The sequence below is a fragment of the Paenibacillus sp. BGI2013 genome (assembly GCF_002843485.1).
Taxonomy (GTDB): Bacteria; Bacillota; Bacilli; order Paenibacillales; family Paenibacillaceae; genus Paenibacillus; species Paenibacillus amylolyticus.
Map to the genome: position 1 here is coordinate 115,343 of NZ_PJFA01000013.1, position 57,671 is coordinate 173,013.

At 46.7% G+C, this 57,671-nt stretch carries 55 protein-coding genes, 2 tRNA genes and 1 other annotated feature (2 of these 58 running past the window's edge); of the genes, 51 read left to right on the top strand and 6 right to left on the bottom strand.

What is annotated here, in order from left to right; translation table 11 throughout:
* The 20 genes from murD to CXK86_RS25605 form a co-directional block, all read left to right on the top strand.
* Positions 1-1,182: the 3' portion of a UDP-N-acetylmuramoyl-L-alanine--D-glutamate ligase gene (gene murD / locus CXK86_RS25505; protein ID WP_076250750.1), read on the top strand. 240 nt of this gene lie to the left of the window's left edge; only the last 1,182 of its 1,422 coding nucleotides appear in the window; its start codon lies beyond the left edge, outside the window; the stop codon is at positions 1,180-1,182.
* A 48-nt stretch (positions 1,183-1,230) separates the two neighbouring features.
* Positions 1,231-2,328, top strand: coding sequence for a stage V sporulation protein E (gene spoVE, locus CXK86_RS25510; RefSeq protein ID WP_076250753.1), 1,098 nt, complete (start codon positions 1,231-1,233; stop codon positions 2,326-2,328).
* 7 nt (positions 2,329-2,335) lie between these two features.
* Positions 2,336-3,445 carry an undecaprenyldiphospho-muramoylpentapeptide beta-N-acetylglucosaminyltransferase gene (gene murG / locus CXK86_RS25515; RefSeq protein WP_101314794.1) on the top strand — a complete coding sequence of 370 codons (1,110 nt, stop codon included), beginning with the start codon at positions 2,336-2,338 and terminating at the stop codon, positions 3,443-3,445.
* Between the two features lie 149 nt (positions 3,446-3,594).
* The gene (gene murB, locus CXK86_RS25520) at positions 3,595-4,500 is read left to right on the top strand and encodes a UDP-N-acetylmuramate dehydrogenase (RefSeq protein ID WP_076250757.1); all 906 of its coding nucleotides are present in this window, start codon (positions 3,595-3,597) and stop codon (positions 4,498-4,500) included.
* A gap of 17 nt (positions 4,501-4,517) precedes the next feature.
* Positions 4,518-5,801 (top strand): UDP-N-acetylglucosamine 1-carboxyvinyltransferase, encoded by a 1,284-nt coding sequence (gene murA, locus CXK86_RS25525; RefSeq protein WP_036614867.1) that lies wholly within the window; start codon positions 4,518-4,520, stop codon positions 5,799-5,801.
* A gap of 58 nt (positions 5,802-5,859) precedes the next feature.
* On the top strand, positions 5,860-6,627 hold the full coding sequence (locus CXK86_RS25530) for a cell division protein FtsQ/DivIB (protein ID WP_036614865.1): 768 nt from the start codon (positions 5,860-5,862) through the stop codon (positions 6,625-6,627).
* 293 nt (positions 6,628-6,920) lie between these two features.
* Positions 6,921-8,201 carry a cell division protein FtsA gene (gene ftsA / locus CXK86_RS25535; protein ID WP_076250759.1) on the top strand — a complete coding sequence of 427 codons (1,281 nt, stop codon included), beginning with the start codon at positions 6,921-6,923 and terminating at the stop codon, positions 8,199-8,201.
* Between the two features lie 150 nt (positions 8,202-8,351).
* Positions 8,352-9,467: a cell division protein FtsZ gene (gene ftsZ / locus CXK86_RS25540; RefSeq protein WP_017687306.1), complete on the top strand. Its 1,116-nt coding sequence runs from the start codon at positions 8,352-8,354 to the stop codon at positions 9,465-9,467.
* Positions 9,468-9,728: 261 nt separating this feature from the next.
* Entirely contained in the window at positions 9,729-10,709 is a 981-nt protein-coding gene (spoIIGA, locus tag CXK86_RS25545; RefSeq protein WP_076250761.1) for a sigma-E processing peptidase SpoIIGA, read from the top strand.
* An 11-nt stretch (positions 10,710-10,720) separates the two neighbouring features.
* Positions 10,721-11,443 carry an RNA polymerase sporulation sigma factor SigE gene (sigE, locus tag CXK86_RS25550; RefSeq protein ID WP_017687308.1) on the top strand — a complete coding sequence of 241 codons (723 nt, stop codon included), beginning with the start codon at positions 10,721-10,723 and terminating at the stop codon, positions 11,441-11,443.
* Between the two features lie 111 nt (positions 11,444-11,554).
* On the top strand, positions 11,555-12,337 hold the full coding sequence (sigG, locus tag CXK86_RS25555) for an RNA polymerase sporulation sigma factor SigG (RefSeq protein ID WP_017687309.1): 783 nt from the start codon (positions 11,555-11,557) through the stop codon (positions 12,335-12,337).
* 174 nt (positions 12,338-12,511) lie between these two features.
* On the top strand, positions 12,512-12,904 hold the full coding sequence (locus CXK86_RS25560; RefSeq protein ID WP_017687310.1) for a YlmC/YmxH family sporulation protein: 393 nt from the start codon (positions 12,512-12,514) through the stop codon (positions 12,902-12,904).
* A gap of 51 nt (positions 12,905-12,955) precedes the next feature.
* Complete coding sequence (pgeF, locus tag CXK86_RS25565; RefSeq protein WP_076250764.1) at positions 12,956-13,855, top strand: peptidoglycan editing factor PgeF; 900 nt, start codon at positions 12,956-12,958, stop codon at positions 13,853-13,855.
* Positions 13,856-13,861: 6 nt separating this feature from the next.
* Entirely contained in the window at positions 13,862-14,563 is a 702-nt protein-coding gene (locus CXK86_RS25570; protein ID WP_076250767.1) for a YggS family pyridoxal phosphate-dependent enzyme, read from the top strand.
* Entirely contained in the window at positions 14,554-15,021 is a 468-nt protein-coding gene (locus CXK86_RS25575; RefSeq protein WP_017687313.1) for a cell division protein SepF, read from the top strand. The genes CXK86_RS25570 and CXK86_RS25575 overlap by 10 nt, the downstream gene beginning before the upstream one ends.
* Positions 15,022-15,028: 7 nt before the next feature.
* Positions 15,029-15,298, top strand: a complete 270-nt coding sequence (locus CXK86_RS25580; protein ID WP_036674839.1) for a YggT family protein — start codon at positions 15,029-15,031, stop codon at positions 15,296-15,298.
* Between the two features lie 15 nt (positions 15,299-15,313).
* A complete protein-coding gene (locus CXK86_RS25585; protein ID WP_036614847.1) occupies positions 15,314-16,096 on the top strand; it encodes a YlmH family RNA-binding protein in 783 nt (260 codons plus the stop codon).
* Between the two features lie 240 nt (positions 16,097-16,336).
* Complete coding sequence (locus CXK86_RS25590) at positions 16,337-16,846, top strand: DivIVA domain-containing protein (protein WP_017687316.1); 510 nt, start codon at positions 16,337-16,339, stop codon at positions 16,844-16,846.
* A gap of 57 nt (positions 16,847-16,903) precedes the next feature.
* Positions 16,904-17,196 (top strand) — a binding site (T-box leader).
* 425 nt (positions 17,197-17,621) lie between these two features.
* Positions 17,622-20,720, top strand: a complete 3,099-nt coding sequence (ileS, locus tag CXK86_RS25600) for an isoleucine--tRNA ligase (RefSeq protein ID WP_076250772.1) — start codon at positions 17,622-17,624, stop codon at positions 20,718-20,720.
* A gap of 165 nt (positions 20,721-20,885) precedes the next feature.
* Positions 20,886-21,245, top strand: a complete 360-nt coding sequence (locus CXK86_RS25605) for a DUF5665 domain-containing protein (protein WP_017687319.1) — start codon at positions 20,886-20,888, stop codon at positions 21,243-21,245.
* A 38-nt stretch (positions 21,246-21,283) separates the two neighbouring features.
* Here the strand turns inward: CXK86_RS25605 and CXK86_RS25610 are convergent, their stop codons facing one another.
* The gene (locus tag CXK86_RS25610; protein ID WP_076250774.1) at positions 21,284-22,021 is read right to left on the bottom strand and encodes a TraR/DksA C4-type zinc finger protein; all 738 of its coding nucleotides are present in this window, start codon (positions 22,019-22,021) and stop codon (positions 21,284-21,286) included.
* 221 nt (positions 22,022-22,242) lie between these two features.
* Between CXK86_RS25610 and lspA the strand changes: the two genes are divergently transcribed.
* The 8 genes from lspA to CXK86_RS25650 all read left to right on the top strand — a co-directional run bounded on the left by lspA (position 22,243) and on the right by CXK86_RS25650 (position 28,761).
* Positions 22,243-22,737, top strand: coding sequence for a signal peptidase II (lspA, locus tag CXK86_RS25615; RefSeq protein ID WP_017687321.1), 495 nt, complete (start codon positions 22,243-22,245; stop codon positions 22,735-22,737).
* Complete coding sequence (locus tag CXK86_RS25620; protein WP_370511419.1) at positions 22,730-23,692, top strand: RluA family pseudouridine synthase; 963 nt, start codon at positions 22,730-22,732, stop codon at positions 23,690-23,692. The genes lspA and CXK86_RS25620 overlap by 8 nt, the downstream gene beginning before the upstream one ends.
* Positions 23,693-23,802: 110 nt before the next feature.
* The gene (locus tag CXK86_RS25625; RefSeq protein ID WP_076250778.1) at positions 23,803-25,056 is read left to right on the top strand and encodes an LL-diaminopimelate aminotransferase; all 1,254 of its coding nucleotides are present in this window, start codon (positions 23,803-23,805) and stop codon (positions 25,054-25,056) included.
* 203 nt (positions 25,057-25,259) lie between these two features.
* Positions 25,260-26,150 (top strand): decaprenyl-phosphate phosphoribosyltransferase, encoded by an 891-nt coding sequence (locus CXK86_RS25630; RefSeq protein WP_076251205.1) that lies wholly within the window; start codon positions 25,260-25,262, stop codon positions 26,148-26,150.
* 18 nt (positions 26,151-26,168) lie between these two features.
* On the top strand, positions 26,169-26,801 hold the full coding sequence (locus CXK86_RS25635; RefSeq protein WP_036614827.1) for an HAD-IB family hydrolase: 633 nt from the start codon (positions 26,169-26,171) through the stop codon (positions 26,799-26,801).
* A gap of 26 nt (positions 26,802-26,827) precedes the next feature.
* Positions 26,828-27,118: an EamA family transporter gene (locus CXK86_RS25640; RefSeq protein WP_197997836.1), complete on the top strand. Its 291-nt coding sequence runs from the start codon at positions 26,828-26,830 to the stop codon at positions 27,116-27,118.
* Positions 27,105-27,425, top strand: coding sequence for an EamA family transporter (locus tag CXK86_RS25645; RefSeq protein ID WP_235431595.1), 321 nt, complete (start codon positions 27,105-27,107; stop codon positions 27,423-27,425). The genes CXK86_RS25640 and CXK86_RS25645 overlap by 14 nt, the downstream gene beginning before the upstream one ends.
* A 31-nt stretch (positions 27,426-27,456) precedes the next feature.
* Complete coding sequence (locus CXK86_RS25650) at positions 27,457-28,761, top strand: DUF6080 domain-containing protein (RefSeq protein ID WP_101314795.1); 1,305 nt, start codon at positions 27,457-27,459, stop codon at positions 28,759-28,761.
* A gap of 97 nt (positions 28,762-28,858) precedes the next feature.
* Here the strand turns inward: CXK86_RS25650 and CXK86_RS25655 are convergent, their stop codons facing one another.
* Together CXK86_RS25655 and CXK86_RS32780 are read right to left on the bottom strand one after the other, a co-directional pair.
* The gene (locus CXK86_RS25655; RefSeq protein WP_256720006.1) at positions 28,859-31,339 is read right to left on the bottom strand and encodes a YhgE/Pip domain-containing protein; all 2,481 of its coding nucleotides are present in this window, start codon (positions 31,337-31,339) and stop codon (positions 28,859-28,861) included.
* The gene (locus CXK86_RS32780) at positions 31,320-31,535 is read right to left on the bottom strand and encodes a YhgE/Pip domain-containing protein (RefSeq protein WP_256720007.1); all 216 of its coding nucleotides are present in this window, start codon (positions 31,533-31,535) and stop codon (positions 31,320-31,322) included. The genes CXK86_RS25655 and CXK86_RS32780 overlap by 20 nt, the downstream gene beginning before the upstream one ends.
* A 710-nt stretch (positions 31,536-32,245) precedes the next feature.
* Between CXK86_RS32780 and pyrR the strand changes: the two genes are divergently transcribed.
* The 21 genes from pyrR (at position 32,246) to CXK86_RS25755 (ending at position 53,823) form a co-directional block, all read left to right on the top strand.
* A complete protein-coding gene (gene pyrR / locus CXK86_RS25660; protein WP_017687330.1) occupies positions 32,246-32,809 on the top strand; it encodes a bifunctional pyr operon transcriptional regulator/uracil phosphoribosyltransferase PyrR in 564 nt (187 codons plus the stop codon).
* Complete coding sequence (locus CXK86_RS25665; RefSeq protein ID WP_036674848.1) at positions 32,809-33,720, top strand: aspartate carbamoyltransferase catalytic subunit; 912 nt, start codon at positions 32,809-32,811, stop codon at positions 33,718-33,720. The genes pyrR and CXK86_RS25665 overlap by 1 nt, the downstream gene beginning before the upstream one ends.
* 126 nt (positions 33,721-33,846) lie before the next feature.
* Positions 33,847-35,151 (top strand): dihydroorotase, encoded by a 1,305-nt coding sequence (locus CXK86_RS25670; protein ID WP_101314796.1) that lies wholly within the window; start codon positions 33,847-33,849, stop codon positions 35,149-35,151.
* Between the two features lie 429 nt (positions 35,152-35,580).
* Complete coding sequence (carA, locus tag CXK86_RS25675; RefSeq protein WP_017687333.1) at positions 35,581-36,723, top strand: glutamine-hydrolyzing carbamoyl-phosphate synthase small subunit; 1,143 nt, start codon at positions 35,581-35,583, stop codon at positions 36,721-36,723.
* Between the two features lies 1 nt (position 36,724).
* Complete coding sequence (gene carB, locus CXK86_RS25680; RefSeq protein WP_036614808.1) at positions 36,725-39,943, top strand: carbamoyl-phosphate synthase large subunit; 3,219 nt, start codon at positions 36,725-36,727, stop codon at positions 39,941-39,943.
* Between the two features lie 103 nt (positions 39,944-40,046).
* Positions 40,047-40,787, top strand: a complete 741-nt coding sequence (gene pyrF / locus CXK86_RS25685; RefSeq protein WP_076250785.1) for an orotidine-5'-phosphate decarboxylase — start codon at positions 40,047-40,049, stop codon at positions 40,785-40,787.
* A complete protein-coding gene (gene pyrE / locus CXK86_RS25690) occupies positions 40,784-41,425 on the top strand; it encodes an orotate phosphoribosyltransferase (protein WP_036614805.1) in 642 nt (213 codons plus the stop codon). Before pyrF ends, pyrE begins: the two co-directional genes overlap by 4 nt.
* A gap of 290 nt (positions 41,426-41,715) precedes the next feature.
* Positions 41,716-42,645, top strand: a complete 930-nt coding sequence (locus tag CXK86_RS25695; protein ID WP_253501909.1) for an ABC transporter ATP-binding protein — start codon at positions 41,716-41,718, stop codon at positions 42,643-42,645.
* Complete coding sequence (locus tag CXK86_RS25700) at positions 42,608-43,717, top strand: efflux RND transporter periplasmic adaptor subunit (RefSeq protein ID WP_036614803.1); 1,110 nt, start codon at positions 42,608-42,610, stop codon at positions 43,715-43,717. Before CXK86_RS25695 ends, CXK86_RS25700 begins: the two co-directional genes overlap by 38 nt.
* Positions 43,717-46,638 carry an ABC transporter permease gene (locus CXK86_RS25705; RefSeq protein WP_076250790.1) on the top strand — a complete coding sequence of 974 codons (2,922 nt, stop codon included), beginning with the start codon at positions 43,717-43,719 and terminating at the stop codon, positions 46,636-46,638. Before CXK86_RS25700 ends, CXK86_RS25705 begins: the two co-directional genes overlap by 1 nt.
* A gap of 2 nt (positions 46,639-46,640) precedes the next feature.
* On the top strand, positions 46,641-47,504 hold the full coding sequence (locus tag CXK86_RS25710) for an ABC transporter ATP-binding protein (RefSeq protein WP_036614799.1): 864 nt from the start codon (positions 46,641-46,643) through the stop codon (positions 47,502-47,504).
* 20 nt (positions 47,505-47,524) lie between these two features.
* A complete protein-coding gene (locus CXK86_RS25715; protein WP_036674852.1) occupies positions 47,525-48,976 on the top strand; it encodes an ABC transporter substrate-binding protein in 1,452 nt (483 codons plus the stop codon).
* 106 nt (positions 48,977-49,082) lie between these two features.
* Entirely contained in the window at positions 49,083-49,274 is a 192-nt protein-coding gene (locus CXK86_RS25720; protein ID WP_047843730.1) for a hypothetical protein, read from the top strand.
* Positions 49,275-49,345: 71 nt separating this feature from the next.
* Positions 49,346-49,419, top strand: a tRNA-Met gene (locus tag CXK86_RS25725).
* A gap of 56 nt (positions 49,420-49,475) precedes the next feature.
* Positions 49,476-49,549, top strand: a tRNA-Ile gene (locus CXK86_RS25730).
* 182 nt (positions 49,550-49,731) lie between these two features.
* Complete coding sequence (locus CXK86_RS25735) at positions 49,732-50,154, top strand: hypothetical protein (RefSeq protein WP_036614795.1); 423 nt, start codon at positions 49,732-49,734, stop codon at positions 50,152-50,154.
* Between the two features lie 236 nt (positions 50,155-50,390).
* Complete coding sequence (locus tag CXK86_RS25740) at positions 50,391-51,947, top strand: tetratricopeptide repeat protein (protein ID WP_076250792.1); 1,557 nt, start codon at positions 50,391-50,393, stop codon at positions 51,945-51,947.
* 138 nt (positions 51,948-52,085) lie between these two features.
* Positions 52,086-52,253 (top strand): hypothetical protein, encoded by a 168-nt coding sequence (locus CXK86_RS32300; RefSeq protein WP_179087852.1) that lies wholly within the window; start codon positions 52,086-52,088, stop codon positions 52,251-52,253.
* A 176-nt stretch (positions 52,254-52,429) separates the two neighbouring features.
* Positions 52,430-53,128 (top strand): carbon-nitrogen hydrolase family protein, encoded by a 699-nt coding sequence (locus tag CXK86_RS25745; protein ID WP_076250794.1) that lies wholly within the window; start codon positions 52,430-52,432, stop codon positions 53,126-53,128.
* Positions 53,129-53,219: 91 nt separating this feature from the next.
* Complete coding sequence (locus CXK86_RS25750) at positions 53,220-53,333, top strand: YjcZ family sporulation protein (RefSeq protein ID WP_082219140.1); 114 nt, start codon at positions 53,220-53,222, stop codon at positions 53,331-53,333.
* A gap of 160 nt (positions 53,334-53,493) precedes the next feature.
* Complete coding sequence (locus CXK86_RS25755; protein WP_036614785.1) at positions 53,494-53,823, top strand: DUF1904 family protein; 330 nt, start codon at positions 53,494-53,496, stop codon at positions 53,821-53,823.
* A 41-nt stretch (positions 53,824-53,864) separates the two neighbouring features.
* Here the strand turns inward: CXK86_RS25755 and CXK86_RS25760 are convergent, their stop codons facing one another.
* The gene (locus CXK86_RS25760) at positions 53,865-55,088 is read right to left on the bottom strand and encodes an MFS transporter (RefSeq protein ID WP_076250796.1); all 1,224 of its coding nucleotides are present in this window, start codon (positions 55,086-55,088) and stop codon (positions 53,865-53,867) included.
* Positions 55,089-55,228: 140 nt separating this feature from the next.
* Complete coding sequence (locus CXK86_RS33075) at positions 55,229-55,423, bottom strand: DUF6199 family natural product biosynthesis protein (RefSeq protein ID WP_036614780.1); 195 nt, start codon at positions 55,421-55,423, stop codon at positions 55,229-55,231.
* Positions 55,424-55,730: 307 nt separating this feature from the next.
* On the opposite strand from CXK86_RS33075, the gene CXK86_RS25770 reads away from it, so the two are divergent.
* Both CXK86_RS25770 and CXK86_RS25775 read left to right on the top strand, forming a co-directional pair.
* Complete coding sequence (locus tag CXK86_RS25770) at positions 55,731-56,879, top strand: sensor histidine kinase (protein WP_076250797.1); 1,149 nt, start codon at positions 55,731-55,733, stop codon at positions 56,877-56,879.
* Positions 56,880-56,988: 109 nt separating this feature from the next.
* Positions 56,989-57,471, top strand: a complete 483-nt coding sequence (locus CXK86_RS25775) for a NucA/NucB deoxyribonuclease domain-containing protein (RefSeq protein WP_076250799.1) — start codon at positions 56,989-56,991, stop codon at positions 57,469-57,471.
* A gap of 194 nt (positions 57,472-57,665) precedes the next feature.
* Here CXK86_RS25775 and CXK86_RS25780 read toward each other — a convergent pair whose 3' ends face one another.
* Positions 57,666-57,671 carry the final stretch of a hypothetical protein gene (locus CXK86_RS25780; protein WP_017687353.1) on the bottom strand. Its footprint extends 219 nt past the window's final position, so only the last 6 of its 225 coding nucleotides appear in the window; its start codon lies off the right edge, out of view — the gene reads right to left on this strand; the stop codon is at positions 57,666-57,668.

The window sequence follows — 57,671 nt, forward strand, 5'->3', positions numbered from 1 at the left end:
GGTATCCCATACCATGCAGCTCCTGTGCAGCAAGCTTTGGCATTGGGCATTGAAGTGGTGACCGAAGTAGAGGTTGCTTATCATCTATGTGCTGCACCCATGATCGGGATTACGGGATCCAACGGCAAAACAACAACCACCACTTGGGTGGGTAAAATGTTGGAGCATGCTGGCCTCAAGCCGATCGTTGCCGGTAATATCGGAACACCTCTCTGTGAAGCGGCAGAGCAAGCTTCTCCAGATAACTGGATGGTTGTTGAGCTTAGTAGTTTCCAGCTCAAAGGAACGGTTGATTTCCGACCCCGGATTGCCAGCTTACTTAACGTTGCTGAGACACATCTGGATTATCACGGGAACATGGATGATTATGTGGCTTCCAAAGCCAAACTATTCGCCAATCAGCAGCCTGACGACGTAGCCATCCTGAATTGGGATGATGCGGTATGTCGTGGTCTGGTTCCTTACATCAAAGGCAGATTGATCCCCTTCTCCGTGACAGAGAAATTGGATACAGGTGTGTATGCAGATCCTCCTTATGTGGATGGAGAAGCGGATGATGTGAAGCGTCAGGTAATCTACGCGGATGAAAACGGAGATCACCACATCATTATCGACGTTGAGGACATTGGCCTTCCTGGGCGATTTAATGTGGAAAATGCACTGGCTGCTGTGGCTATCGCCGTAGCGGCAGGAGCTGATCCTGCGGTGCTGGCTGCTCCGCTTGCAGACTTCAAGGGAGTTGAACACCGACTTGAATATGTCCTGGAGCATAACGGCTCTGCATACTACAACAACTCCAAAGCGACCAATTCGAAAGCTACGGTTATGGCTCTGAATTCGTTCAAGGAACCGGTTGTATTAATTGCTGGAGGGTTGGATCGCGGGTCAGACATGATGGAGTTGTTACCCTTGTTCCAGGAACGGGTAAAAGCTGTCGTTGCAATTGGAGAAACACGGACAAAAATTGCCAAGGTCGCGGAACTTGCCGGATTAAAGCAAATTAAGGTCGTCGATAATGAGGAGGACGCTGCCCGGACGTTAACCGTTGCTGTGCAGGAAGCATCGAAGCTTGCCAGTGCCGGTGATGTCGTTTTGTTATCCCCGGCATGTGCAAGTTGGGACATGTTTGCTTCCTATGAAGAGCGGGGACGCATTTTTAAAGAGGCGGCGCATAACTTGTAAGTAGGGGGGTGGAAAAGCCCCTACTTCCATGCAAGGGGTGGCCTCCTGATGAAACAGACGCGACCGGCACCAGATATTTGGTTGCTGATTTGTATTTTGGCATTGCTTGCCATCGGCATTATTATGGTATATAGTGCGGGCTCGGTGCTTGCCTTTCATGACTATGGCGATTCATTTTATTTTGTAAAAAGACAGGCCCTGTTTGCGGTGCTTGGGCTTGTGGCCATGTTCGTAACTGCTAATGTAGACTACCGGGTGTGGAGGAAATATGCCAAGCCTATATTGATTGCCTGTTTTATTATGCTCATTGGGGTGCTCATTCCTGGAATTGGTGTAGTTCGCGGTGGTGCACGAAGTTGGCTGGGCATTGGTTCGTTCGGTATTCAGCCCTCAGAATTCATGAAGTTGGGCATGATTCTGTTTCTCGCTCACTGGCTGAGCAAGGAACCGGGCAAAATCAAAACCTTCACAACGGGGCTTCTGCCACCGCTGGGATTGATTGGTTTGGCTTTTGGGATTATTATGCTGCAACCTGATTTGGGGACTGGCACCGTGATGATGGGTGCATCGATGCTTATTATTTTCACAGCCGGAGCGCGAATGAAACATCTGAGCTTGCTTGCTCTTGGCGGCGTAGCAGGGTTTGCAACTTTGATTGCAGCAGCACCCTATCGGCTGCAGCGTATCACAGCGTTTTTGGACCCGTGGTCCGATCCGCTGGGTGCCGGATATCAGATCATTCAATCTTTATACGCGATTGGTCCTGGAGGACTGGCGGGATTGGGACTGGGTATGAGCCGGCAGAAGTACAGTTATGTACCTGAACCGCAAACGGACTTTATTTTTAGTATTTTGGCCGAAGAACTCGGCTTTATAGGTGGAATGATTGTATTATTGTTGTTTTTGGTGCTGGTGTGGAGAGGGATGCGTGTAGCCATGACCGTTCCGGATGCCTTCGGCAGTCTGCTTGGTGTTGGTATCGTAGGTATGGTCGCCGTACAGGTCATTATTAACATTGGTGTTGTCATTGGCATGATGCCTGTTACGGGCATTACATTGCCTCTGATCAGTTACGGCGGATCATCATTGACCCTCATGCTCACAGCACTGGGTATTTTAGTGAATTTATCCCGTTATGCGAGGTGACTATGCGATGCGAGTCGTTCTAAGCGGTGGCGGTACGGGTGGACATATCTATCCGGCCGTTGCCATAGCAAGACAATGCGAGGCGGAGAATCCGGACTCGACATTTCTATACATCGGAGGAACCAGAGGTCTGGAAAGTAAACTGGTTCCCCAAGAAAATATTCCTTTTAAATCCATTGATATTACGGGCTTTCGGCGGAAATTGTCCATCGACAACCTAAAAACGGTCATGCGTTTCATTCAAGGTGTACGCAAGTCCAAAAAAATGCTGAAGGAATTCAAACCGGATGTTGTGATTGGTACAGGTGGATATGTGTGTGGACCTGTGGTATATGCAGCAACAAAACTGGGAATTCCGAGTATAATTCATGAACAGAACGCCATCCCTGGTCTGACGAACAAATTTTTGATGCGTTATGTGGACACGGTTGCCGTTAGCTTTGAAGGTTCTGAAAAATCATTTTCCGGCGCAAAAAGGGTGATTTACACCGGTAATCCGCGAGCGACTACGGTAGCCCAGGCTAGCCGTGATCGTGGTTTTGCAACGTTAGGTGTACCGATGAACAGCCGTGTTGTTCTTGTGGTTGGTGGCAGTCGCGGGGCAAAAGCAATCAATCAGGCCATGGTGGACATGGCTCCAATGCTGGAACAACTGGACGATGTACATGTCGTTTACGTGACAGGCGATACCTATTTTGATGAAACGCGTGAAGCCATTCGCAGCTCATTGGGTACGATGCCAAACCACCTGCATGTCCTGCCTTACGTGCATAATATGCCTGAGGTGCTTGCCTGCACATCCTTGATTGTAAACCGCGCAGGTGCATCATTCCTTGCGGAGATTACATCACTGGGTATTCCTTCGATCCTGATTCCGTCACCTAACGTGACTAATAATCATCAGGAAGCCAATGCACGCACGCTTGAAGGTGGAGGCGCATCACTCACGATGCTGGAGAAGGATCTTACAGGCAAAGTCTTGTATCAAGCCATCGCCAAGATTATGAATGATGAATCGGGACGCAAACGAATGGCTGAAGCCTCCCGGAAACTGGGGAAACCCGATGCAGCTGAAGTGCTTGTTCATGAAATTCAGCGTCTTGCTGCACACCGATAAAGTGTGATTGTGGGCGATTGTCACACACAAGACGGGGCTGACATAAGATACCGTATAAATCGTGACCATCGTTCCATGGCGCCAGAACACGGTCTGTAATAACAGAACATACCGTGCTCATCGGTTTTGAAGCAAAGGAGGAAGCAAACATGCATCAGTGGATATCGTTACTATCCCAGAATAATGTTGGCAGAGTTCTTGAAAACGAATCGCTAGCCAAATACACCACATGGAAGATCGGCGGTCCTGCGGATGCACTGGTCATTCCCGAGAATAAAGAGCAGATGATGAATCTCGTTCAATTGCTTCACACGTATCAGATTCCGTGGATGCAACTAGGACGGGGCTCAAACATGCTGGTGTCAGACAAAGGAATACGTGGTGTTGTGGTGAAACCAGGCGAGGGCTTTGATTATGCCGAATTTCACGAAGGCGGTGTAACCGCCGGAGCGGCGCATTCTTTTGTTAAACTCAGTGTGGTTGCTGCCAAAAAGGAATGGACCGGTCTGGAATTCGGCAGCGGTATCCCCGGCACTGTCGGTGGAGCCGTATACATGAATGCAGGCGCGCATGGATCGGATGTGTCACGGATATTCAAATTCGCTGAGATTGTACTGGAGACAGGGGAATTGGTACGTTACAGCAAGGAGGACATGGATTTTGCCTATCGCCACTCTGTTCTGCATGATCGGAGAGGCATCGTGCTGGAAGCTACGTTTGAACTCCAGCATGGAGAGCGCAACGTCATTTCGGAAACGATGGCGGCTTACAAAGACCGCCGGCGCCGCACACAGCCACTGCAGATGGCATGTGCAGGTAGTGTATTCCGAAATCCACCGGGTGATCATGCAGCCCGCCTGATTGAAGCAGCAGGGCTGAAAGGAATGACCCAGGGAGGCGCACAGGTATCCACCATGCATGCCAATTTCATTGTTAATACAGGCCAAGCAACAGCAGAGGACGTTATCACCCTAATGCAGCAGATACAGAGCACTATATCATCTCAAAACGGTATTAACCTGGTACCGGAAGTCTTCGTAGTGGGTGAGCGGTAAACCCCGGAGGTGATACATTGGACAAATTGGTGATTGAAGGCGGGAAACCCCTCTCAGGATCCATACGCATCCATGGAGCAAAAAATGCCGCTTTACCGATTATGGCCGCAAGTTTGTTGGCAGATGGAGAAGTTACACTGCATAACGTTCCACACTTGCTGGACATTGAAGTGATGCTGTATATCCTGGAACGGCTTGGATGCACGTGTCGGCATGAACAGGGAACAGTGACGATTAATACCTCGTCTATCCGGTCATATGATGTGCCAGAAGATCTAATGAAGCAGATGCGCTCTTCCATTTTTTTGATGGGACCATTGCTGGCTAAGTTTGGGCAAGTGTCAGTGTATCAGCCAGGAGGCTGTGCCATTGGAGAACGCAAAATTGATCTTCACCTCCGGGGCCTGGAAGCGCTCGGAGCTTTGATTGAAGAGCAGGACCAACAGATTATCTGTCATGGGCACAATCTGGTGGGTACAGATATTCATTTGGATTTCCCAAGTGTGGGAGCGACCGAGAATATCATGATGGCAGCCGTTATGGCTAAAGGGACGACAACCATCTGCAACGCCGCAAGAGAACCTGAAATCCAGGACCTGCAACACTTTTTGAATGCTATGGGTGCAAGCATTATTGGTGCAGGAACGGACACAATCACGATCAATGGCGTTGAGAAACTGAAACCTTGTTCCTATGAGATTATACCGGATCGAATCGTTGCCGGAACCGTGATGATTGCAGCAGCAGCAACACGAGGCAATGTTACGCTTACACACTGCAATCCTGCTCATCTTACTTCACTTATACATGTATTGAAGCGCACTGGTGTTCAAATCACAGTCTGCAATGATATAATGACGGTGAGCTGTATGAGCCGTCCCAAATCAGTAGACCGTATTGTGACTTCTCCGTATCCTTCGTTTCCGACAGATTTGCAATCGCAAATCATGGTGCTGCTCAGTCTGGCAGACGGATTCAGTGTGATGAAGGAAACGGTATTCGAGGGCCGGTTCAAACATGTGGATGAACTGAATGTGATGGGGGCTGATATTTCAGTCGATCTGAACGCAGCATTTATCCGTGGTGTTCCCCGTCTGTACGGGGCTACAGTAGAAGCAACCGATCTTCGTGCAGGTGCAGCTCTGGTCATTGCTGGTCTGGCTGCTCAAGGCAAAACGGTTGTGGAGCAAGTGCATCATATTGACCGGGGCTACGATCAGATCGAGAAGTTATTCCAAAGTCTTGGAGCATCGGTTGAGCGACAGTCACCCGTTTCGAAACAGTTGGATTTTGCCAATTAACGTCCTTGGCGTCCCCTTCTTGAAGGGAGGGGACCTGAGGCTTTGTGGAGCGCTACTTATGCCTAAAAGTCAAATTCCGGTTCTGAAGAAGAATCGGCCAAAAGGAAACACAAGCCGCAAAATTGTAATTATTCTCTTATTATTATTTATTGTATTGCTGGCTGTATTATTCTTTCGTTCTTCCATGAGTCGGATTTCGGCAATTGAAATTACGGGTAATGTATATACAGCAACTTCAGAACTGCTGGAGAAAAGCGGACTGAAAGAAGGCGAACAATTTTTTGGGACAAGTACTGCCGAGGTTATTGAGCGTCTCAAGACCATCAAGGCGATTTCCACCGTTACCGTGGACAAAAAGTTTCCGGGGATTATCCATATCAAGGTTCAGGAATATGCCACGGTTGCTTATGAGCTTGGTTCTGACGGTACGCTAAAAGCGATATTAGCCAGTGGGACAAGCTTGACGGTTCCGGCAACAATTGGTGTTGCTGTGGAGAAGCCCATATTGACCCAATGGAAGGCTGATGATCCACTTAAAGCCAAGCTGAGCCAGACACTGGCTAAAATTCCGAATGAATTAACGACGGATATTTCGGAAATTATTCCGAATCCAACGCCTTCATTTCCGGATCAGATTCGGATGTATACCAAATCGCAGTTTGAAGTGATTACAACCGTCTCTCTTTTATCGGATAAAGTGGAGTATCTGAATCAGGTGATTGAGACCGAGCGGCCTGGGAAAATCACCATGCTTGAGGCAGATACCTATGTCCCTTTCATCCCGGATGACCCGGAAGATGATGCTGAACCAGGAGCAAGCCCCTGATCTTTGCCATCATGAGGCTGGACTGAATATGAAAGCCTAGGCAGGTCGGGGTTTGACCCCGTCAGAGCAATGAAACTTGTTCTTTCTGAGATGAAGAAAAAATGATACACTTGAACTTATGGCACATGAGTTGCCTCCTTCTTTTTTCTTCAATGTTTTATGTCTGGCAACCAGATTTTGACACCCAAAAACATTGTAGAAAAAAGAGGGAAAGCCTGAAGTGTGTTGAATATGTTTTAAGAGTGTTTAAATTCGAACGTAATTTACTATTGGAGTCAGGAGGTGCCACAGACTTGAGCAACAATGACATCATTGTTAGTTTGGACATCGGTACATCCAAAATTCGCGCTATTATTGGGGAAATGAATAATGGAACCTTTAATATTATAGGAGTTGGATCTGCCGACTCGGAGGGAATTCGCAAAGGTGTAATCGTAGATATCGATCAGACGGTGCAGTCGATTCGCAACGCAGTGGATCATGCAGAACGTATGGTAGGTATTCAAATATCCGAAGTGTATGTTGGAATCTCGGGAAATCATATCGGACTGATGAGCAGTCACGGCGTCGTGGCTGTGTCTAACGAGGATCGTGAAATCGGAGAAGAAGACATGGAACGGGTGTTGAAAGCAGCCGAAGTCATTGCAGTTCCGCCGGAACGGGAAATTATTGATGTTGTCGCCAAGCAATATGTTGTGGATGGCTTGGAGGGCATACAGGACCCCCGTGGTATGATTGGTGTTCGTCTGGAAGTTGAAGCAACGATCATAACGGGTGCAAAAACCGCGATACATAATCTTTTGCGCTGCGTGGAAAAAGCGGGTCTGAAAGTAAGCGATCTGGTTCTCATGTCGCTTGGAGCGGGTCAACTGGCTTTGTCCAAAGATGAAAAAACGATGGGTTCAGTGCTTGTTGATATTGGAGCAGGTGCAACAACCATCGCCATTTTTGAAGAAGACAGTCTTGTTGCAACATCAACGTTGCCTATAGGTGGGGAATTCGTAACAAATGATATCGCCTATGGCTTACGCACGTTAACGGATCAGGCAGAGAAAGTGAAACTGAAATATGGCTGCGCCTGGTTGGATGATGCTGCTGCGGATGTGATGTTCAAAGTCACCCGAATTGGCAGTAATGTAGACAAGGAGTTTTCACAGGAGGATCTGGCAGCAATTATTGAACCTAGGGTTCAAGAAATATTCCAGATGATATCCCAAGAAGTGAAACGTCTTGGTTACAACGAGCTTCCTGGAGGTTATATACTAACGGGAGGTACGGTCTCTATGCCGGGGGTTCTGCAGGTCGCTCAGCATGAGCTTGCTGCTTCGGTACGAGTTGCAGTTCCGGATTATATTGGTGTGCGTGACCCCGGGTTTACAAGCGGAGTCGGCATATTGCACAGTGTAATTCGCAGTTTGCGCATTCGTCCCTCGATCAATAACGGCGGTGGAAATAACAACAATAATAACAACAAGAAACCGACCAACCGTCCGAAGCCAAATGCGGCACAGGAATCGGAGCAAAAACCCGGTCTGTTCGAGCGGCTGAAGAATATGTTCAGCGAATTTATATAACAGGTTGGATCCATTTCATACATTCTTGAAGCCGTCTGAATGCGCCGGTACTAAAATAAACGCTTTCGTTCGTCGATATATGAAATTGATTCGGTTCAAATCAAAAATTGGACGGGCCATCCATGCACATTGAGGGGGAGATGGAATAATATGTTGGAATTTGATTTCGAGATGGAGAGCTTGGCTCAAATTAAAGTCATCGGTGTAGGCGGCGGCGGAAGCAATGCAGTCAACCGTATGATTGAAAATGGTGTACAAGGTGTTGAATTTATTACGGTGAATACGGATGCTCAGGCGTTACACCTGGCAAAATCCGAGCATAAATTGCAAATCGGTGATAAATTGACTCGTGGTCTTGGTGCTGGCGCCAACCCGGATGTAGGTAAAAAAGCAGCGGAAGAGTCCCGCGATCTGATCATGAACACGTTGAAAGGTGCAGACATGGTATTTGTTACAGCTGGTATGGGCGGTGGTACAGGTACAGGTGCGGCTCCGGTTATTGCCGAAATCGCTAAAGAGTGTGGTGCACTTACCGTTGGTGTCGTAACTCGTCCATTTACATTTGAAGGACGCAAGCGTTCCAGCCATGCAGAGCAAGGTATTGAAGCTCTCAAGGAAAAAGTCGACACACTGATCGTGATTCCTAATGATCGTTTGCTCGAAATCGTAGACAAAAAGACTCCTATGCTTGAAGCATTCCGTCAAGCGGATAACGTACTTCGTCAAGCGGTACAAGGTATCTCTGATTTGATCGCTGTACCTGGTCTGATCAACCTTGACTTTGCTGACGTCAAAACGATTATGCACGAACGTGGTTCAGCCCTTATGGGGATTGGTGAATCAACTGGTGAGAATCGTGCCGCAGAAGCAGCACGGAAAGCCATTATGAGTCCTTTGCTTGAAACTTCTATTGAAGGTGCTCGCGGCGTAATCATGAATATTACGGGTGGCGTTAATCTGTCCCTGTATGAAGTGAATGAAGCGGCAGAGATCGTAACGTCTGCTTCCGACCCGGAAGTGAATATGATCTTTGGTGCCATCATTGACGAAGACCTGAAAGAGGAGATTAAGGTTACGGTTATTGCAACCGGTTTTGAAGATAAACCTGCTCCACCACCACCAGGACGTAAGCCAGCTCCAGCAACAGCGGAGACGACGGATACGCGTTCGCCGAACCTGCGTCCTTTCGGAAATCAGCCGAGCAATGATCAGCTGGACATTCCGACATTTTTACGCAATCGTTCACGCAATAATAACAACGATTAATACGCAAATCAATTTATTGGAAACCCGGTACTCCTTATGGAGCGACCGGGTTTTTTCTGTTTATTTAGATATCATAGCATACAGTAATGAACAAATTCTGAACAAAGGGCCTGAGCAATTCCGACAAAAAAAGTTGGAACCACACCCCCATGATTAGACAGACTTTGAACAGGGGGCTCCGTATACTTGTGAATATGCTCATGAATATCAGGATATCGGGTACCGGTATTTCGATATGTTGCGCGCAGGCAGGTGAAGACTTTGGTTGTTTATGTGGATCTGATTTTTTTGACAAACCTGTGTATTGACGGTGCACTCATCGGAATGACCGCCTGGATGCGCAAGACAAAGCTGGTTTGGTGGCGATGGTTGCTGTCAGCCATTGTGGGTGCATTATACGTGGTCATGATGTTTGTACCGGAGTTTGATTTTATGTTCACCTTTCTGATCAAGTTCGGGTTCTCGCTGGTCATGCTTACGATTGCTTTTGGTTTTAAAGGTCTGCAGGCTTTTGCGAGGACGCTCGGTACCTTCTATGTGATTAATTTTGTCGCTGCCGGAGGTATTATGGGTGTGCATTACATGCTTCAGAGCTCCGGTGAGTTGTTTAACGGCATTTGGTTCACGGCTTCTGGCGGTATGTCATTTGATCTGAAAATTGCTTTCTGGTTCACGTTTATCGTATTTTTTGCTGTCCTGTTTTTATTCAAAGCTGTGCAGAGCTCAAAACGGAAAACGGATCGCATGACGACCTATTTGGGTAAAGTTGAGGTCTGCATCGATGAGGTAGTCATTTCTTGTACAGGCCTTCTGGATACGGGCAATCAACTCACAGATCCCTTATCGCGCATGCCGGTCATGGTAATGGAGGTTTCGTTATGGCAAGACATGTTACCCGCTTCATGGAAGGGTAGACTCAAGGACGAGGCGCCGGACAACCTTATTCTGGAGCTTGATCAGGAAAGTTTTCAGTGGCAGGATCGACTGCGGCTGGTGCCTTATCGGGGCATTAACAAAGGGACTGCGTTTATGCTGGCAATGAAGCCGGACCGGGTGAAGGTGACGATGGAGGAAACATGTTATGAGACGACAAGGGTACTTATTGGGCTGGATGGAGGTGTTTTGTCGTCGGATGGGAAATACCAGGCCGTGATTCATCCTGAACTTGTGCAAGACGCTGCTTCTGCGCAGTCTACGGCTCTCTCTGCGGGAGCAACAGAAAAGCCGCTGAATGTGGTATAGGAGGAACGTACATGCTTGTGAAATGGAAACTGGTGGCGCAGCTGCAATATTACCGTCTGTTATTTTTGTTGGGACTCAAAAGTGAAGAGATCTATTATATTGGGGGGAGTGAGGCACTTCCGCCGCCTTTGACAAGGGAAGAGGAAGAATTTTTGCTGCAAAAATTATCCTCGGGAGACTCGGCCATTCGCGCGATGCTTATTGAGCGCAACCTGCGTCTGGTGGTGTACATTGCACGAAAATTTGAAAACACAGGAATCAATATTGAGGATTTGGTCTCCATTGGAGCGATCGGATTGATCAAGGCAGTTAATACATTTGACCCGGAAAAGAAAATCAAACTGGCAACCTATGCTTCACGTTGTATCGAAAATGAAATTTTAATGTACCTGAGACGTAATAGTAAGATCCGAACTGAAGTTTCTTTTGATGAACCGCTCAACATTGATTGGGATGGAAATGAACTATTATTATCCGATGTATTGGGTACAGAAAACGATACAATCTATCGGAATATTGAAGAGCAGGTAGACCGGAAACTTTTGCACAAGGCACTGGAAAAATTAACGGAGCGCGAGCGAATGATTATGGAGCTTCGTTTTGGCCTGACGGATGGGGAAGAAAAGACACAAAAAGATGTAGCCGATCTTCTCGGAATCTCCCAATCCTACATCTCTCGACTCGAAAAAAGAATCATTAAAAGACTCCGCAAGGAGTTTAATAAAATGGTCTGAAATACATCATTGGTCAGAATGGGTATTACTGGCAAGGGTGCCAAGTACGAATAAAAAAGCCTGCCCCGGAGATAATGTACATTAATGTTTCTCCTTGGGAGGTAAATCACGATGACCCGAAACAAAGTCGAGATTTGTGGCGTGGACACCGCAAAATTGCCTGTCCTCACCAACACTGAAATGCGGGAATTGTTTCATTCCCTTCAGCAACACCATGATCGCTCAGCAAGAGAGAAATTAGTGAATGGCAACCTGCGTCTGGTACTCAGTGTCATTCAGCGTTTTAACAATCGGGGGGAGTTTGTCGATGATCTATTCCAGGTTGGTTGCATCGGCCTGATGAAAGCCATTGATAATTTTGATTTATCCCAGAATGTCAAATTTTCAACCTACGCGGTGCCGATGATTATCGGTGAAATCCGTCGATACCTGCGTGATAATAACCCAATTCGGGTATCTCGCTCCTTGAGGGACATTGCTTACAAAGCACTTCAGGTCCGTGACAGCCTGACGAATAAAAATTCCCGGGAACCGACGATATTCGAAATTGCGGAAGTACTGAATGTGCCGAAGGAAGATGTTGTTTTTGCATTGGACGCCATTCAGGACCCGGTCTCGCTCTTCGAACCGATTTATCATGATGGTGGAGATCCGATCTATGTTATGGATCAGATCAGCGATGACAGAAACAAAGATGTGTCATGGATCGAGGAAATTGCACTTCGTGAAGCGATGCATCGTCTTGGTCAGCGGGAAAAAATGATTCTGTCAATGCGGTTTTTCGAAGGGAAAACCCAGATGGAAGTGGCTGATGAAATTGGCATTTCCCAGGCTCAGGTATCACGTCTGGAGAAATCAGCGATACAGCAGATGCAAAAACATGTAAAGTCATAACACGATGCAAAGGCAGAAGGACGATCAATCGGGGCAGTGTATACCGTTGGTCGTCTTTTTGTTTTGGACCGTTTCCACATTTGATGAAAAACAGGACATTTTTCGCCCCCGAAACATATATTGTATAGAAGCGTGAAGAACGGGCAGAAGAGGAATAACAGGGGGCGGAAATGAATGAAAGTAAATACGAGCGAAGTAGCGGCACGAGGCATGAAAATCTCGGACTTTCAGACAAAGGATGTCATTAACATTACGGATGGTAAACGCCTCGGTCAGATCAGTGATTTGGAGCTGGATCTGAAGCAGGGACGAATTGAAGCGATTGTTGTGCCAGGGTACAGCCGTTTTATGGGTCTTTTTGGCGGGGGAACGGACCTGGTGATTCCCTGGAGAAACATTGTGAAGATTGGTTCAGATGTGATACTGGTGAAGATGGATGAGGTGAAGGAAAATACGTATGACGAGCGTGATCGCGAAGCGCGCCTGTATGATGAACAGCAGCATAACCGCACAGAGCGAGTGGAACGCATTGAACGGTCAGAACGTAATCAGCGTCGAACGATATAAATGAGACAGAATGTGGCTCATTTGGTACACTGGAAGTGGTGAGGTGAGATAATGGAACCCTTTGTATTGGATAAAGAATTACTTGAACGGACCAAGAACCCAAATTCAGATTTCGGTCCTGATCCGTTATTATTATATGTTGAGCCCTGGACACAGCAATTTGAACAGCTGTCAGTCGGGTTTACGACGAGGCATGGTGGAGTTGGAAAAGTTCCGTATGCTACGCTCAATTGTGCTTATCATGTGGGGGATGACCCTGAAGTTGTACTTAACAACCGTAGGCTTGTAACCGAGAAGCTTGGTTTTGCAGCAGAAGCATGGACCTGTGGAGAGCAGGTGCATGGCAAACATGTAGCTGTAATTACCGCTGAAGATCGGAGCAGAGGATTACTTGATCGTCAATCTGCGTTGCAGGATACGGATGGATTGGTCACGAATGTGCCTGGTGTGCTGCTGACTTCTTTCTACGCAGACTGTGTTCCGCTTTATTTCTATGACCCTGTGCAGCAGGCGGTAGGTCTTGCTCATGCCGGCTGGAAAGGTACAGTCGCGGGTATCGCTGTATCCATGGTGGAGACGATGGAACGGGAGTATGGCAGCCGTAGGCAGGACATTCGAGCTGCAATCGGTCCGTCGATTGGGGATTGCTGTTATGAAGTGGATGAGGCGGTCATGCAGCATGTACGGGTTTGGTTTGATGATTCCCCGGTTAATGATAAATACAAGGATTCTGCTTCTAAACAAGCATATCGAGCCGTGAATAACGGTAAAACGATGTTAAACTTGAAAGAATGTAATCGACACATTATGATGAAAGCAGGAATAATGCCGGATCATATCGAATGTACAACATGGTGTACAAGTTGTCATCCCGAACTATTTTTCTCCTATCGGAAGGAAAATGGTGTTACGGGGCGGATGGCGAGCTGGATTGGGCTGGAAGAGAGGTGACCCTCTGTGTCATTGGAGGAGCGTATTCAACAGGTAAATCAGAAGATCGAGGACGCATGTCGGCGCAGTAACCGTCATCGTGATGATGTGAATGTGATTGCGGTCACGAAATATGTCTCACTTGAAACAACGGGATCGGTGCTGGATCATGGTCTTGAGCATATCGGAGAAAACCGGTGGCAGGATGCACAGGCCAAATGGGAAGCTTTTGGTCAGCAGGGTACCTGGCACTTTATCGGTCATTTGCAGACAAACAAGGTGAAAGACGTGATTGGCAAGTTTCGTTACATCCATTCACTGGATCGTTTGTCATTGGCGAAGGAGTTGGATAAAAAAGCAGCTTCACTTGGCATCCAAGTGGAAACGTTTTTGCAGGTGAATATTTCGGGTGAAGAGAGCAAGTATGGCTTACAGCCTGAACAGGCAAGTTCTTTTTTGCGTGATATTCGTTCGTTCAACAATCTCAAGGTCGTTGGCCTGATGACCATGGCACCTCATGAGGAAGATCCGGAGCTGACGCGTCCCATATTTCGTGGATTGCGTGAGCTGAGAGATCAATTGAATGGACAAGCCCTTACAGCAGAGCCATTGACTGAGCTGTCGATGGGGATGTCCAATGATTTTGAAGTGGCCATTGAAGAAGGTGCAACCTGGGTACGGCTAGGATCGATTCTCGTAGGAAAAGAGGAGGGTTCACGATGGGCGTAATGAATAAATTTATGAATTTCCTCGGACTTCAGGAAGAGGAAGAGATTGTGGAACGTGAACGAATGGCTGCGCAGGAGGAAAATGAATCTGAACATCAGGAAGCTGAAACCTCCAGTCTCGATAAACGTAGAAACCAAAGGGGGAATAATGTGGTGAGCATTCATTCCCAGAAAAATGTTAAAGTTGTCCTGTATGAACCGCGTTCTTATGACGAGGCTCAGGAAATTGCCGACCATCTGCGTTCGCATCGTACCGTTGTGGTGAATCTGCAACGAATTCGCCAGGACCAAGCGCTGCGCGTTATTGATTTTTTGAGTGGCACGGTATATGCATTGGGTGGCGGTATTTCCAAAATCGGCGGAAACATTTTTCTCTGTACGCCAGATACGGTTGAAATTCAGGGATCAATTACGGAAATACTGGCTGACAGCGAGCAAGATTATAACAGAATGAGGTGAGCCACTTTTGTATCAGATTGAAAGCGTGTTGTACACGTTATACCAGATTTACTTTTACATGGTCATTGTCTACATATTGATGTCTTGGCTTCCCAATGCGCGGGAAAGCTTCATCGGTGAATGGCTGGGCAAATTAGTGGAACCATATTTAAGACCGTTTCGCCGATTTATACCGCCTTTGTTCGGTGTGCTGGATATTTCCCCGATTGTGGCGCTGATCGTTCTGCAACTTGCGCTTAATGGGCTAATCTCCATACTCCGGTATTTTGCATATTAGGGTAGGGTGACATAGATGAGCGGTGAAATTTACGAACATTTTAGCCATGATGAGCGGGATTTTGTAGATAAGGCTTCGGATTGGGTTGAGCAGGCGGGTAAGTATCATGACATGAAGCTAACTGACTTTCTTGATCCAAGACAGGTTTTTATATTACAGACTCTTGCCAATCGCCGTAACGACGTTCAGATTCGTCTGGATGGTGGTTACGAGGCTGCTGAACGCAAGCGTGCGCTGGTTGCACCTGATTATATGTATCTGGATGATGAGGATATGGGTATGCAGGTGCTCAGTATTACGTCTGATGATCAGAAAATCTCGGAGCTGGAGCATGGGGACTATATGGGTTCCCTGCTCGGGCTTGGGATGAAACGTGGAAAGATCGGGGATATCCAAGTGCTGGAGGACGGTTGCCATACAGTGGTGGCGGCGGAAACCGGCGCTTTTTTATCGCTTCAACTGAATCAGGTGCATCGGTTACATGTGTTCACAGAGTTACTTCCTTTGGATCAGATGCGATGGTCAGAGAGTAAACTGGAGACGATGGACATTACGGTCGCTTCGCTTCGTTTGGATGGAATCTGCGCAGATGTGTATCGGCTTAGTCGCAGTAAAGTGCTGGCTCCGATCAAAGCTGGTCGCTGCCGTGTGAACTGGAAAGTTGAGGAAGATCCCTCCAAATCGCTAAAAGCGGGTGATGTCGTATCCATTCAGGGATTTGGCCGCTTCAAGGTTATGGAACAGGATGGGATGACCAAAAAAGGGCGTTGCCGAGTGAAAATCGGCAAATTTGCCTGAGTCTGTTGCAGGAAAATCCGCTTTCTTGTCGAAATGTTTATCATAAAGGTGTAGAAAATACGCGGTGTATCCGATAAACATTAAGTCAAAGCTTTACATGAACGTTGGAGGATGCAATTCTGATCCTGCATTCCGTATACGTTGTCAAGGTTAGGCAACAACGATACGGCCCCTTGGGTGGTACCCATATGCTGCAAACCTTCTCTGGACGGGAAGGAACTTTAACAGGAGGTGGACAGCATGCCATTAACGCCGCTGGACATACACAACAAGGAATTTTCCCGACGTTTGCGCGGGTATGACGAGGATGAAGTCAATGAATTCCTGGATCAAGTCATCAAAGATTACGAAGGCGTCATTCGCGAGAACAAAGAGCTGAGCAATCAGTTGCTGTCCGTTCAGGAGAAACTGGATCATTTTTCTACAATTGAAGAGACGCTTAGCAAAACGATCATCATTGCGCAGGAAGCTGCTGATGATGTGAAGGGTAATGCGAAGAAAGAAGCGCAGTTGATCGTGAAGGAAGCAGAGAAAAATGCAGACCGGATCGTGAACGAATCGTTGGGCAAATCTCGCAAAATTGCTTTGGAAGTGGAAGAACTGAAAAAGCAGGCCTCGATTTATCGTGCCCGTTTCCGCACGCTTGTTGAAGCGCAGCTTGAACTGTTGACTCAGGATGGTTGGGAAGTGCTGGAGAGCCGGGAGCAGGAAGTGCGTGACCGTGAGCGGGAGATGAAAGAAATTTATTAGTCTGTCGCCTGGTTGACTTTTGTCTGCAAAGAGGCTATAACTATATTCATAATGAATAGTGATTCCATGACGGGTTCAGTACGTTATGATCTCATCCCTCAGAGAGTTGGTGGTTGGTGCAAACCAATGGATGAGTTATAGCCGAATATCTCCCCGGAGAAGTGACGCTGAAGCGGTGATTATGATTGCCGTGTGTAAGCCGAACCGTAAGCCGTACGTTATAACGGCACCCTGCGGTAGTATAGCGGGGCATAAGCGCTGTTGATGACAGAGCATACCCAGGCTTGCCTGGATGTGGTTTGTGATGAACAGAATTAGGGTGGTAACGCGAGTATAGCCTCGTCCCTTTCCAGGGACGGGGCTTTTTTGTGTCCAAAAAAGGCGAACGCCCATGAGGCCCGCAGGGACCTCAAGGAGAGAGCCGCCCGCCGGGAAAGCGAAGCACCCGGCACACGGGTTTCGCTAAGGCGAACGCCCATGAGGCCCGCAGGGACCTCAAGGAGAGAGCCACCCGCCGGGAAAGCGAAGCACCCGGCAACACCCGCCTCGCAGTAAGGCCATGCGGCGTTCACGCAGGGAACAGCCGCAAAATGGCCGCCATCACGCACATTAACCCTCGTCCATAAGCGCCAGCGCTCCCCAAACGTCAACCCATCCCGGGTGTCCAGAGGGCGGAGCGCCTATGGGGTCCCCCTTGGCAAGGGGGATTTAGGGGGATTGAAACGCTTTTTGTGGACGGTCCACAATCCAACCAAAGAAAGGGAAGATAATGATCATGCAACGAGTTGACGTTAAAGAGAAGGCACGTGCCAGAGAATTACGCGTGTTAGATAAATGGAAAACGGAGAATACATTCAAAAGATCCATCGAAAACCGTGAGGGCAAGCCAAACTTCGTATTTTATGAAGGGCCGCCTACAGCAAACGGTAAACCGCATATCGGTCACGTACTGGGACGGGTAATCAAGGATTTTGTTGGACGGTATAACACGATGAAGGGTTACCGTGTCGTTCGTAAAGCAGGTTGGGATACACATGGTCTGCCTGTAGAACTGGGTGTACAGAAGAAGCTTGGCATCTCCCACAAGTGGGAGATCGAAGATTACGGCGTGGAGAAATTCATTAACGAATGTAAAGCGAGCGTATTCGAATACGAGCAACAATGGCGTGATCTGACAGAAGGTATCGGATATTGGACAGACATGGATAACCCGTATATCACCCTTGATAACAACTACATCGAGAGTGTATGGAACATCCTGGCGACAATTCATGAGAAAGGCCTGTTGTATCGTGGTCACCGTGTGAGCCCGTATTGTCCTTCTTGTCAGACAACACTGAGTTCCCATGAAGTTGCACAAGGGTACAAAGACGTCAAAGATCTGAGTGCTACAGCGAAATTCAAACTGAATGACAGCGGAGAATTTGTACTGGCTTGGACGACAACACCTTGGACACTGCCTTCACACGTCGCACTTGCCGTGAATCCGGATATGGACTACTCCCGTGTTCGTCAAGGTGATGAAGTGTACATCATGGCAACCAATCTGGTTGAAAAAGTGATGAAAGATACCAAAGGTGAGTATGAGATCATTGGTGCACTGAAAGGTGCCGATTTGGTTGGCAAAACGTATGATCCTCCGTTCAACTACGTACAGGCTGAGAAAGCCAACATCATTCTGGGTGCAAGCTTTGTAACGGATGCAAGTGGTACGGGTATCGTACACATGGCTCCTGCCCATGGTGAAGATGACTACCGTGTATGCCGTGAGAATGGGATCAGCTTTGTGAACATGGTGGACTTGGAAGGTAAATTTGTCGCTGAGGTTACTGACTTTGCCGGACGTTTCGTGAAGGATTGTGATATTGATATCGTAAGATATCTGTCTGAGCATGGACGTTTGTTCAGCAAAGAAAAATATGAGCACAGCTATCCGTTCTGCTGGCGTTGTGATACACCGCTTCTGTACTATGCAATGGACAGCTGGTTTATCCAAACAACAGCCATCAAGGACCAATTGATTGCCAACAACAGTGAAGTGGATTGGTACCCAGGTCACGTTCGTGAAGGTCGCTTCGGGAAATTCCTTGAGGATCTGGTGGATTGGAATATCAGCCGTGATCGTTATTGGGGAACTCCGCTGAACATCTGGGTGTGTGAGGAGACTGGCGAACAATTTGCACCACACAGCATTGCAGAATTGCGTGCTCGTGCGGTAGGTGATGTGCCAGAGAATCTTGAATTGCATAAACCATATGTGGATGACGTTAAAGTCATGAGCTCTTGTGGCAAATATGAGATGAAACGTACACCGGAAGTAATCGATGTATGGTTCGACAGCGGCTCCATGCCGTTTGCGCAGCAGCACTATCCATTTGAAAATAAAGAAGTATTCGAACAGCAGTATCCTGCTGATATGATCTGTGAGGGAATTGACCAGACACGTGGCTGGTTCTACAGCTTGCTGGCGGTTTCCACCCTTTTGACAGGCAAAGCGCCTTACAAAGCGGTTATGGCTACAGGACACGTTCTTGACGAGAACGGACAGAAGATGTCCAAATCCAAAGGTAACGTTATCGATCCTTGGGAAGTAATTGAAGAATACGGTACAGATGCATTCCGCTGGGCTTTGTTGTCTGACAGTGCACCGTGGAACAGCAAACGTTTCTCCAAAGGTATCGTAGGCGAAGCAAAATCCAAAATGGTGGATACGCTGGTCAACACCCATGCATTCCTGACGCTTTATGCTACCATTGATGGATTTGATCCACAGGAGCACCCGTTCCAACTGTCCGCACACAAGCTGGATCGCTGGATTCTGTCGAGACTGAACAGTCTGATCCTGGTTGTAGAAAAAGCATTGCTGGTTAACGATTATCTGAACTCCTCCAAAGCGATTGAAGCATTTGTTGATGAGTTGAGTAACTGGTACATCCGTCGTTCCCGTGACCGGTTCTGGGGAAGTGGGCTGACAGAGGATAAACTGGACGCTTACCGTACATTGACTGAGGTACTGGTGACTACCGCGAAGTTGGTTGCTCCGTTCACACCGATGCTGGCAGAAGACATCTATTTGAACCTTGCAACAGGTGAGAGTGTGCACATGGAAGACTATCCGGTAGCTAACGAAGCGCTGATTGATGCAGGACTGGAACAGGATATGGAGACGGCTCGCCGCGTGGTTGAACTTGCCCGTAACGTTCGTAACGAAACAGGCATCAAGACACGTCAGCCGCTGTCTGAATTGATCGTTTCCCTGGATAAAGGCTTTGACCTGACAAGTTATGAAGAGATCATCAAAGAAGAGATCAATGTAAAAGGAATCCGTACGGAGCATAATGATGCGGAATTCGTTGACTTTACATTGAAGCTGAACCTGAAAGTTGCAGGTAAGAAATACGGTAAAAACGTAGGGTTCCTGCAAAACTTCTTCAAGGGAATGTCAGCCGATGAGACGCGTAAAGTGGTTTCGGAAGGTGTACTGAACATCGTTTCACCGGAAGGCGAAGAGCTGCAAGTAACGAGCGAAGAATTATTGGTTGATAAACAGGCCAAATCAGGTTTTGCTTCAGCATCAGGTTACGGTCTGACGGTTGCGCTGAATACCGAAATCACGGTAGCCTTGGAACAGGAAGGTTGGGTCCGTGAAGTGGTTCGTGCTGTGCAGGATACCCGGAAACGTCTGGACCTGCCGATTGAGAAAAGAGTACGTTTGACACTGGATGTGGATGCATCCCTTCAGGAAGCTATTCAGGCGTTTGATGATGTGTTGCGTGAAAATGTTCTCGTAACCGAAGTTACATTTGGCTCGAATGAGTCCATGGAACGCGTTGAAGCCGGAGGCAAATCGATCGGTATTTACATCGAAGCGTAATTCGGAGCATGTCCCATTCAATTAGGACAGAATATAGAGTATAAACAAACGAGCCGCAGAGGCAGGGACATATTCCCTGGTTCTGGGCTCGTTTGTTTTTTAGGTAATAAGGCAATGATTCTATAGTGCAGTCAATCTATATTGATCAAAGGAACTGACCAAAACATGAGCGAACATGACAAGCAAACCGCATCCACTTCACAACAATCAACATCAGATAATCTCAATTCCCATGACAAAATTGAAGAGTTACATACCCTGACGAACCGTCTGGCGAATGAACTGGAACGTTCACGAATAGCGCAATACACAGAATTGCTGAACAGACCATGGAAATTGATTGGACTTAACCTGTTGTCTGGAGCCGCACGAGGTGTGGGGATTGCGATTGGGTTTACCTTTTTCGCAGCAACGATCATTTACGTTTTGCAGCTACTTGGGGCGCTCAATCTTCCCATTGTTGGAGATTACATCGCTGATATTGTGCGCATTGTCCAGCGCCAACTTGATATGAACACATACTAAGCGATTAAGCGAAAAAAGCAAATGATATCAAAATGCAATTAATACGTGTCATCCGTCTCCATATCCGGTTCTAACAGACCCTCGCCCTCACGGTTCTCCAGGTACTGGCGATATTGCCGATTGCGCACGATGGAGACGTCATGACCATAGATGTCCGTGGCAACAAAGCTTTCGTACGCTTCAACGCAGCCTTCCACTTCATCGGTGGCTTCAATCGCCATAACATCATAGCTGTCGATATCGCGTCCTTCAGCCATGGCTGGTGAGTTCGATGTGCCCCAGCTTTCAACAATCTGCCAAGTGTCTTCACCATCGAAGCCATTTTGATCATCACGCTCGTCCAGACTGGTTCGACCAAATGCCGGGGCGAGGAATTCTTCCTCTACAGGACGGTTCTCAGAGACAACGGTTTCCGGTTGATGTTTTTTGCAGTATTTGGTGTAGGGGACAGCTTCCATGCGTTCATAAGGGATGGGTTGCTGGCAGACCGCACATGTACCGTAATGTCCTTCTTCGATGGAGTGCAGTGCAGAATCGATTCGTTCCAATTGGAATTCATCATGTTCCAGCAGGGAAATATCTTTCTCGCGTTCATACACCTCCGTGGCTATGTCACCAGGATGGTTATCAATTGGTGATAATTCACCTGTCTGTAGTTTAAGGGAGTCTCCAAGGCCATAATGCTCGTTTTCCGAAAGTCTATGTTCAATATCGCGCTTATCGGACATCAGTTGGGAACGTAGAAATTGTAGCTGTTCGTTAGTAAAATGTGACATGATTTTCCCCTTTCTGCTTTCATGCTGAAATCCGGATTTTGACTCTATTGTAGGATGTGCCATTGAGGGCAAGATTACAGAAGGGAAATGTTATCGTTTTTGCCATAAGCATTGCGATGTAGCGCGTCGTGGACGATTTCCAAACAGCTGTGCTACAATAAACAAGTCTGGCGTAAGCCTGGTATCGTTTGGAAAAGACAAGAACGGAGTGACAAACAAACGTGGTGTATTATATCCTCGCTTTTATCGTATTTTTATTGGATCAGGGAACCAAGTATCTGATTGCAACGCGGATGGAACTCAGAGAAGAAATTCCGGTCATTGGCAATTTCTTTGTCATCACATCACATCGTAACTCAGGAGCAGCATTTGGCATTCTGCAAGACCAGCGTTGGTTCTTTATCGTGGTTACGTTGATTGTGGTCGTTGCCTTGATTTGGTATTTGCAAAAGGTAAAAGATACCCCGCACAAATTGCTGCCTGTGGCGCTTAGTTTGGTGCTTGGTGGAGCAATTGGCAACTTCCTTGACCGGGCATTGACCGGAGAAGTTGTAGATTTTGTACAACTTAATTTTGGAAGTTATACGTTTCCCATTTTTAACATCGCCGATTCGGCAATCTGCATCGGTGTAGGGTTGATCATAGTGGAGACATTGCTTGAAGGACGGCGCGAAAAAGCAGCCGCGAAGATTGAAGGGAATGAACATCATGAGTAATCCGAATAAGGAACAGATTAACGACGAAGAACTAATGAATGGCAATGAACGTATGGAATGGACCGTTGCCGCTGAACATAAAAAAGAACGAATTGACAAATATATTACGGAAGCCGTGGATAACGTATCTCGCTCCCAAGTTCAATTGTGGATCGGAGACGGAATGGTTACGGTAAATGGTGCTGTAGTCAAAGCCAATGCCAAGTTATCCGAAGGGGATCTGGTTGAGTTACAGATTCCAGAACCAGCTGCTGTGGAGATCATTGCCGAAGATATTCTGCTGGAAGTGGTATATGAAGATAGCGACCTGATCGTGATCAACAAACAGCGTGGTCTTGTGGTGCATCCGGCACCAGGACACACGTCGGGTACCCTCGTTAATGCACTTATGCATCACTGCAAAGACCTCTCGGGTATTAATGGGGAGTTGCGTCCTGGTATTGTGCATCGTATCGATAAGGATACATCCGGCCTGATCATGGCTGCCAAGAACGATCGTGCTCATGCATCACTGGCTGCTCAGTTGAAGGAACATACGGTGAATAGACGGTATATTGCGCTTGTTCATGGTCATCTTAATCATGATCAAGGTACCATTGATGCACCGATTGGACGGGATACCAATGACCGCAAAATGTATACGGTCACAGAACGTAACAGTAAACATGCCGTTACGCATTTTACCGTTACAGAGCGGATTAATGATTACACCTTGCTGGAATTGAAACTGGAGACAGGACGTACTCACCAGATTCGGGTTCACATGAAATTTATTGGTCACCCGCTTGTAGGAGATCCAACTTATGGACGGAATAAAGGCATCAAAATGCAAGGACAGGCTCTTCATGCGGCCATTCTTGGATTTGTGCATCCAACAACGGGAGAATACCTTGAATTTTCAGCTCCGATTCCGCAAGATATGGAAGACGTGCTCGCCTCGCTACGCAGTCGTTAACAGCTCCAAGAAAGTACAAATGTTCGGATACTTTGTCCATGGCTTTGATCACGCAAATGCTTCATATTAAAGTGTAGAAATTTGCGTCAAATGAGGAGATGAACAACGTTATGAGTATCGATAAATACCAAGAAACTTACATTCAGACTAATTTTGCCGACCGTATCGGTGGCTCCAACTATGGTAAAGACACGAACATTTATAAATTCGAGAAAATCAAACGTGCCAAAGCTTCGGCCAAAAAAGATTTTCCCGATGTGGAACTGATTGACCTTGGTGTAGGTGAACCGGACGAAATGGCTGATGCAGGCATTGTAGCTGCACTTGCAGAAGAAGCTTCCAGACCTGAGAACCGTGGTTATGCTGACAATGGTATTCCTGAATTCAAAGCTGCTGCTGCTTCCTACCTGAAAAACGTATTCAACGTAGAAGGTATCGATGCAGATACTGAGATCGTACATTCCATTGGTTCCAAACCGGCTTTGGCGATGATGCCTTCATGCTTCATCAATCCAGGTGATGTGACAATCATGACCGTTCCAGGTTACCCGGTTATGGGTACACATACGAAGTATCTGGGTGGAGAAGTGTTCAACATCCAGTTGACGAAAGAGAACAACTTCTTGCCTGATCTGACGGCTATCCCGGAAGACATCGCAAAACGTGCGAAGTTGCTCTACCTGAACTATCCGAACAACCCAACAGGCGCAAGCGCGACGGTGGAGTTCTTCACTGAAGTCGTTGAATGGGCTAAGAAATATAATGTTGTGGTTGTACATGATGCTCCATATGCAGCATTGACGTATGATGGCAAAAAACCATTCAGCTTTCTCTCGGTACCTGGTGCGAAGGATGTCGGCGTAGAGCTGCACTCTCTGTCCAAGTCTTACAACATGACAGGTTGGAGAATCGGATTTGTAGCGGGTAACCCGCTTGTAGTCAAAGCATTCAGCGACGTGAAGGACAACAATGACTCCGGTCAGTTCATCGCGATTCAAAAGGCTGCTGCTTATGGATTGAATCACCCTGAAATTACGGAAAAAATTGCAGAGAAATATTCCCGTCGTCATGACATGCTCGTTGCCGCATTGAACGATTTGGGCTTCCAGGCTGAAAAACCTAAAGGTTCATTCTTCCTGTATGTAGAAGCACCAAAAGGTGTGGTTGGCGGACGTCGCTTCGAATCCGGCGAAGATTTCTCCCAATTCCTGATTCGTGAGAAACTGATCTCATCCGTACCTTGGGATGATGCGGGTAACTTTGTTCGTTTCTCTGTAACCTTTGAAGCGAAGGGTGAAGAGGAAGAGAAACGTGTTATTGCTGAGATCAAACGTCGTCTGAGCGACGTACAATTTGAATTTTAATCGCATCACCCAATAGTTAAATCATGTACTAACGAAGAGACCGGAAACGGTCTCTTTTTTTATGCCCATATTAGATTTTTTTCATTTACTCCCTTTACAAAATTATACAAGCAACATATGATTAGATCTTTACGTTATTTGTTATATACAGAAGTTGTTGTTGAAGGGAGTTATTACAATTGTTATCATCACGAACAAGTACGGTGTCCTCACCGGCTACAGGAACAGGCAGTACAGTGTCAGGATTAATCAGATTGTTAAGACCCAAACAGTGGACTAAAAATCTGCTGTTATTTGCTGCGTTACTATTCTCTTTTGAGGAGATTCGGACTGAAACCATTCTTGCGACGTTGCTTGGTTTTATTCTATTTAGCCTTGTTGCAGGCTGTGTGTATATTTTAAATGACTTTGTAGACCGGGACAGGGATCGACAGCATCCGGTGAAAAAGTATCGTCCTATGGCTTCTGGGCAGGTGAATCCGAGTCATGCTTTGTTGTTTGGCATTATTCTATTAATCCTTTCCGTAGGAACGGCCTTCATGATGAACCCTCTATTCGGGGTGTTGTGTATCGTCTATTTCCTGTTGAATGTATCGTATTCATTTGTGCTGAAACATCTCGTTATCCTGGATATGATGACCATTGCAGCCGGTTTTGTACTTCGTGCCATTGCAGGTGGTGTGCTGATCCATGTGCCATTCACACCGTGGTTTTTGATCTGTACAATGCTGTTGTCGTTGTTTTTGGCCATTGGAAAACGCAGAAATGAACTCACGTTGCTTGAGGGAAATACGGGATCACATCGTAAGGTTTTGGATAACTACTCCATTACGTTACTGGATCAATTCAATACAATTGTGACGACAGCTACGATTATCAGTTATTCCCTGTTCACATTCACTTCAGATCGAACCATTCATCTCATGTGGACGATTCCATTGGTCATTTACGGCATGTTCCGTTACCTGTATCTGATCCACATGAAGAACCAGGGAGGTTCGCCCGATCGTGTGCTGTTTGAGGACAAGCCTATATTAATTACGGTTATGTTGTATGTGCTAAGTGTTGTTACAATCTTTGCAATCTTTGAATAAAGGCTGAGGGGGATCAGGGTGAAAAGCACGAAAGTCGCAATTTTTGATATTGATAAAACGATCATACGCAGTGATTCCATGTTTCAATTTGTGCATTACGGTGTTCGCCGTTACCCGTGGCAGGTATGGAGATTACCTGTCATTGCATTACATACCGTGTTATTCAAGGCAGGCTTCATGACGGTTGAACAAGTCAAACGATCCTACTTTCAAGAAATTGAGCGTATGTCTGAAAAAGATCTCGAACATTTCTTTGATACTCGCTTGCGTACGTCCATTTTTGCCGAGGCCAGTGTAGAGATGCAACATCGCAAAGAAGCAGGGTATCATGTCTTGCTAGTAACTGCATCTCCGCATGCCTATATGAAATACTTTAATAATTTTCCCTGGGTGGATCATGTAATTGGAACTGAACTTGTCCGTCATGAGAATGGTTACACATGCAGAGTTGATGGCAGCAATTGCAAAGGGGAAGAGAAGGTACGCCGAATTCAAGCTTATCTGAGTGAGAAGAATATGGTCATTGATTATGACCAGTCATGTTCCTACTCGGACTCCTTATCCGACCTTCCAGTCATGCAACTTGTAAGTCAACGATACTTTATTAACAAGCGTGTTCCGGACATGGAGGCATTAACGTGGGGGAAATAAAATCGCGTCATACTGGTAAATGGTTGATGCTCGTTTCCGCTTTTCTGACAGCAACGGGTCAATTGTTCTGGAAATGGGGACTAACCGAGTGGATTTACCTGGGTGTTGGTTTTCTGTGTTATGGACTTGGAGCGATTTTGATGATTAAAGCTTTTGCTCTGGAAAAACTCTCTGTTGCTTATCCTCTGATGTGTGCTAGTTACGTATTTGCCTTAATCTATGGATATTTTTTGCTTGGAGAAGAAATTACGGTGCAGAAGCTGGCAGCAGTTGTGTTGCTTGGAATCGGGGTGACATTAACCAGTGTTGATCGATAGCTGGATGGTTGCCGTATTAATTGTCATGACGTTGTGTGGTGCACTGGGTGGGGCCGGACTGAAAGCTTATGCTTCCAGTCGCAATCGTCTGCATGTACTCATGGGACTTGGATTCTACGGAACGGGTGCGTTGCTGAATATTGTATTGCTGAAGTTTCTTCCATTAACCGTAGTGTTGCCTGCAAACGCATTAACATATGTGTGGACTCTTATCATAGCTCGGCTGATATTTAAAGAGACCGTGGGCCCTTTACGCTGGATAGGTGTGGCATGTATTATGGGTGGCCTATGTTTATTGGTATTTTAGAACTTAATTAATCAGGATGTGAAATGAAAGCATGAACTTTTTAGATTACTTATTTTATAATCGCAGAGCCAACTGGACAGCTTTTTACCTGTTTGCGGGATTTGCTCTGTTCTATGGTTTAATGAACGGCTCGTATGTTCTGTACATTGAAAATAATGCAGAGGTGCTTGGGGCGTATACCCCATTTAATACAACGCTGTTTCCAATCAATTTATTCAACTTTGATCCTTCAATGTATTATGGGGACAACAGTTCTTCAGTGATCCATCCGCTGATTTCCTTTCTCGCTGTCACCCTTGCGGCTGTAGCGAAACTGCTGGGAGGCAACTGGTTCTTTCTAATCCTGCAATCGCTGGTGAATGCGGGTTCGGTGGTGCTGGCGTATCTGTTCCTGAGTCAAAAAGAAGATAAACCGACCATCGTACCGCTACTGTTTGCCTTATTGTTTGGTTTCAGTTCCTACTTAATGTTTACTGCATTGATCCCGGATTCGTATCCTTATGTACAGTTCGTTATTCTGTTGTCGGTGGTTTACATGCAGTATACTCGTGAGCGTCAGGACGTACGTTATGTACCCAATGCATTGCTTACATCGATTAACTTTGGACTAACCTCGACCAATATCGTACCATTTGCTGCTGCCACATTCTTCAATATGCATGCATGGCGCAATAAGGCGAATTTGAAAAAATACATCGGTATCATGGCATTAGCGGTTCTGATCATCGTCGTATTAACTGGCGTCCAGTACGTTGCCTTTGGAGGTCGCAGCTGGGTTAGTAACTGGCTGTTGGGCATTCAAAATGGTGGAACCAGCTATGCAACGCCATTCCAGTTCGCTGTTCACTGGAAAGCATTGAACATGTTAACGATTAATCCAATGCTGACACCGAAAATGCATTTACTGGACCCGGGCATGGCGGCCTTTGTTACGGATCTATCCCGTTCCAATCCAATCCATGTGCAGATGACAGGTATCTTTATTTTACTACTGGCATTCATGGGCTTCATTAAGGGCATTCGTGAACGAGAAGTGTGGACCCTTGTGCCATATATTCTGTTTGCCTTTTTGCTTCATGTCGTCGTGGGCTTTGGTCTGGCTGTATTTCAATATGATATGTACCTGTATGCGGGACATTATCTGTTTGCGTTCTTCCTGTTGGGTGGAGGTTTCGTCATCAGTCTTCGTCCGGGATTGGGGAAAAAAGTGGTTATAGGCTTGATCATGTTATGTGTTATCGTTACGGCAAGTAACAACATCTATCGCCATGTAGAAACATTAACAACAATCAAACAATCCTATAATCAGTTGGAACAGGAACGCTCAGTGAAATAGTCAAATAGTAAATGTATCGATTCATATAATGAAATAAGAAAAGGCCATTGGATGTAAAGTCCAATGGCCTTTTCTTAATTAGTGTTGAGCAAATGAGTTAAGCAATAATTTTGGTCTTCTTGGCATTCTCGGCTGAACGTTTGGTGAGACTGCTGAGTGGACGTTTCAAAGCGAGAGCAACAATGAGACTCAGCGCGATGAACATACACAACCACAGAATATCCTTGATGGCAGTAGACCACAATATGCCGCCGACCGACTCACGCAGCAGACTGATCGCATACGTGAAGGGCATGAACGGATTCAATGCTTGGAAAAAGGGTGATGTCATGCTGATTGGGAACGTACCGCCAGAGCTGGAGAACTGGAACACCATGAAGATAATGGCGATCCCTTTTCCGATATTTCCAAATACGGACAGCAGGGTGTACGTTATGGTGACAAATACGGCACTCACCAGCATGGCAAACAGGACAAACCACAGTTTATCTGCAACATAGGTACCCAGGATTAAGATATCTCCCAGGGTGACACATATCGCCTGAAGTAACCCAATGGTCAGAAAAGTAGCGAGACGTCCAAGATATAACTCATATCCCCGGAACTTGCCCCCTGGATTTTCAGCTTCGGCACGAAGCAGAGAAATCAACAGTGTTGAGCCAACCCACAGAGACAGCACGCCATAAAATGGTGACATGGCCGATCCATAATTCGGAATTGGGTAAAGCTGTTTTTCCTTAATTTGCACCGGACTTGCAAGGAAAGCACTCTCTTCTTCAATATCGCCGCGCAAAAGTTTGGCGAGCTCCGCAAACTGGTTATTACCTTCGACCTCCCGAAGTTTGTCAGCAGCCTTGCTGATGGCACTTTCCAATGCTGGCAGATCATCACGTACAAGCGCGGCAACACGGTGAACTCCTTTTTCGACCTCCGGCAGCTGATTCTGTACAAAATCGGATGCCTTGCCTATCTGTTTCTCGGCAGTAGGCAGATCATTACGAACAAAATCAGCTGCTTCGTTCAGTTTGTTTCCCAGCTTGGGCAGATCGTTTCGAATTAATGAAGACACTGTGTTCAGAGCTTGGATAAAACCTTCACTTTTGTTCGCGAGTGTTTCTGATATCTTATGGATCTTAGATTGTATTTGAGGCAGTTCGCTCTGGATTTTTGTCAACTCGGCCTGCCCAAACGTAATTCCTTCTTTGGCTGATGCAAGAATGTCCGCAATATCCGGAATACGATCTTTTGCTCCTTGCAGAGTTTCTGCTGAAGTGGAGAGGGTAGACCTGAGCTTATCCGCACCAGCTGCAAGTGCAGGCGATATTTCACTTTCATAGGTGTTTAAGATATTGCCAATCCCGCTGCTGATGTCCTTCGAGAGAGTATTTAACTGAGCGATGACCTCTGTTGGTGGAGTTGTATTACGACGCATGGCATCACTGATGATGCCAGCCAAGCGGATCTGCAACTGAAGTTTATCTGAAATGGAGTTCAGTTGTGTGATTTTATCGGCAAGTGGTTGGCTTGGAAGCAAGTTATTGATGTTGCCCAGTAGTTCTGCCATACTGTCCACGAGTTTTACCGCAACCCCTAAACGTGAAGCAATCCGGTCGAGATCTTCTACTGTAGGAAGGTTATTAAGATCCGAATTTTGCAATTGTGCAAATACGTCTCCTGCAGCGTTAGTAATCTGCTGCACCAGCAGCAGATTTTGGCGGATCGTCGGGCCAATTGTCTGAAACGCTTCTTCACTGGAATCCACGAACTGATTTAATCCCTCTGCAAGCTCAATCCCGTTGCCAGCGATTTGTGATACTTTGTCCAAATCTTGTTCTGCGGCCGTTACGATAGACAGAGCTTTGTTCGTTTTATCCAGCGCCGTTTGGATAACATCTGATACCTGTCCAAAGTTTTCATCCACTTCTCGAATGCGATCTACCGCTTTTTGTATATCCGGTATTCGCCCTTGAATAGCCAGCACTTCGGAAGCCGCATCATTAATTTGTGGCCAATACTCCTGCACCTTGAGCACATACTGTGCTGCTTCATTGATTTCAGGCAGTTTTTTCTCGATTTCAACGATCTTTTGAGCATCTTTTACAATCTCGGGCATGGCTTTTTCTACTTCCAGAACCTTTTGACCTGCGGCTTGAATAGCCGGAATATTTTTCTCCAGTGTAAAAATGCCTTTCTCCATTTTGCGTAATGTTGGAAGCTGGGAATTAATCTCAACCCCGGCTTCATTCAGCTTGGTTAGAACGGCCTCACTGACGGCTTCAGTGAAATTTTCATTGATTTGCGTTGTTATGGCAGATACACCAGAGCCTGTGATTTTAGGAGCAATGGCATTCACCTTCTCATTGACGGTATAGATTACTTCCGGTCGCTCCAGCTTCCCATCAACGATGCCTGTAATTTTGGATGAAAAGTCCCCCGGAATGAGCAGGCTTGCATAATACTCTCCAGTTTGCACACCCCGATTAGCCTCAGCCTGGTCCACAAAAGTCCAGCCCAGCTTTTCGTTGTGTTTAAGGCTGGATACCAGTTCGTCTCCGATATTAACATGGGGTTCCTTCAACAGTCGCACCCTTGTCCTCAGTTGTCACCGCAATTTTGATCCCCTGGGTATTACTGTATGGGTCCCAGACGGACTTCACGTTGACCCAGTCATACACCCCGGGCAGTAGAATAATAGCCACAATTAGAAATATACCTGTGGGAACCTTCAGAATATGCAACCAGTCTGTTTTGTAAACGTGCCAAATGTGACGCATGACTTCCTCCTAAATGTACATAAATGTAGGGCGTAACTTATTTCTATGTCGTAAATTTGTGAATCTTATGTATATCGGCATTATTGCAGTATCTAATAATGGGTTCATGTTTATAAACTGTACCCATTTCACTTGGTACTAATTCAGAGCCTTCATATATTGCGTAAAATGAAACTCACCGTTTGTTCTAAAAAGAAGTGTTTTGTCTCTACTTGAGTACAGTAAGAGGTTTATTTTGGTTATATCAAATTTCTCATTTGCCTATGGATAAATATGCAGAAATGTTGTATAATTATGAATAACCAATGAGATGTATTGTGCATGGATGTTTTTCAGCCTAACTGCTGATTCTAAGAAGAACGTAGCAGAGGGTTTTCACCTGCGATGGTGAGGTGTTGACAGGGGGTTGTCTTTCTGTCATAATTCATGAAGACAAACGGACATATTGATTACAGAACCCTGTGAGGTTCTGCAATATGAACGACATGAATAGCACCTTTAAATCAGTCCCGTGAGACTGGCAAGGTAACGTGAACGATACATCGTTTTTTTGCTGCGGCAAATGAAGCGATGCATCCCCGAGAGTAAACTTTCTTCAGAGCGGTCTGAAGTTCGGAGACTCCTTGCCAATAAACACGGCAAGGAGTCTTTTTTTTTCTCCTCGTCACGGGGCCATGATGCTGAAGGGAAATCCTGAGGAGGCTGAACGCATGAGCACAGAGACACATGTCATTATGGATGAGACGGCGATCCGCCGCGCATTAACACGGATTGCCCATGAGATATTGGAGAAAAACAAAGGAATCGACGATTGTGTGTTGGTTGGTATCCGTACACGCGGGGTTTACCTTGCAGAACGGATTGCCGCCAAGATTGAAGAAATCGAGGGCGCCAAAGTCCCCTGGGGAGAACTGGATGTGACTCCTTACCGCGATGACCGCTTGGACGAAAATAAAGCGAATCGCAAGGAAATGTTGATTATGACACCTGAATCACTTTCGATCCATAACAAAAAAGTGATTTTGTTCGATGATGTGCTCTATACCGGACGGACGATTCGCGCAGCGATGGATGCCCTGATGGACTGTGGAAGACCGCAGAACATTCAGCTGGCTGTACTCGCAGACCGCGGACACCGGGAACTTCCGATTCGACCTGATTTTATCGGCAAGAATGTGCCGACTTCCAAATCAGAGGAGATTGAAGTTGCACTCATGGAAACGGACGGACAGGACGAAGTCAAGATCACTCAGAACCGGGGGGAGCAAGCATAATGATTACACAGACAGCATTGAGAGACCGAAGCTTGCTTGGACTGAAGGAACTTAGTCGAGGAGAAATCGAGTCCATTCTGAACCGAGCGGCTCACTGGGAAGCGCAGAAAGAGAAACTGGTTCCTGTACTGGAATCACGCTTCGTTGCGAACATGTTCTTCGAGAACAGCACACGTACCCGCTTCTCCTTCGAAATGGCAGAGAAACGTCTGGGCGCACAAGTGCTGAACTTTACGGCAGCCGCATCCAGTGTGGAAAAAGGAGAGTCCATCTACGATACGGTACGAACACTTGAGTCGATGGGCATTGATGCAGGCGTGATCCGGTTGAAACCGGCAGGCGTTCTGCAACAACTGGCTCAGAAAGTGAATGTACCACTCGTGAACGCCGGAGACGGCAACAATGAGCATCCCACACAGGCGTTGCTGGATCTCTACACGATGAGGAAAGCATTTGGCGAACTGAAAGGCTTGCGTGTCTCCATCATTGGTGACATCCTGCATAGCCGTGTAGCTCGTTCCAACCTGTGGGCACTGCAAAAGTTTGGTGCGGATGTACGCTTCTGTGCACCGCAAACGATGCAGGCACCGGAACTCGCAGAGCATGCTCCTTATGTCGGTCTTGAAGAAGCGCTGGATGCAGATGTAGTCATGATGCTTCGTGTTCAACTGGAACGTCATCAACATGGCTTAATTACTTCAGCTGAGGATTATCGCGAACACTACGGATTGACGGAAGAACGGGCATCACGCCTAAAACCAAGCACCATTATCATGCACCCTGCTCCAGTGAATCGCAACGTCGAGGTAGATGACGCGGTTGTGGAAAGTGAAGCATCGCGGATCTTCCCGCAGATGGCAAACGGGGTTCCAATCCGCATGGCGGTTATGGAACGTGCGATGAAACTGTAACAGGGTCTGGCTGTGGGTCATAGGCTGACGGTACGGTAGTTCTTATAGAGCAATAAGAGAGTACACGATAAAGAAAATCATCCGGCTTGCCTGGTAAGCCGGACAGAACCGAAGCGGAGGGCAATTATGCTACAGATTATAAAAAACGCGAACGTCTTGAACCAACAAGGGGAACTTGAACGGAAAACCATCATTATAGATGAAGGTAAAATTAAAAAGATCGCTGGTCTGGAAGACCAAGCCGTACTGGATGCCGAAAAGTCAGCGCAAAGTGTGACAGACGCATCAGGCAAACTGGTCATTCCGGGATTGATCGATATGCATGTGCATCTGCGTGAACCTGGATTCGAACACAAAGAGACGATCGAGACAGGTGCCCGTTCAGCAGCACAAGGTGGTTTTACAACAATCGCTTGCATGCCGAACACAAGACCAGTTACAGATACAGCGGAAGTTGTGAAGCTGGTATTGGATAAAGCCAAAGAAGCTGATCTGGTTAAAGTGTTGCCTTATGCAGCCATTACAAAAAATGAACTGGGTCGTGAACTTACCGATTTTGCCGCATTAAAAGAAGCAGGCGCTATTGGATTCACAGATGACGGTGTAGGCGTACAAAACGCTCAAATGATGAAAGATGCCATGAGCCTCGCGGCAAGCATGGATATGCCCGTGATCGCACACTGTGAAGATGACTCACTGGTTGTTGGTGGATATGTGACAGAAGGTGAGTTTTCGAAACGTCACGGCATCAAAGGGATTCCGAATGAATCCGAAGCCATCCACGTTGGCCGTGATATCTTGCTCGCAGAAGCAACAGGAGTTCACTACCATGTCTGTCACGTAAGTACAGAGCAATCAGTTCGTCTGATTCGTCTAGCGAAGTCCATCGGCATTAAAGTAACTGCTGAGGTATGTCCACACCATCTGGTGTTGTCGGATGAAGATATCCCGGGCATGGACGCCAACTGGAAAATGAACCCGCCGCTACGCTCACCACGCGATGTGCAGGCTTGTATCGAAGGTTTGCTAGACGGCACGCTGGATATGATCGTAACTGATCACGCGCCACACAGTGAAGAAGAGAAAGCCAAAGGCATGGAGCTGGCACCTTTCGGAATCGTAGGATTCGAAACAGCCTTCCCGCTGCTGTACACCAAGTTTGTGGAAACAGGACTGTGGAGCTTGGAATTCCTGGTGAAACGCATGACAGCTGATCCGGCACGTGTATTCCGACTGGATACAGGCAAACTGGAAGAGGGAGCACCAGCCGATATCACGATGATTGACCTGAACGAGGAAAAAGCAGTTGATCCTGCAACGTTTGCAACCAAAGGAAGAAACACACCATTCACAGGCTGGAAGCTGAAAGGCTGGGCCACACAAACATGGGTGGATGGCAAAAGCGTGTGGCAAAACACGGTACAACAGTAAAACGGTAACTCAGCAAATTAATAAATCCAGTAACTCTATATCTTTAACTCAGTAACAGTAATTCTTAACTCTTAACTCTTTAATCAACAAGTCATTATAACTCTAAATTTACAACTTCTACACAGTAACATCTTTACAACTAACTCGAGGCAAATCATGCCGAGAGTCTAACATACGAAACAAAGCAAAGTTGAATGTCATGATTTTGAACTTGGACACCAACGTAACTGCGGAGTGGGCAGAAAGAACCCGAAGAAGCAAAGCGTTCGCCTTTATCACCGGATTACATCATTTGAAAAATGATAAAAAGTAATCCGGGGATAACAGCGATCAAAGGGTTTTCTGCCCACGGAGCCGCACCATACGTAACGTCCCCCATGTTCAACCCCAATGCATTCAACGTTGATAAACACAGAGGAGTGAAATGGGATGCAGGCACAGGCAAGATTATTGTTGGAAGACGGCACACTGTTCACCGGGAAAGCATTTGGTGCTGAAGGTGAAACTACAGGTGAGGTCGTTTTTAATACGGGAATTACAGGCTATCAAGAGGTGCTTTCGGATCCTTCCTATTGCGGTCAAATCGTAACCATGACGTATCCGCTGATCGGAAACTACGGCATTACGCGTGATGACTTTGAGTCGATTCGTCCATACGTGCACGGTTTCGTTGTGCGTCGTCATGAGCCAACGCCAAGCAACTGGCGTGCGGAATATAGCGTAGACAATCTGCTCAAAGAATACGGCATCGTAGGAATCAGCGAAATTGATACACGCATGTTGACTCGCCGGATTCGTCACCACGGCACAATGAAGGGAATTCTCACAACAGGATCGAAACCTGTGGAAGAACTGCTGGAGATGATGGGAGACACCACCATTGCTGAGCTGCGTAACCAGGTGCCAATGACTTCTACAGAGCATGTCTACAACAGCCCGGGAACGGCTGAGCGTATTGTGCTCGTGGATTACGGTGCAAAAACAGGGATTTTGCGCGAACTCAGCAAACGTGACTGTGACGTAGTTGTTGTTCCACACGATGTAACAGCAGACGAGATTCGTCGCCTGAACCCGGACGGAATTCAACTGTCCAACGGCCCTGGGGACCCGAAAGACGTACCTCACGCGGTTAACATGATCAGTGAACTGCTTGGCGAATACCCGATCTTCGGCATCTGCTTGGGTCACCAGTTGTTCGCACTTGCAGCAGGAGCAGACACCGAAAAGCTCAAGTTTGGACATCGCGGAGGAAACCACCCGGTGAAAGAACTGGAGAGCGGACGTTGCTTCATCACATCCCAGAACCATGGATTTACTGTAAACGAAGAGTCTGTGAAGAGCACGGACCTGGAAGTTACACATATCAACAATAACGATAAGACCATTGAAGGTCTGAAACATAAATCATTCCCGGCATTCTCGGTTCAATATCACCCTGAAGCAGCCCCGGGTCCTTACGACAACAGCTATCTGTTCGACCGCTTCATCGAGATGATTCGCGAGCACAAGATCACTAACCCGCAAAAGCCGCGTCAAGCCGTATTGGCAGCCGCAGTGAAAGGAGCACAATAACATGCCGATTAACAAAGATCTCAAAAAAATCCTGGTGATTGGTTCCGGTCCAATCGTCATCGGTCAAGCGGCCGAGTTCGACTATGCCGGTACACAAGCTTGCCAGGCTCTGAAAGAAGAAGGCGTGGAAGTTGTACTTATCAACAGCAACCCGGCGACCATTATGACGGATACAAACATGGCTGACAAAGTATACATCGAGCCTATCACCCTGGATTTCGTGACCCAAATCATTCGTCAGGAGCGTCCAGATGGCTTGTTGCCAACACTAGGTGGTCAGACAGGTCTGAACATGGCTGTGGAACTGGCACGTGCCGGAGTTTTGGAACGTGAAAATGTGAAATTGCTCGGAACACAGTTAACATCCATCGAGAAAGCGGAAGATCGTGATCTGTTCCGTGACCTGATGCGTGAATTGGAACAACCTGTACCAGAGAGTGTAATCGTAACGACACTTGAAGAATCACTTGAATTTGCGAATGAGATTGGTTATCCAATCATCGTGCGTCCAGCCTATACACTGGGCGGAACAGGCGGCGGAATCTGTGCGAACGAAGAAGAGCTGCGCGAGACGGTGGCAGCGGGAATTCGTTACAGCCCGATTGGGCAATGTCTGGTCGAGAAGAGCATTGCAGGCATGAAAGAAGTCGAGTATGAGGTTATGCGAGACAAAAACGATAACTGTATCGTTGTCTGCAACATGGAAAACTTTGACCCGGTAGGTATTCATACAGGTGACAGTATCGTCGTAGCACCAAGCCAAACATTGTCGGACCGTGAATATCAAATGCTGCGTTCAGCTTCCCTGAAAATCATCCGTGCCCTGAACATCGAGGGTGGATGTAACGTACAGTTTGCACTGGACCCACACAGCTTCCAATACTATGTTATCGAAGTAAATCCACGGGTAAGCCGTTCATCGGCTCTGGCTTCCAAAGCAACGGGTTATCCGATTGCAAAAATGGCTGCCAAAATTGCCATGGGTTACACGTTGGATGAAATCGTGAACCCGGTAACAGGCCAAACGTATGCTTGCTTTGAGCCTACACTGGATTACATCGTGAGCAAAATCCCACGCTGGCCGTTCGACAAGTTCATCTCGGCGAACCGTAAACTGGGAACTCAGATGAAAGCAACAGGCGAAGTAATGGCTATTGGCCGGACATTCGAAGAGTCGATTCACAAAGCAGTTCGTTCCCTGGAAATTGGCGTACATCGCCTCTACCTGAAGGATGCCGAAACGCTGGACGAAGCGACCTTGAACGAACGTCTGATCAAAGCAGATGATGAGCGTATCTTCCTGATTGCCGAAGCATTCCGCAGAGGTTATACGTTGCAACAGCTGCAGGATCTGACCAAGATTGACTGGTGGTTCCTGGACAAAATCGAAGGTTTGATTGCATTCGAAGATCGCATTCGCGAAGAATCCGAATTGTCTTCCGACATTCTGTATCAAGCGAAACGCCTTGGATTCACAGACCGTGCCATTGCTGAACTGCGTGCGCAAGGTCAACCAGGAGGCACATTAACAACTGAAGCGGAAGTTAGAACTCGTCGGGAAGCAGAGAACCTGCGCCCAGTGTACAAAATGGTAGATACATGTGCTGCTGAGTTTGAAGCAACAACGCCATATTACTACTCAACTTACGAGACAGAGAATGAAGTTATCCCTTCAGACAAGAAAAAAGTTGTGGTGCTGGGTTCAGGACCAATCCGGATCGGTCAAGGGATCGAGTTCGACTACTCAACTGTACACGCAGTATGGGCATTGCAAAAAGCAGGCTATGAAGCAGTCATTATCAACAATAACCCGGAGACGGTGTCTACGGACTTTAATACATCGGATCGCCTGTACTTTGAACCGCTCTTCTTCGAAGATGTCATGAACGTGATTGAACAGGAGAAACCAGTAGGGGTTATCGTACAGTTCGGCGGTCAAACGGCCATCAACCTGGCAGCACCACTGCGTAATGCAGGTGTAACGATTCTCGGAACGGATCTGGAAAGCATCGATGAGGCGGAGGACCGTAAGAAGTTCGAACGTCTGCTCTCCCGTCTGGAGATTGCACAGCCAAAAGGTAAAACAGTCATTTCCGTTGATGATGCGGTAGAAACAGCTCAAAGTCTGGGCTACCCTGTCTTGGTTCGTCCTTCTTATGTACTCGGCGGTCGTGCGATGGAGATTGTATACTCCGATGCTGAATTGCTAACATACATGGAACAGGCGGTTAAAATCAATCCAGAGCATCCGGTCCTGATCGACCGTTACATGATGGGTAAAGAAGTTGAGGTTGACGCCATCTGTGATGGTGAAACGGTATTGATTCCGGGAATCATGGAACATATCGAGCGTGCAGGGGTTCACTCTGGTGACTCCATCGCGGTATATCCTCCTCAACATCTGTCCCAGGATTTGAAAGAGAAAATTGTAGAGATTACAATCAAAATTGCGAAAGAACTGAAAACGGTAGGTTTGGTCAACATCCAGTTTGTTATCCATGATGGCCAAGTGTACATTATCGAGGTGAACCCGCGTTCATCCCGTACCGTACCATTCCTGAGTAAAGTAACCAACATTCCGATGGCGAACTTGGCAACACAAGCCATTCTGGGTGTGAAACTAAAAGATCTTGGTTATGTTGACGGGCTGTGGCCTGAATCGGATCATGTATCGGTTAAAGTTCCGGTCTTCTCCTTCGCGAAGCTGCGTCGTGTAGAACCAACCCTCGGACCTGAGATGAAGTCTACAGGTGAGGTTATGGGCCGTGACCCGAATTACGCTAAAGCGTTGTTCAAAGGTCTCATCGGCGCAGGAATGAAAATTCCGGCAACAGGAGCGATCGTAGTAACTGTAGCAGACAAAGACAAAGACGAAGCGGTTCCTTTGCTCGAAGGTTTCTACAGACTGGGTTACAAAATCATGGCTACCGGCGGAACAGCAGCTGCGCTTGAAGCAGCGAACATTCCGGTAACGACTGTGAACAAATTAAGTGAAGGTTCGCCGAACATTCTGGATATGATCCGTAGCGGCGAAGCAAACTTTGTCTTCAACACACTCACCAAAGGCAAAACACCGCAGCGTGATGGATTCCGTATCCGTCGTGAAGCGGTAGAAAACGGCATTGTATGTATGACTTCATTGGATACGATTCGTGCGCTGCTGATCATGCTGCAAACGATCAACTTCTCTTCGGAAGCAATGCCTGTCTTTGTAAAATAAATAACTCTCTGATGAAGGACATCAGTCAGCCTGCGGGCTGGCGGGATGTCCTTTATATCGGGCAAAAACGGAAAAAATGAGCAAGTGGAGGGGAGCGCTGGTGATGAATCAAGCGAGTTTCAATGAAATGGCTGGCCGTCTGATGGTGGCACTGGATTATCCTGGAGCGGAAGAAGCTCAAGAATTGGTACAAGCTCTTGAGGGCATTCCCTGTTATCTCAAGGTGGGTATGCAGCTGTTCTACGCAGCAGGACCTGACTTTATTCGGGAGCTGAAATCCAAAGGGTACTCCGTTTTTCTGGATGTGAAAATGCATGACATTCCCAACACCGTTCGTGGCGGAGCTGAGAGTATCACACGTCTTGGCGTAGACATGTTCAATGTACATGCAGCGGGTGGAGCCCTTATGATGCGTGCTGCACGTGAAGGTGCTGAGGCAGCAATCGCTGCCGATCCTTCCCTTAGCAAGCCCGAGATCATTGCAGTCACCCAACTCACCAGTACAAGTCTGGAAACGATGAATAACGAGATTGGCATCCCGGGAAGTGTGGAAGCTGCTGTGGTCCGTTATGCAGGACTAGCCCAAGAGGCCGGACTGGATGGAGTTGTTGCTTCTCCACTGGAAGTGCCCGCAATTCGGGCAACGTGTGGCAGTGCTTTTCACACCGTTACTCCAGGAATTCGTCCAGCGGGTAGTGGTCTGGGAGATCAGACACGCGTCTTGACCCCAGGTGAAGCCATCGCCAGAGGCAGTCATTACATTGTTGTAGGCAGACCCATTACAGGCGCTCCCAATCCGCGAGAAGCGGTAGAAACCATTTTGAAGGAGATGTTGAACGCATGATCGAACTGAATGAGATTCCGAATCATATTGCTTCCCAACTTTTGAAAATTAAAGCCGTGGCGTTACGTCCGCAGCAGCCATTTACATGGACATCCGGCATCAAATCACCAATATACTGTGATAACCGCTTAACGATGTCCTATCCGGAGATTCGCAACGATATCGCTGAAGCATTTGCAACAATCATTCGGAACCAGTACCCGGATGCAGAAGTCATCGCAGGTACAGCAACCGCAGGTATTCCGCATGCTGCCTGGGTGGCTCAGAAGCTGGATCTGCCGATGGCCTACATTCGTGATAAAGCGAAAGGACACGGCAAGGAGAACCTGATCGAAGGTCTGATTACCGAAGGACAGAAAGTGGTTGTCATCGAAGATCTGATCTCTACAGGTGGAAGCTCGATCAAAGCAGCCGAAGCCGTACGTGTAGCAGGCGCAACACCTCTCGCCGTACTTGCCATTTTCAGCTACCAGCTGGATAAAGGTGTTAAAGCATTTGAAGATGCTGGAATTCCACTTCAGACGTTGTCCAATTACACGGCGCTGATGGATGTGGCTTTGGCTCAGGGAACGATTCAGGAGAGTGACTTTGAGTTGCTTAAATCCTGGCGTGAAGATCCTTCTTCATTTGGTAAATAATATCATTGATACCTCAAAAAAATGTTCAGGAATGAACGGTATCAAAATTGTAATGATTGCCGTCATAGCGGCAAAACCATCGAATATGCAAGATGCATCCCGCACTTTGGGGTGCTTTTTTTGTTTGTTCATCAAAATATTAACTTTTTCTCTCTACCGTTGTAAAAAGCTTGTAACTTTTAGTTGTGATCGGTCGTTTATAATTCAGTGTAGGATGGAACAGATTTCTAATTTTAGGTTTTTTGAAGAAATGAACGGGATTTCAAGAAAGGATGAGCGTGATTGCTGGCATGAAGAATTTATTTCTCAGAAAAAGACCTGCCAAGAGCCAGTCAGGCGATGAACATCAACAGGGGGAAACACCGTTGGAGGCATCGACGGAGTCGGGGGAAAATACATACAACAATGAACACGATTACCCGACAAGTAAACCTCCGTTACCTGAAAGTGAAATCGCTTCAGATGAAGTGGCTGCAGCTGCTGTCACTACCGTTGATGAACCCCAGAAGAAGATCAAACCAAAGAAGGATATGCTGCCTCCATATGATGGACCTGTACTGGAGGTGCGTAACGTGCATCGCAGTTTCCAGACAGGCAGTCGCATTATCCATGTGCTCAAAGGCATTGATATGGAAGTGAATCCGCAACAACTGGTCATGCTGAAGGGGCGATCGGGCTCAGGCAAAACAACACTGCTGAATATGCTCGGTGGACTGGATCAGCCTTCAAGTGGAGACATTCTGTTCTCTGGTCAGCCTCTTCAGGATTGGGGAGACCGGCGGCGGACCGCTTTGCGGCGCAAAGAGATCGGTTTTATTTTCCAGGCGTATGCACTCATGCCCTTATTATCTGCTTGGGAAAATGTAGAACTGTCGCTGCGAATGGCGGACGTTCCGCGAGCGGAATGGAAGGACAGGGTTGGTCACTGTCTGGATCTGGTTGGATTATCCAAACGGGTGAAGCACCGACCTTTCGAGATGTCCGGGGGAGAGCAACAGCGGGTGGCTATAGCCAAGGCGATTGCCCATAGACCCAGATTGTTGCTTGCGGATGAGCCTACAGCGGAACTGGATTCCAAGATGGGCGCTCAGGTCATGGCCGTATTCCGCAATATTATTGAAGTAGAACAAGTAACAATATGTATGACTACACACGATCCTACAATTTTGGAGGTTGCGGACCATGTTTATGAAATGGCGGACGGCAGATTTATCAAGTAAAGGGGCCGCTCCGAAGAGGGGGAAACGCGCAGCGATTATTGTACTCGGTGCGATAATGGTTGCAACGATGTCCGGCTGCTCATTGCTGCCGTCAGAAACAGAGGAAGAAGTACTTCCGCCTATTACACCACCAACGATCTCCAAGAAACCGGAATATGAAGTCCGGACGGAAACGTTGGAGAAAAAAGTAAGTGGTAGCGGCAAGATGATGAGTCAGCGGGAAGAGAAGGTGTACTTCACGCTTGATGGCATGCATGTCAAAGAATTAAATGTTAAACCAGGGGATAAAGTGAAAAAGGGTCAACTTCTTGCTGTCCTCGATGTGGAGAGTGTAGAGAAGGAGATCCGTGGCAAGAAACTGGCTATTCGCAAATCCGAAGTTCAAATGAAGGAAACACTCCGCAAGAAGGATGAGATGGACCCGGTAGAGTTCGAAGAATCAACGATTGCGTTCGAAGAACTACGCCAGGAACTCGCTGATCTGGAGGAACAACTGGGCAAAGCCACGTTGACCGCTCCGTTTGGCGGCACCGTTATTGCTGTGCAGGTAGAGAAGGGTGCAACTGTGAAAGCGTATGATCCGATTGCTACGATTGCGGATACATCGAATCTGGTTGTGGCAGCTACCTTTGCCAAGGAAGATCTGGAGAAGTTCTCGGCCGGTATGAAGGCAGAAGTAGATATTAATGGAGCTGGTAAAGTCGCTGGCAAAATTAAAGTTATGCCTATCGCGGAAGCATCGGGAAGCGGCAGTGGCGAAGGGACGGGTGAAGGCGGTACGCCTCCAACCAAGGAAACGCTGGATAAGTATGTCATCGTTACACTTGCAAAAATGCCAAAAGGCGTCGAACGTGGCACACCACTATCGGTCTCGATTGTAACGCAGCGTACCGAGAACGCGATTGTGATTCCTGTATCCGCTTTACGCTCCATCGGTTCAAGAACGTATGTACAAGTGGTGGAGAGTGATGGCAGCAAGCGTGAAGTGGACGTTGAAGTTGGACAGCAGACATCGACAGATGTCGAGATTCTGAAAGGTCTGACCGTAGGTCAGAAAGTAGTGGGACGCTAATGGGGCTGCCATTGCTTCGGTTGCTGTTCCGCAAAATGTGGAACACGCGCTGGATGACCTTCAGCACACTGATCGGATTGATTGTGGCGGTAGCGTTCACCGTCAGTATTCCAATGTATGCCGATGGTGCGTTGAAACGGGTCGTCGCGCAAACGCTGCAGGATAACAGTGAAGGGTTGCCAGCCGGTTCGTTGCTGATGAGTTATCAGGCACCTGGTGGCGTGAAGACAGACACACGGGGTCTGGATGAAGTAGATCGTTATATTCGTGAGGATGTCCCTCGCGACATCGGGTTTCCTTTTCATACGTATGTGAATTCGAGATCCATTCGCAGCACAGAAGTGAGCCCGGAAGATCCAACCAAAGTGGATGCCAGCAGGGCGCGCAGTATGAGTCTGGGCACGATGAGTGGACTGGATGCACAGGTGAATTACTCTGCCGGGGTGAAACCTGGAAACCAGGTCAAAGATGACACGATCGAGGCAGTCATGTTGGAAGAGGGTATGTACCGTAACGACCTGCATATCGGTGACATTCTGGAATATCCAGTGTATAGCGGTCTTGATATCACGTTACGTGTGAAGATTACGGGTTCCTTCAAGGCAGATGATCCGAACAGCCCTTACTGGGTACAAGGATTTGACGGCATGATGAATGGACTATATGTGGATGAATCGGTTTTTAATGATGTTTTACTGAAGGAAAAAGGGATTCCACTTCAAAATTCACGTTGGTATTATGCCTTTGATCTGAAAGAAATTCAAACCAGCCAGTTATCAGGTCTGACTTCCATGCTGGAAAGGCTGGATATCGATCTGTACCAGCGGCTGAAAGATACAAAAGTGGACATCACCTTTGGTGATCTGCTTAAGCAGTTCCGCAGTCAGAGTCTGCAACTGCAGACCATGTTGTTTACCTTGGCAGCACCGATGATTGCGATGGTCTTTTATTTTATTGCGATGAACGCCAGACAGTCATTACAGAAGCAAGAGAGTGATATTGCGGTATTGCGTAGCCGTGGAGCTTCAGCTCGGCAGATCTTCTCTCTTTACTTGCTTGAAGGTATATTCCTGGGCGTTATTGCGTTGATTATTGGACCGTTTCTCGGTTGGTTTATGGCCAAGAGTATTGGTTCAGCAAGTGGCTTTCTCTCGTTCGTAGATCGGAAGTCTATTCCGATCGGTGTATCAAAAGAAGCTATTCTCCTGGGAGTAGCAGCGGTCCTTGTAGCGATCATCGCATCACTTATCCCTGCGATAACTTATGCACGGGCAACCATTGTATCTGCCAAACGGCGGCAAGCACGAACAGACCGTGCTCCAGTATGGCAGCGCTGGTTCCTGGACGTTGTGTTGCTGGGTCTGGCTGGATATGGATACTACCTGTTCTATGAACGTCAGATGTTGACCTTCCAGACCGGAATGACAACCGATCAGTTGCAGGTACAGCCGTTTCTATTCTTTGTACCCGCACTCGCGATCTTTGCGCTTGGACTATTCTTCCTGCGCTTGTTCCCGTGGATATTAAAGCTTATTCAGTTGATCGGTCGCAAGTTTCTCCCGGTCCCGTTGTATCTGACATTAACGCAGTTATCGCGTTCATCTTCTTCATATTATCCGCTGATGATCCTCCTTGTACTGACACTGGGACTTGGGGTGTACAACTCGGCTGCAGCTCGGACGATTGATCTGAATTCCACTGAGCGTACCTTGTACCGTTATGGTTCTGATGTGATTATGCAGACTGTATGGGAAGGAACACCTGAGGTTAAACCCGGTGGTTCCGGACAGAACGGCGGTACGGGTGGAGGTCAACAAGGTGGCGGTAATGGAGGAGGAGGTTCTGCTGGTGGTGGTTCCGGCGGAGGCAATGGCGGTGGAGGTGCTCCAGGTGGTGGTGGCGGTTCTTCGCAGCCATCCAAAGTCATCTACTCCGAACCTCCATTTGAAGTGTTCCGCAGATTAGACGGGGTTGAACATGCAGCACGCGTGCTACAGACCAAAGGCAATATTATCGTCTCTGGTAAATCGGGCGGACAGGGGATGCTGGTCGGAATTGATAATGTGGACTTTGCTCAAGTGGCATGGTTCCGCAACGATCTGTTCCCGGCACATCCCTACAAGTACCTTGACTTGCTTGGTAAATATGAAGGGGCTGTATTGATCTCTTCCAAATTTGCTGACAAGTTCAAACTCAAAACTGGAGACCTCGTCTCCATGGGTGTACAGGGACAGGCGATTGAATTCGTCGTGTTTGGGATCATACCTTACTGGCCAGCGCAGTATCCGGATCAGATGCCATTTTTCGTGGCGAATCTGGATTATATCTATGATCAGGTGCCTTTGATTCCTTATGAGGTGTGGCTGAAAATGGAACCGGATGCCAAAGTGGCTCCACTAATGGAGAAACTTGCAGCAGAAGGCATTGAGTTATCATCTGTACGTGACGTCCGCACAGAATTGGTATCTCAGGCTAAACATCCGTCTCGAGGTGGCGTATTCGGGATACTGAGCCTTGGATTCCTGGTATCGGTTATTATTTCGTTGATCGGATACGTGCTGTACTGGTTCTTCAACCTGTCCGGACGTGTTGTGCAGTTTGGTGTATTACGGGCCATGGGGTTATCCCGGGCACAACTAAGCGGCATGCTGCTGCTGGAGCAGGTGTTCACAGCAGGTCTATCGATCCTGCTAGGTATTGGGATTGGTCAGGTATCCAGTCGTTTATTCCTGCCATTCCTGCAAACGACGGATAATGTATCTGCTCAGGTACCTCCGTTCCGGATTGTGTTTGAACAGCAAGATATGTTGCAACTGTATGGGGTCACCGTAGTGATGCTGGTCATTGGTGCAACGATGTTGCTCTGGCAGATTCGCAGATTGCGAGTTCACCAGGCAGTCAAAATGGGAGAGGAGAGGTAAACGTGATCCAATGCGAAGGACTTGTCAAAATTTTTAAATCCAGCGATGTGGAAGTCGTTGCCCTTCAGGGTCTCAACCTGACTGTCAATCAAGGTGAAATGATGGCGATCATCGGTAACAGCGGTAGCGGTAAATCCACGCTGCTGAATATTCTAGGCGGACTTGATCGTCCTACGGCTGGTACGGCTGTTGTGGGAGACTGGGATTTGCTCAAGATGACAGATGCTCAATTGGTCGAATACAAACGTCATACGGTAGGTTTTATTTGGCAAAATAACGGTCGTAACTTGCTGCCTTATCTCACTGCACTGGAAAATGTGGAGACTCCCATGATACTGGGAGGCAAGCGTGATCGTGCTTACGCGAAACAGTTGCTCGAATGGGTAGGCCTTAAGGATCGGATGCATAACAAATTGCATCAATTGTCAGGGGGAGAGCAACAACGGGTAGCGATTGCGATCTCATTATCCAATCGTCCCAAAATTCTGCTTGCAGATGAACCTACCGGTTCGGTCGATTCCGAGACATGTGATACAATCATGGGCATTTTTCGAAGAATGAACAAGGAACTTGGCGTTACGATTGTCATCGTTACCCATGACTTGACGCTTGCTGGCAAGGTGGACCGGATCGTTGCGATTCGGGACGGCTTGACCAGCACCGAGTTTGTGAAGCGCAACCCGAATCTGGATGATGAGCATAACTTGTCCGAGGCGGGTATGCCAGATATCCATGAAGCATTTGTCATTATTGACCGTGCAGGGCGACTTCAGGTGCCTAAAGAGTATCTGGAGGCCTTATCCATTGATAACCGGGCGACATTGGAATTTGACGGTGAACGTATTGTCATTACACCGCCAAGATAATTAAGAGGGGGAACTGGGAAATGAAGAATAGTATGTGGGGAAAACGTGTGCTGGCTGTCATCGCTACTGCGACGCTAGCACTGCCGCTGATTGCCGGCTGTACGGCAAGTGAGGCGAAGGATACGGAGCAGCGCGTATTGCGTGTGGCTACGATGTGGGGCGGACAGGATGACAGTTACTTCCGTCAGCAATTTACCGATGCTTTTGAACTGACACACCCCAATGTAACGATCGAGATTGTGGCTGCCGTTGATCAGAGCAGCATGTATGGGTACGGTAACACAGAAGAACAGCAGGAAGCTCCGGATACGATGGAAAGTCTGAAGAAGATTATGACTGGGGATAATCCGGTTGACGTCATCGTGGCGGATACCTCTACAGTCAAATCATTAATTCAGGAGAATCTGGTCAAACAGCTGGACCCATTGATGCAGGAAGACAAGTTTGATACCAGTGATATCGTGCCTAGTGTGCTGGAGGGAATTAAGGACCTTGGGGACCAGAGCATCTATGCATTGACACCAACGTTTTCCTCCTCCGCTTTGTTCTATAACAAGGGTATGTTTGAAAAAGCAGGCGTGGAACCACCAACGGACAATATGACTTGGGATGATATTTTCAATCTGGGTACCCGTCTAACGAAAGGTGAAGGTAAAGATCATGTATTTGGTTTCTCCTTCACGACATATCAGGGTGGTCCGCCGTACTACTCCATGCAGCAGTACTACAGCTCGTTGCAGCTGAAGACGTTTGATGACAAAGCAGAGAAGATGACAGTAGATTCTCCTCAATGGGAGAAAGTGTGGAGCACCATCAGCAAACTTGCGATTGACAAAGTTATTCCTAAAGGCGACGAGCCACAGGATCAGAATCCGAGTGGGCGTTATGATCCGGTACAGGGTGACCTATTCCTGAGTGGCAAGTCAGCCATGGTTATTGGTGATTACAGCTATATTAATCAATTAATTGATGCCAATAAAAATGCGGATAAAATGAAAGACTTTACGAAAGTGGATTGGGATGTGGTAACACCTCCAGTTCACCCGGAAGCTCCTGAAATTGGAGGTAGCATCTACCTGAGCAACCTCATGGCGATTAATAGTGCGGCTCAGAACCCGGATGATGCGTGGGAACTGATCAAGTACATGAACAGTGAGGACTGGGCTAAGATTAAAGCACGCAGCAGCTATGAGATGGTATCACGGAAGAGTTTCATTAAGCCCAAAGACGGCCTGGATTATAACATTCAAGCATTCTATTCGCTGAAGCCGATTCCGCCAACAAATACCAATCTGGATAAAATGTATCAAAAATCCCCAGGTTTATGGCAAGTCAATGAAAAAGGTATGGAATATTTCAACCAGGTACTAGAGAACAAAAAGACACCAAAAGAAGCACTTGGTGAGTGGGCAGCTAAAGGAAACGAGATGCTGGAGAAATTGAAAAAGGATCCTAAAGCTACGTTTCAATGAGATTTGATGTAGTAGTCATATCATAAGTTAAGGATAGCCGCTGAAGATTTTAATCTTTGGCGGCTATTTTTATGAAAATGGGGTATTCTACAAAAAGCAGGAATAAATGACGACTCCGGAAAGGACGAGCGGTATGCACTGGGTATATTTCAGCAAGTTGTATGCAACCAAATTTCAGGCAGGGTGTCTGGCCAAACGTATGGAGCAGGATGGGTGGATTTACGGTCATAATGAACCAGCGGAAGTGGAAGTTTATCGATCACGTAAAGGACGTTACGGTGTACGTTTTATTCCCTGACATTACCCCTTGACTTATTGGGATAGAATGGTGTATATTAATTAAGTCGCTGTTTTAATATTTCTTACTGACGCGGGGTGGAGCAGCCCGGTAGCTCGTCGGGCTCATAACCCGAAGGCCGCAGGTTCAAATCCTGCCCCCGCAATTTAATTTCACTTGGATGATTCACAGCCATCATCTGCACGTTATACATTATGTCTAGGGCCCTTAGCTCAGTTGGTTAGAGCGGTCGGCTCATAACCGATTGGTCACAGGTTCGAGTCCTGTAGGGCCCATACTCTTAAAACCCTTGCCTAGCAAGGGTTTTTTTCTGTCTGCATGTAAGCTCTGAAGTAAAAGGTATCTTGTAAATGGTGTCTTTCTAGTATGCCCTTTTTTTCGAATCACGATGTATGTCCATGCCATATCTCAAATCTCGCATATACTACCTTATCCCAACCCATAGGAGGTAGATTTCATGAGTCAATTTCTTGATGCAAGAACATCTCAGAATGCGAGTTTGGCTAACTCTATTGCAATACCAATTCTGGTTATTAATACACCACAATTATTCGGTCAGATTGGTCTGCAAACAGCAGGAGCAGGGGCAAACCCACGGGTACAATTCAAAGGAACGGTGTCTGTGCAACTTCCTTTGGCACTCGTTGGTGTAACTATTACAATTGTTAGGGGGACTTTGGCTACGGACCCTGTGATCTATTCCGCAACGTCTACGTTTAGCTTGAGTGTCCTTGCACCTCAGATTATTACGTTCTCTGCAGATGACTTCAACCCGCCTATCACACCTCAATTGACGTACACTGCATTTATCAGTTCCAACTTGCTCGGTACGATCCGTGTAGGCCCTGAGAACTTTGATGGAGCTGTATATTCCGACTAATGTTGAGCGTCCTTGCCTAAGTAAACTAGATCAATAGTCTTCTTAATTGAAAGGCCTTAAGGACCTGCCCTCAAAAGCAGGTTTTTTTCCTGTTGAAGGGGAAAACTGAACTTCATCGAGTAGGTAGGGTTCTATGATATAATGCATTACAGAGATTGAATGGTATTGGACATCAAATAATACGTGAACATCTGAGAAACGTATGAAATTAGTGATAGAAAGCAGGTTTCCGTTTAATGACGTCAAATGAAAGTCAACGTTTTCGTTACAGTGAAGCTCCGGTATGGGATTGGCAGAGAGCTTATTATGAGCAGAAGGGGCTACAAGCTTGGACAGAGAACCAAGTCCCTCAATATATTACGAGTAATCCAATGATTGCCACGGCGTATGCAGAGATGATCTTTGGCTTTCTTCAGGACCTTTCGAACAAAGGAAAGATTAACGAGACCGTAACCATTCTTGAACTTGGAGCGGGTGTAGGGCGTTTGGCACATCAAGTTCTCCTGAAATTGCTTGAGTTAAAGGAATTTGCTGGAATACCTTTACCGCCTTTCAGATATGTGATGACGGATCTCGTAGCGGAGAATGTGCTGGGTTGGCAGGAGCATCCATCCATGCAATCCTTTATTCAACAAGGTATAGTGGATTTTGCACGTTTTGACGCTGTAGCGGATACGGAATTGAATCTGGTCGTTGCAGGAACGGTTATTCAGCCCGGTGATCTGAAACAACCGTTGTTGTTGATTGCTAATTACTTTTTTGACAGCATTCCACAGGAATTAATCTACATTGGGGATGGCGAGATCTATGAGTGTGATCTGCTTGTACAGTCTCCGGATCGTCGTCTTGATCTTGAGCCCGCTGAGATGCTGAAGAACATGACGCTGAGTTATGAGTATCGCCAAGCGCCCGAATACAGTGCGGATAACTATCCGTATCAGGAGCTTATCACATTGTACAAAGAGGAACTGGAGGATTCGCACATTCTGTTCCCTGCAATCGGGTTGTCCTGTCTCGAACGGTTGAACAAGCTGTCACAGTCAGGTTATGTGTTGATTACCGCTGATAAAGGGGATCATCGCCTGGATAACTGGAAGTTCGCAGAGCCACCTGAATTTGTTCTTCACGGGAGTTTTTCTCTAACGGCTAACTACCATGCGATTCAATATGTTCTTGAACAACAGGGCGCTCATACTCGATTCACAACACATCATTATAAAGATCTGAATGTTGGGTGTATGTTGATGGTTGAAGAACCCATTAGTTATGTGAACACACGTCTGGCCTACCATCGATTTGTTGAACGTTTTGGACCGGATGACTTTTTCAGCATGAAACAATGGGTAGACTCTCGAATAGAGAGTATGGAGTTAAAGCATATTTTGCCGTTTTGGCGTCTGGGTGGATATGATGCGGAGTTCTTGATTCACAGTGCTACCCACATTTCCAGTCTTCTTCCTGATGCAAGTGATGAGGAAATGCTCGATATTCAGTCTGGTATTCATACGATGTGGTCGTCCTACTATGTGATGGAGCAACAAGGAGGTCTCGCATTTCTGGCAGGGCAGCTGTTATATGAGATGTATATGTATGAGGATGCAAAACGGTTTCTGGAGATATCGTTGGTTGCAGATCCGAGTAACCATAATCCAGCCGTCTTATACGATTTGGCTGTGTGCTGTTATGAACTTGAACTGGAAGAAGAAACCCTGTCATATACGCATAAAGTATTGGCTCTGGAACCTGATCATGAAGAGGCAGCAGCGTTGCTCCAGAGTTTTGAATTGATCTGAACGGAACAATTTTAGTATGTCTCCTGTATGTAAAATGTTGGTTATGGTTGTATATAAAATTGAAACTTATTTGGGGTGTAATCGTATTAATGGAATATTCAACCAATCATCTGTTTAAACAGAAAAGGAGACAGAATTATGAAGAAAATGTTATCCGTTGCATTATATCCACTTGCTTGGGTGCTGGGGGCACTGAGTATCTTATCTGGAAATGAAAACAGCGCCCTCTTTGTGAAAGATATCGCTACAGATCGAAGCTATGATGGGCAGGCTATATATGATAGTATTGAACGTAGAAATGCCTAACTACATATCATTCAACTGTAAAGGTAATTGTGTCGTCGAGCAATAACATGAGAACCAATTACTCTTGAAGCGAAGTACGGTGAGCAGGAGTTCTGTTCTGTTCGTGCAACCTTTAAGCCGGTTTCGTACCTTATTCAGGTATGAACCGGCTTTTATTTATGACTGGGGGATACCAGATGAAAATTATCATTGGACAACCGAGGCTCGAACAGCATTTGCTACAGCTTGAAGCCGAACTCAAGCAACACCCTGATGCGGATATTTTGGTTTTTCCTGAAGGTTATCTGAACCAGAATGTTGAGGAAGCTTGCAGGTTGGCGGCTGAATATGGGACCATGATTGTCTCAGGTCATCGCAGACTGGACGAACGTCCAAAGGACCGATCAATTATCATCAGTAAGGCTGGAGAGATTGTATTGGAGAAAGCTAAATATACACCTGCTGAGACGGCTCAGGAACAGGGTTGGGTAATAAGCACTTTGTTGTGTGATGAGCTGGTCCTGCAAGGATTTCGCAATGAGAATATAGGGAATGTGGACATTGTGATGCATTCCATTGGTGTGGGCATGTTCAGTGAAGAACAGTACAGTGAGTGGGTCGAAGAGGCTCGGCAGATCGCACTGAAGCATCAATGTATTGTCATGGGGACAAGCCATGCGGATGGTTCGTACCGTGATAGCGAGATATCCATTCCAATCGCGTATTGTATAACACCTGATGGAGAGGTTGTTCTGGCATCCCGAAGTGATACACGTACTCTTACAATCCTTCTGGACAGAGGAAATACAGACCCTTCACCTCAGGAGTCACAAGAAAAACAACTGAAAATCTCCATCGCCCATTCGGTTAAATCAACGGGTATGAATCCCGGATGAATGGGCTGTTGAACTTGCCGATTCGCCCGGTCACTTGCGCGGAATACGCATATGTTATGGCATACCTTGAAATTCAAAGGAGGCCAATCAAATGAGTCAAGTTGGATACGGTTGTTGTAATGCTGGTGGCGGATGGACTTCTACAAGTGCAATTCTTGTGCTTTTTATCCTGCTCGTGATCATCACAAAATCTTTCTGGCTGTAAGTCACGTATAGAAACGTGCAAACAGTGGGCTCCGCTGAGACTTCAGCGGGGCTTTTCCTGTTTATAAGAAGCAACATATGCCATCCATGACATTTGACAACTGAAAACAATGTGCTTAAAATCACATAAGAGACTATTAACAGAGATTGAAGGGATAGCAATGCCGTTTATTCGCTTTAAAGGATTCACAGGTCCTCAGCTAGAGGAAGTTGTACCCCAAATTACAGAGCAGATGGCCCTAATTACTCATATTCCAAGGGAGAGAATGAAGGCAGAGCGTCATGATGTACAAGCGCTAACACCTTCTCCGGCTTCTATAGAGATTCTGATGTTTCAACGTGACCAGGAGATTCATAATCGGATTGCATCGTCGGTGCAAGCTATTTTGGAAGAAGCATATATGCCGGATGTGCACATTTTCTTCAATATATTGTCACCTACTTTGTATTATAAAAAAGGCAAGCCGCTTACAGATTATCGATTGGATTGAGATTGTGAGGGACGAGCAGAATGTTGCTCGTCTCTTTTGATTTACATATTTTTCGTATGTTTAGCAATGGGATGGTTTCTGTGAATTCTGCTCAACGATAATGAGCATATCGCAGATACAATAAACAAGGCTCCACCGATAAGGTATACCCACCGAACGCCCAGTTGATCGGCGACTAGACCAAAGATAACTATGGATACACTCATAACCGTGGATATCAGGACGCCATGGGTGGCGTATACCTTGGTTAGGGATTCGACAGGTACACTGTTCTGAAGCGCTGTCTGCTGAGCCACATCACGAATCTGATGAACTGGACCCATCAGTATGCATAACACCAGAGCGAGCCATGGCAGGTTGTTTAGACCATAAACGACGGTCAGCAGGCTGAAGAGAAGAGAACCCATGGTCATACTAGCGATTAGATGCTTCTGAATACGTTTGGCTAGTGCAAGAGCCAGAATACCTCCAAGCATGGTTCCAGCAGCGTAACTCGAGTTCATGAGTCCCCACCAACCTTCTCCTCGTCCCAGAGCTTCTTTTGCAAAGGCCAGCGTAACAGCTCCGATCCAGATGGAACCCGCAAGTGCTTGGGCAATGCCCATAAGCGTAATCAGCCGTAATGATGGATTCTTCCAAAGTATACTCCAACCTTCCCTCAATACATTCCGCGATACAGCAGATTTCTGAGGTTGTTCTACATTCCGTGTGAGCGAGCCCATGGCAATCATGAAGATCAGAACGGCCCAGGACAGGCTTGTAGCTGCCCAGAAGGTCTGTGACGCCCCCCAGTTCATCACGGCGAATCCCGTCATGGCGTAACCGACAATGGTTACAGTCTGATTGGAGAAAGATAGTAGGCTATTTGCTTTTATAAGGTCTTCACCTTGAACCAATCGTGGCGTTAAAGTCTTCAGTAACGGAGTTTCCCATCCGTCCAAGAAGGATAATGCAATCACTCCGAGCAATATAAGCGGCAGTTGTGAAATCAAGTGATTCAACGAAATGGCTATACAGGTCATGATTAATGTTTTGGCTATGGAAATGCTGATCAATAGTCTGGAGAATGGGAAACGGTTCACAAGTAATGGCAAAGTGAGACCGGCTATTATGCGTGCAATGATCTGAATAAGTGGAAACATTGCAGCAGAGAGTACCGATCCAGTGAGACCGTATATGAATGTAGTAATGACCATGATATATATGACATTAATAAGCGAGAGCAGCGTCTTGGCGGCCCAGTACGGATAAAATGCGATGTTCATGCCAATGATGTCCTTTCCGAAACGATATATCTATATTACGGGCATTGTCATCATTGCACCACAAACAAAGTTATCATTTTCCCGTCATTTCATCACAAAAAAACTGCCCAACAGGGCAGTCATCTTCTAATGCCTATAGTTCATGCCATAGCAAGTGTGAAGGCGATAAGCAACATCAGCAGGCTGGTCGTTCTGACCATAGTCATATAAGGCCTGCTGGGTTCGGCTTCGCCCCGGGAAATCCAGCCATAGCGCAGATACCAGCCGAATTTTGGGAAACAGAGATTGATGATACAGAGTACCATGAATATAAAAAAGAGGGTTCTCATACCCATCTTCCTTTCTCACTTACATAACGGATCTTATTTTAACGTTTGCGTCTGGTAAAAAAGACTACAATCAAAATAATAATGATGATAATTAACAGAAATTTCATGTATGTTCCTCCTGGTGAGTAGTTAGGTTATTGTGGAATGTTAGTTATCAACTATTACCCATAAACCACATGACTTGAATAACTATGTTACAATTAAAATATATTGATTTAATATCAACACATTCCGACTGGTTAGTTTTCTCTCCTTATAATGTACGATTGCAGAATATATAAACATTAATGTGTGTGAGATGAAGGAGGAAGGCATGAGCCAACATAATCAACTCTCATTACAATGGGAATTTATCATCTCGAAAGTGAAATCCTCCGTGACGGTGGTCGATGCTACCTTGCCTGAGCTTCCGCTCATGTATGTAAACGAACACTTTACCCAACTGACAGGATATACGTATGAAGAGTCTGTCGGACACAATTGCCGATTTTTGCAAGGGCAGGATACAGACCCGGAAACGATAATGCAGATTCGTGATGCAATAAAGAAACAACAATCCATTAAGATTGATATTTTAAATTATACAAAAAGTGGTCAGAAGTTCTGGAACGAATTGAATATCGATCCGATCTTTAATGAATCCGGAGAGTGTTTATATTTTGTAGGCATTCAATACGATATTTCAGAACGGAAGTATGCCGAACAGCAGTTGAAGTTTGCAACTTCCATGGCTGAGATGAACAGCAGAGGGCAATTGGAATTCATCGGCAAGCTGAATCACGAGCTTCGTACCCCGCTTAACGGCATTATGGGCATGATCGAACTTGCCAGTATGGGTGAAACTACGGATGAGCAGACAGAATATCTGGAGCTTGCACGTCAATCAGGTGAGGCGCTGCTGAACATCATTAACAATAGCCTGGATATGGCGAAACTGGGCAGAGGCAAAATGGATGTTGAAAACATTGAGTTTCAGCCGTTGAAGCTGATCCAACAGATTGTGAAGACACATGAACCTGCGGCACGGAATAAACAAATTCGTTTGCTCTGTCATGCTGATCTGAATGTTCCTGATGTGCTTATCGGTGATCCGCTAAGACTTCGGCAGGTACTGGATAATTTGCTGAGTAATGCAATTAAGTTCACGGAACAAGGTGAAGTGCAGTTACAGGTGGATGTGAGACAACAACTGATGGATACCGTTGTATTGGTATTTTCTGTGCGTGATACGGGAATTGGCATTCCTCAGCATCAGATCGAACCATTGTTTGATGCATTTACCCAGACCGACATCTCCCATGCGCGCCGATTTGGCGGAAGCGGTCTTGGTCTGACCATCTGCAAAGAACTGCTGGAACTGATGAATGGTCAGATTTCGGTGGAGAGTACAGAGGGGAAAGGTACACAGTTTGAGGTGACACTGCCCTTGCTGCGCCAACAGGCCATTCCCAATGTAGGATAATCAATCAAGCAGGACAGCCGGGCGGTCTCGGCTGTTTTTTTATTATATTGGATTGTTTTGCGAACGGGCGTTCTGTTATAATGCAAGTGTTGAATGGGGGAGACACAGCATGAGTAAGAGACGCACAAGAAGAAAGCGTAAAGGTAAACAAGGTTTCAAAAAGCAGGTTCTGACGCTGGTAGCGATGCTGCTGGTAGCCCTCTACGCCTGGGCTGGGGGAGAATGGCCCGAGGAGATACCTAATCCATTCGGTGGGACTAATAAGAGTGTAGACCATACCATTACGTTCCCTTCAGAGCGTTACCCCGAAACAGCCAACCATATTAAAGCTGCTATCAAGGCAGGGCATTCGGATGTATGCACCATTAATCGTAATGGAGCGGAAGGCAATCGGGATCTATCACTTAAGGGTGTTCCGGTCAAAAAAGGTAAGGATCGTGACGAGTGGCCCATGGCGATGTGTGCTGAGGGAGGAACAGGTGCAGATATCCAGTACATTACCCCGAAGGATAATCGTGGTGCAGGTTCATGGGTAGGGAATCAGTTAAGTACATATCCGGATGGAACACGAGTGAAGTTTGTAGTGAAGTAACAACAGGATATGGTTGGGCAGAAATAAGGATTGTAAGGCCTTTGTTGTGAGGTCAGTGGCAGCGTGGTACAGGATAAGTAGAAGAGAAAAACCAGACGTGCATGCGTCTGGTTTTTTGGTGTAAAGTGCTGGCATAAATAGATCTAGTTAACGTATCTATACGGGAACTGGAGTTTCTAGGATTACAGAGCCGACTAAAC

Excerpts from the sequence above, each read along its gene's own strand:
- spoVE (WP_076250753.1), top strand. The coding sequence starts at position 1,231 with ATGAAACAGACGCGACCGGCACCAGATATTTGGTTGCTGATTTGTATT.
- murG (WP_101314794.1), top strand. The coding sequence starts at position 2,336 with ATGCGAGTCGTTCTAAGCGGTGGCGGTACGGGTGGACATATCTATCCG.
- murB (WP_076250757.1), top strand. The coding sequence starts at position 3,595 with ATGCATCAGTGGATATCGTTACTATCCCAGAATAATGTTGGCAGAGTT.
- CXK86_RS25530 (WP_036614865.1), top strand. The coding sequence starts at position 5,860 with ATGCCTAAAAGTCAAATTCCGGTTCTGAAGAAGAATCGGCCAAAAGGA.
- ftsZ (WP_017687306.1), top strand. The coding sequence starts at position 8,352 with ATGTTGGAATTTGATTTCGAGATGGAGAGCTTGGCTCAAATTAAAGTC.
- sigE (WP_017687308.1), top strand. The coding sequence starts at position 10,721 with ATGCTTGTGAAATGGAAACTGGTGGCGCAGCTGCAATATTACCGTCTG.
- sigG (WP_017687309.1), top strand. The coding sequence starts at position 11,555 with ATGACCCGAAACAAAGTCGAGATTTGTGGCGTGGACACCGCAAAATTG.
- CXK86_RS25560 (WP_017687310.1), top strand. The coding sequence starts at position 12,512 with ATGAAAGTAAATACGAGCGAAGTAGCGGCACGAGGCATGAAAATCTCG.
- pgeF (WP_076250764.1), top strand. The coding sequence starts at position 12,956 with ATGGAACCCTTTGTATTGGATAAAGAATTACTTGAACGGACCAAGAAC.
- CXK86_RS25575 (WP_017687313.1), top strand. The coding sequence starts at position 14,554 with ATGGGCGTAATGAATAAATTTATGAATTTCCTCGGACTTCAGGAAGAG.
- CXK86_RS25585 (WP_036614847.1), top strand. The coding sequence starts at position 15,314 with ATGAGCGGTGAAATTTACGAACATTTTAGCCATGATGAGCGGGATTTT.
- CXK86_RS25590 (WP_017687316.1), top strand. The coding sequence starts at position 16,337 with ATGCCATTAACGCCGCTGGACATACACAACAAGGAATTTTCCCGACGT.
- ileS (WP_076250772.1), top strand. The coding sequence starts at position 17,622 with ATGCAACGAGTTGACGTTAAAGAGAAGGCACGTGCCAGAGAATTACGC.
- CXK86_RS25605 (WP_017687319.1), top strand. The coding sequence starts at position 20,886 with ATGAGCGAACATGACAAGCAAACCGCATCCACTTCACAACAATCAACA.
- CXK86_RS25610 (WP_076250774.1), bottom strand. The coding sequence starts at position 22,021 with ATGTCACATTTTACTAACGAACAGCTACAATTTCTACGTTCCCAACTG.
- CXK86_RS25620 (WP_370511419.1), top strand. The coding sequence starts at position 22,730 with ATGAGTAATCCGAATAAGGAACAGATTAACGACGAAGAACTAATGAAT.
- CXK86_RS25625 (WP_076250778.1), top strand. The coding sequence starts at position 23,803 with ATGAGTATCGATAAATACCAAGAAACTTACATTCAGACTAATTTTGCC.
- CXK86_RS25640 (WP_197997836.1), top strand. The coding sequence starts at position 26,828 with ATGCTCGTTTCCGCTTTTCTGACAGCAACGGGTCAATTGTTCTGGAAA.
- CXK86_RS25650 (WP_101314795.1), top strand. The coding sequence starts at position 27,457 with ATGAACTTTTTAGATTACTTATTTTATAATCGCAGAGCCAACTGGACA.
- CXK86_RS32780 (WP_256720007.1), bottom strand. The coding sequence starts at position 31,535 with ATGCGTCACATTTGGCACGTTTACAAAACAGACTGGTTGCATATTCTG.
- pyrR (WP_017687330.1), top strand. The coding sequence starts at position 32,246 with ATGAGCACAGAGACACATGTCATTATGGATGAGACGGCGATCCGCCGC.
- CXK86_RS25665 (WP_036674848.1), top strand. The coding sequence starts at position 32,809 with ATGATTACACAGACAGCATTGAGAGACCGAAGCTTGCTTGGACTGAAG.
- CXK86_RS25670 (WP_101314796.1), top strand. The coding sequence starts at position 33,847 with ATGCTACAGATTATAAAAAACGCGAACGTCTTGAACCAACAAGGGGAA.
- carA (WP_017687333.1), top strand. The coding sequence starts at position 35,581 with ATGCAGGCACAGGCAAGATTATTGTTGGAAGACGGCACACTGTTCACC.
- carB (WP_036614808.1), top strand. The coding sequence starts at position 36,725 with ATGCCGATTAACAAAGATCTCAAAAAAATCCTGGTGATTGGTTCCGGT.
- pyrF (WP_076250785.1), top strand. The coding sequence starts at position 40,047 with ATGAATCAAGCGAGTTTCAATGAAATGGCTGGCCGTCTGATGGTGGCA.
- pyrE (WP_036614805.1), top strand. The coding sequence starts at position 40,784 with ATGATCGAACTGAATGAGATTCCGAATCATATTGCTTCCCAACTTTTG.
- CXK86_RS25695 (WP_253501909.1), top strand. The coding sequence starts at position 41,716 with ATGAAGAATTTATTTCTCAGAAAAAGACCTGCCAAGAGCCAGTCAGGC.
- CXK86_RS25700 (WP_036614803.1), top strand. The coding sequence starts at position 42,608 with ATGTTTATGAAATGGCGGACGGCAGATTTATCAAGTAAAGGGGCCGCT.
- CXK86_RS25705 (WP_076250790.1), top strand. The coding sequence starts at position 43,717 with ATGGGGCTGCCATTGCTTCGGTTGCTGTTCCGCAAAATGTGGAACACG.
- CXK86_RS25715 (WP_036674852.1), top strand. The coding sequence starts at position 47,525 with ATGAAGAATAGTATGTGGGGAAAACGTGTGCTGGCTGTCATCGCTACT.
- CXK86_RS25720 (WP_047843730.1), top strand. The coding sequence starts at position 49,083 with ATGACGACTCCGGAAAGGACGAGCGGTATGCACTGGGTATATTTCAGC.
- CXK86_RS25735 (WP_036614795.1), top strand. The coding sequence starts at position 49,732 with ATGAGTCAATTTCTTGATGCAAGAACATCTCAGAATGCGAGTTTGGCT.
- CXK86_RS25740 (WP_076250792.1), top strand. The coding sequence starts at position 50,391 with ATGACGTCAAATGAAAGTCAACGTTTTCGTTACAGTGAAGCTCCGGTA.
- CXK86_RS32300 (WP_179087852.1), top strand. The coding sequence starts at position 52,086 with ATGAAGAAAATGTTATCCGTTGCATTATATCCACTTGCTTGGGTGCTG.
- CXK86_RS25745 (WP_076250794.1), top strand. The coding sequence starts at position 52,430 with ATGAAAATTATCATTGGACAACCGAGGCTCGAACAGCATTTGCTACAG.
- CXK86_RS25750 (WP_082219140.1), top strand. The coding sequence starts at position 53,220 with ATGAGTCAAGTTGGATACGGTTGTTGTAATGCTGGTGGCGGATGGACT.
- CXK86_RS25755 (WP_036614785.1), top strand. The coding sequence starts at position 53,494 with ATGCCGTTTATTCGCTTTAAAGGATTCACAGGTCCTCAGCTAGAGGAA.
- CXK86_RS25760 (WP_076250796.1), bottom strand. The coding sequence starts at position 55,088 with ATGAACATCGCATTTTATCCGTACTGGGCCGCCAAGACGCTGCTCTCG.
- CXK86_RS33075 (WP_036614780.1), bottom strand. The coding sequence starts at position 55,423 with ATGGGTATGAGAACCCTCTTTTTTATATTCATGGTACTCTGTATCATC.
- CXK86_RS25770 (WP_076250797.1), top strand. The coding sequence starts at position 55,731 with ATGAGCCAACATAATCAACTCTCATTACAATGGGAATTTATCATCTCG.
- CXK86_RS25775 (WP_076250799.1), top strand. The coding sequence starts at position 56,989 with ATGAGTAAGAGACGCACAAGAAGAAAGCGTAAAGGTAAACAAGGTTTC.